General features: G+C 73.7%; 40 protein-coding genes (2 of these 40 cut by a window edge). 26 read left to right on the forward strand and 14 right to left on the reverse strand.

Translation table 11 applies throughout. From position 1 onward, the window contains the following. Nucleotides 1–1,347, reverse strand: the 5' portion of a protein-coding gene (locus tag E1O70_RS02025) for a carbohydrate-binding protein (RefSeq protein ID WP_081600149.1). The gene continues 462 nt to the left of window position 1, outside the view; only the first 1,347 of its 1,809 coding nucleotides appear in the window; the start codon lies at nucleotides 1,345–1,347; the stop codon falls past the left edge of the window. A gap of 111 nt (nucleotides 1,348–1,458) precedes the next feature. Between E1O70_RS02025 and E1O70_RS02030 the strand changes: the two genes are divergently transcribed. After that, nucleotides 1,459–2,193 carry a DUF305 domain-containing protein gene (locus E1O70_RS02030; protein ID WP_167496891.1) on the forward strand — a complete coding sequence of 245 codons (735 nt, stop codon included), beginning with the start codon at nucleotides 1,459–1,461 and terminating at the stop codon, nucleotides 2,191–2,193. Nucleotides 2,194–2,277: 84 nt separating this feature from the next. On the opposite strand, the gene E1O70_RS02035 is transcribed toward E1O70_RS02030, so the two are convergent. After that, nucleotides 2,278–3,258: a glycoside hydrolase family 19 protein gene (locus E1O70_RS02035; RefSeq protein ID WP_081600147.1), complete on the reverse strand. Its 981-nt coding sequence runs from the start codon at nucleotides 3,256–3,258 to the stop codon at nucleotides 2,278–2,280. Nucleotides 3,259–3,614: 356 nt separating this feature from the next. Here E1O70_RS02035 and E1O70_RS02040 point away from each other — a divergent pair, with 356 nt between their 5' ends. The 11 genes from E1O70_RS02040 (at nucleotide 3,615) to E1O70_RS02090 (ending at nucleotide 18,360) form a co-directional block, all read left to right on the forward strand. Then, nucleotides 3,615–4,646 carry a LacI family DNA-binding transcriptional regulator gene (locus tag E1O70_RS02040; RefSeq protein ID WP_021481797.1) on the forward strand — a complete coding sequence of 344 codons (1,032 nt, stop codon included), beginning with the start codon at nucleotides 3,615–3,617 and terminating at the stop codon, nucleotides 4,644–4,646. Next, nucleotides 4,643–5,602, forward strand: a complete 960-nt coding sequence (locus E1O70_RS02045; protein WP_021481798.1) for a carbohydrate ABC transporter permease — start codon at nucleotides 4,643–4,645, stop codon at nucleotides 5,600–5,602. Before E1O70_RS02040 ends, E1O70_RS02045 begins: the two co-directional genes overlap by 4 nt. A 3-nt stretch (nucleotides 5,603–5,605) precedes the next feature. Beyond that, a complete protein-coding gene (locus E1O70_RS02050; RefSeq protein WP_021481799.1) occupies nucleotides 5,606–6,433 on the forward strand; it encodes a carbohydrate ABC transporter permease in 828 nt (275 codons plus the stop codon). A 71-nt stretch (nucleotides 6,434–6,504) separates the two neighbouring features. After that, the gene (locus tag E1O70_RS02055) at nucleotides 6,505–7,794 is read left to right on the forward strand and encodes an ABC transporter substrate-binding protein (protein WP_061267883.1); all 1,290 of its coding nucleotides are present in this window, start codon (nucleotides 6,505–6,507) and stop codon (nucleotides 7,792–7,794) included. 182 nt (nucleotides 7,795–7,976) lie between these two features. Beyond that, a complete protein-coding gene (locus E1O70_RS02060; RefSeq protein WP_205688593.1) occupies nucleotides 7,977–9,158 on the forward strand; it encodes an ADP-ribosylglycohydrolase family protein in 1,182 nt (393 codons plus the stop codon). Beyond that, nucleotides 9,155–10,633, forward strand: a complete 1,479-nt coding sequence (locus E1O70_RS02065; protein ID WP_061267881.1) for an ADP-ribosylglycohydrolase family protein — start codon at nucleotides 9,155–9,157, stop codon at nucleotides 10,631–10,633. Before E1O70_RS02060 ends, E1O70_RS02065 begins: the two co-directional genes overlap by 4 nt. Beyond that, nucleotides 10,630–11,610, forward strand: a complete 981-nt coding sequence (locus tag E1O70_RS02070) for a ribokinase (protein ID WP_061267880.1) — start codon at nucleotides 10,630–10,632, stop codon at nucleotides 11,608–11,610. The genes E1O70_RS02065 and E1O70_RS02070 overlap by 4 nt, the downstream gene beginning before the upstream one ends. Before the next feature lie 53 nt (nucleotides 11,611–11,663). After that, nucleotides 11,664–13,667, forward strand: coding sequence for an SUMF1/EgtB/PvdO family nonheme iron enzyme (locus tag E1O70_RS02075; RefSeq protein WP_061267879.1), 2,004 nt, complete (start codon nucleotides 11,664–11,666; stop codon nucleotides 13,665–13,667). Continuing rightward, on the forward strand, nucleotides 13,664–14,884 hold the full coding sequence (locus tag E1O70_RS02080; protein ID WP_061267878.1) for a CaiB/BaiF CoA transferase family protein: 1,221 nt from the start codon (nucleotides 13,664–13,666) through the stop codon (nucleotides 14,882–14,884). Before E1O70_RS02075 ends, E1O70_RS02080 begins: the two co-directional genes overlap by 4 nt. Then, a complete protein-coding gene (locus tag E1O70_RS02085; protein WP_061267877.1) occupies nucleotides 14,881–15,744 on the forward strand; it encodes an HpcH/HpaI aldolase/citrate lyase family protein in 864 nt (287 codons plus the stop codon). The genes E1O70_RS02080 and E1O70_RS02085 overlap by 4 nt, the downstream gene beginning before the upstream one ends. A gap of 123 nt (nucleotides 15,745–15,867) precedes the next feature. Continuing rightward, nucleotides 15,868–18,360 (forward strand): alpha/beta hydrolase-fold protein, encoded by a 2,493-nt coding sequence (locus E1O70_RS02090; protein ID WP_061267876.1) that lies wholly within the window; start codon nucleotides 15,868–15,870, stop codon nucleotides 18,358–18,360. A gap of 153 nt (nucleotides 18,361–18,513) precedes the next feature. On the opposite strand, the gene E1O70_RS02095 is transcribed toward E1O70_RS02090, so the two are convergent. Both E1O70_RS02095 and E1O70_RS02100 read right to left on the reverse strand, forming a co-directional pair. After that, complete coding sequence (locus tag E1O70_RS02095) at nucleotides 18,514–19,164, reverse strand: chitinase (protein ID WP_061269459.1); 651 nt, start codon at nucleotides 19,162–19,164, stop codon at nucleotides 18,514–18,516. Between the two features lie 239 nt (nucleotides 19,165–19,403). Beyond that, entirely contained in the window at nucleotides 19,404–21,023 is a 1,620-nt protein-coding gene (locus E1O70_RS02100; protein ID WP_240696568.1) for an asparaginase, read from the reverse strand. A gap of 185 nt (nucleotides 21,024–21,208) precedes the next feature. On the opposite strand from E1O70_RS02100, the gene E1O70_RS02105 reads away from it, so the two are divergent. Further along, nucleotides 21,209–22,648 carry a pyridoxal phosphate-dependent decarboxylase family protein gene (locus E1O70_RS02105; RefSeq protein WP_061269458.1) on the forward strand — a complete coding sequence of 480 codons (1,440 nt, stop codon included), beginning with the start codon at nucleotides 21,209–21,211 and terminating at the stop codon, nucleotides 22,646–22,648. Between the two features lie 45 nt (nucleotides 22,649–22,693). Here E1O70_RS02105 and E1O70_RS02110 read toward each other — a convergent pair whose 3' ends face one another. Further along, complete coding sequence (locus tag E1O70_RS02110; protein ID WP_061269457.1) at nucleotides 22,694–23,839, reverse strand: ScyD/ScyE family protein; 1,146 nt, start codon at nucleotides 23,837–23,839, stop codon at nucleotides 22,694–22,696. 274 nt (nucleotides 23,840–24,113) lie between these two features. Further along, the gene (locus E1O70_RS02115; protein ID WP_128957709.1) at nucleotides 24,114–25,397 is read right to left on the reverse strand and encodes an endonuclease/exonuclease/phosphatase family protein; all 1,284 of its coding nucleotides are present in this window, start codon (nucleotides 25,395–25,397) and stop codon (nucleotides 24,114–24,116) included. A gap of 156 nt (nucleotides 25,398–25,553) precedes the next feature. Between E1O70_RS02115 and E1O70_RS02120 the strand changes: the two genes are divergently transcribed. Continuing rightward, nucleotides 25,554–26,387, forward strand: a complete 834-nt coding sequence (locus E1O70_RS02120; protein WP_061268822.1) for a VOC family protein — start codon at nucleotides 25,554–25,556, stop codon at nucleotides 26,385–26,387. 46 nt (nucleotides 26,388–26,433) lie between these two features. Beyond that, entirely contained in the window at nucleotides 26,434–27,801 is a 1,368-nt protein-coding gene (locus E1O70_RS02125; RefSeq protein ID WP_061268821.1) for a hypothetical protein, read from the forward strand. A gap of 99 nt (nucleotides 27,802–27,900) precedes the next feature. Here E1O70_RS02125 and E1O70_RS02130 read toward each other — a convergent pair whose 3' ends face one another. From E1O70_RS02130 to E1O70_RS02140, 3 genes are all read right to left on the reverse strand, one after another. After that, entirely contained in the window at nucleotides 27,901–29,790 is a 1,890-nt protein-coding gene (locus tag E1O70_RS02130) for a glycerophosphodiester phosphodiesterase family protein (RefSeq protein WP_061268820.1), read from the reverse strand. A gap of 312 nt (nucleotides 29,791–30,102) precedes the next feature. Beyond that, nucleotides 30,103–30,783: a histidine phosphatase family protein gene (locus E1O70_RS02135; protein ID WP_061268819.1), complete on the reverse strand. Its 681-nt coding sequence runs from the start codon at nucleotides 30,781–30,783 to the stop codon at nucleotides 30,103–30,105. A 121-nt stretch (nucleotides 30,784–30,904) separates the two neighbouring features. Next, complete coding sequence (locus E1O70_RS02140; protein ID WP_128957710.1) at nucleotides 30,905–32,113, reverse strand: hypothetical protein; 1,209 nt, start codon at nucleotides 32,111–32,113, stop codon at nucleotides 30,905–30,907. Nucleotides 32,114–32,230: 117 nt separating this feature from the next. On the opposite strand from E1O70_RS02140, the gene E1O70_RS02145 reads away from it, so the two are divergent. Beyond that, a complete protein-coding gene (locus E1O70_RS02145) occupies nucleotides 32,231–33,109 on the forward strand; it encodes an alpha/beta fold hydrolase (RefSeq protein WP_061268817.1) in 879 nt (292 codons plus the stop codon). Between the two features lie 15 nt (nucleotides 33,110–33,124). Here E1O70_RS02145 and E1O70_RS02150 read toward each other — a convergent pair whose 3' ends face one another. Then, on the reverse strand, nucleotides 33,125–33,733 hold the full coding sequence (locus tag E1O70_RS02150; protein ID WP_205688594.1) for a hypothetical protein: 609 nt from the start codon (nucleotides 33,731–33,733) through the stop codon (nucleotides 33,125–33,127). Between the two features lie 149 nt (nucleotides 33,734–33,882). On the opposite strand from E1O70_RS02150, the gene E1O70_RS02155 reads away from it, so the two are divergent. After that, a complete protein-coding gene (locus E1O70_RS02155; protein WP_076404360.1) occupies nucleotides 33,883–34,929 on the forward strand; it encodes a GlxA family transcriptional regulator in 1,047 nt (348 codons plus the stop codon). A gap of 44 nt (nucleotides 34,930–34,973) precedes the next feature. On the opposite strand, the gene E1O70_RS02160 is transcribed toward E1O70_RS02155, so the two are convergent. After that, complete coding sequence (locus E1O70_RS02160; RefSeq protein ID WP_061268815.1) at nucleotides 34,974–37,295, reverse strand: glycoside hydrolase family 65 protein; 2,322 nt, start codon at nucleotides 37,293–37,295, stop codon at nucleotides 34,974–34,976. 536 nt (nucleotides 37,296–37,831) lie between these two features. Here E1O70_RS02160 and E1O70_RS02165 point away from each other — a divergent pair. The 3 genes from E1O70_RS02165 to E1O70_RS02175 all read left to right on the forward strand — a co-directional run bounded on the left by E1O70_RS02165 (nucleotide 37,832) and on the right by E1O70_RS02175 (nucleotide 45,673). Then, complete coding sequence (locus E1O70_RS02165) at nucleotides 37,832–38,980, forward strand: multicopper oxidase domain-containing protein (protein ID WP_082774719.1); 1,149 nt, start codon at nucleotides 37,832–37,834, stop codon at nucleotides 38,978–38,980. A gap of 105 nt (nucleotides 38,981–39,085) precedes the next feature. After that, nucleotides 39,086–43,087: a ThuA domain-containing protein gene (locus E1O70_RS02170; protein ID WP_061268814.1), complete on the forward strand. Its 4,002-nt coding sequence runs from the start codon at nucleotides 39,086–39,088 to the stop codon at nucleotides 43,085–43,087. Between the two features lie 108 nt (nucleotides 43,088–43,195). Further along, nucleotides 43,196–45,673 carry an OmpL47-type beta-barrel domain-containing protein gene (locus E1O70_RS02175; protein ID WP_061268813.1) on the forward strand — a complete coding sequence of 826 codons (2,478 nt, stop codon included), beginning with the start codon at nucleotides 43,196–43,198 and terminating at the stop codon, nucleotides 45,671–45,673. Between the two features lie 324 nt (nucleotides 45,674–45,997). Here E1O70_RS02175 and E1O70_RS02185 read toward each other — a convergent pair whose 3' ends face one another. From E1O70_RS02185 to E1O70_RS02195, 3 genes are all read right to left on the reverse strand, one after another. Beyond that, nucleotides 45,998–46,633 carry a glycosyltransferase gene (locus E1O70_RS02185; protein WP_128957711.1) on the reverse strand — a complete coding sequence of 212 codons (636 nt, stop codon included), beginning with the start codon at nucleotides 46,631–46,633 and terminating at the stop codon, nucleotides 45,998–46,000. Between the two features lie 125 nt (nucleotides 46,634–46,758). Beyond that, entirely contained in the window at nucleotides 46,759–47,703 is a 945-nt protein-coding gene (locus E1O70_RS02190; protein ID WP_061268811.1) for an SHOCT domain-containing protein, read from the reverse strand. 148 nt (nucleotides 47,704–47,851) lie between these two features. Further along, nucleotides 47,852–49,099, reverse strand: coding sequence for a saccharopine dehydrogenase family protein (locus E1O70_RS02195; RefSeq protein ID WP_061268810.1), 1,248 nt, complete (start codon nucleotides 49,097–49,099; stop codon nucleotides 47,852–47,854). 127 nt (nucleotides 49,100–49,226) lie between these two features. Between E1O70_RS02195 and E1O70_RS19795 the strand changes: the two genes are divergently transcribed. The 6 genes from E1O70_RS19795 to E1O70_RS02220 all read left to right on the forward strand — a co-directional run. After that, a complete protein-coding gene (locus tag E1O70_RS19795; protein ID WP_157464315.1) occupies nucleotides 49,227–49,391 on the forward strand; it encodes a hypothetical protein in 165 nt (54 codons plus the stop codon). A 197-nt stretch (nucleotides 49,392–49,588) separates the two neighbouring features. Beyond that, nucleotides 49,589–49,870, forward strand: a complete 282-nt coding sequence (locus E1O70_RS02200; RefSeq protein WP_061268809.1) for a helix-turn-helix domain-containing protein — start codon at nucleotides 49,589–49,591, stop codon at nucleotides 49,868–49,870. Nucleotides 49,871–50,132: 262 nt separating this feature from the next. After that, nucleotides 50,133–53,315 (forward strand): helicase-related protein, encoded by a 3,183-nt coding sequence (locus E1O70_RS02205; protein ID WP_205688595.1) that lies wholly within the window; start codon nucleotides 50,133–50,135, stop codon nucleotides 53,313–53,315. Continuing rightward, a complete protein-coding gene (locus tag E1O70_RS02210; protein WP_061268807.1) occupies nucleotides 53,312–54,052 on the forward strand; it encodes a DUF4391 domain-containing protein in 741 nt (246 codons plus the stop codon). Before E1O70_RS02205 ends, E1O70_RS02210 begins: the two co-directional genes overlap by 4 nt. Nucleotides 54,053–54,071: 19 nt before the next feature. Then, on the forward strand, nucleotides 54,072–56,072 hold the full coding sequence (locus tag E1O70_RS02215; protein ID WP_061268806.1) for a site-specific DNA-methyltransferase: 2,001 nt from the start codon (nucleotides 54,072–54,074) through the stop codon (nucleotides 56,070–56,072). Beyond that, on the forward strand, nucleotides 56,073–57,671 hold the 5' portion of the coding sequence (locus tag E1O70_RS02220) for a restriction endonuclease (RefSeq protein ID WP_061268805.1). 1,530 nt of this gene lie beyond the right edge of the window; the window shows 1,599 of its 3,129 coding nt (coding positions 1–1,599); the start codon lies at nucleotides 56,073–56,075; the stop codon falls past the right edge of the window.

Genomic DNA, 57,671 nt, shown 5'->3' on the forward strand with positions numbered 1-57,671 from the left:
CCGCTCCGCGGACAGCGGGCCGCGGTCGAACCACGCGATCTCGACGGGGTTCGCCGAGTCCGTGAAGTCCCACACCGAGATGCCGCCCTGGTACCAGGCCTGGACCATGATGTCGCGGCCCGGGACGGGGATGAGCGAGCCGTTGTGCGCGACGCAGTTCTCCGTCGCGGCCTGCTCGCGCTCGATCTTGTAGTAGCTCTTGAACACGAGCTCGCCGCCCACGATGTCGTAGATGGCGTCCGCGCCCTTCTCCGGCCCGACGGTCGGGTTGCACGTCGGCGCCCCGCCGCCGCCCAGCTCGTCCGTGAAGACGACCTTGGTGCCGGCGTTGTTGAACGTCGCCGAGTGCCAGAACGCGAAGTTCGTCGTGTCCCGGACGACCTCGGTCACCACCGGGTGCGCGCGGTCGGAGATGTCGAGGAGGATGCCGTCGCCCATGCACGCGCCCGCCGCGAGGTCCTTCGACGGGTAGGTCGTGATGTCGTGGCAGCCCGACGTCGTGCTCGAGCCGTTGCCGCCCGGGTTGCCGCCGTCGGGGAAGAGGACGGGCGTCGAGACGAGCTCCGCCGCGGCGGGGTCGTCGAGCGGGATCTGCACGACCGAGATGAGGTCGTGCGGGGGCTGGCAGTCGGGGAACGCCGCGTTCGGGCTGTACGACGAGACGTAGACGAACAGCTCCTCGCCGTCCTGGGACGGCGCGAGGGAGTGCGTGTGGGAGCCGCACTGCGTCTCGACGGACGCCACGTACTCGGGCGCCGTCGGCTCGGAGATGTCGAAGACCTTGATGCCCTCCCACGAGTCCTTGATCGCGGCGCTCTGGGCGACGTTCTCGCACGAGTCGTTGCTGCGCGAGGAGTCGGTGCTGAGGACGAGCAGGTCGCCGTAGACGGAGATGTCGTTCTGGGACCCGGGGCAGACGACCTGGGCGACCTGCTGCGGGGCGGTCGGGTTCGCGACGTCGTACACGGTGAAGCCGCCGTAGTTCCCGGCGAACGCGTACCGGCCCTGGAACGCGAGGTCGGTGCTGTACTGCCCCTCGGGCGCGAAGCCGCCGTTCTTCGGGATGTTGGCGACGTGCGTGAGGTTGGGGCTGCCTGCCGTCTCCCCGGGCGCCAGGACGTCGGTGGCCTGGGCGAGGGGGGCGAGGCGCTGTGCGGGGAGGTCTGCGAGCGAGGCGGCGGCCTGGTCGGTGAGCGCCGCCACCGCCTCGGGGGAGCCGTCGGACGGCTCCGCGGCGGCGGTCGTGGCGACCGCGAGGGTCGAGACGGCGAGGGTCGCCGCCAGGGACGAGGCGAGCAGGACCCGGCTCCGGTGCCGGTGCGTCTGCCGGTGCGTTCTTCGATGCACGAGGGAAACACCTCCTTGGTAGGGTGCTGCAAATTCTGGCGGGCAAATGTGATCTGGACCACTCAAACCGGGCGGTTCGCGACGATCTTTTACACGGAGGGAACAGCGCGGGTGCAGGTTTTTCCCAGCCGTAACACAGCGCGGCGCACCGCCGCGCGTGCCCTGACCTGCGGCGTCACCGCGACCGGCCTGGCGCTCGGTGCCGCGCTCGGCCTGGCCGCGTGCACGCCCGACCCGCAGCCGACGTCGACGCCGTCGAGCGTCGTCGTGCAGCCCGGGCGGCCGGGGGAGGGCGCCACGACCGTCGGCCCCGACGACTACGCGGGGGCGCCCGACGCCGGCTCGTGGAACCAGGCCGACGCCGCGTTCGTCACCGGCATGATCGAGCACCACCTCCAGGCTCTCGAGATCGCCGCGCTCGCGCCCGACCGCGCCGGGTCCGACGCCGTCCGGTCGTTCGCGGAGCGCGTCACCGCCGCGCAGGGGCCCGAGGTGCACGCGCTCGCGTCGTGGCTCCAGGCGCGCGACCTCGCCGTGCCCGAGGGCGCGCAGGACGCGGGCGGGACGGGCCCGCGCGCGCCCGACGGCGCGGGGCACGACCACGGCGCCGGGGCCGCCGGGATGCTCTCCGACGAGCAGCTCGCGGCGCTCGAGGCCGCGAGCGGTCCGGAGTTCGACCGCCTCTTCCTCGAGGGAATGATCCAGCACCACGAGGGCGCGCTCGCGATGGTCGACGTCGTGCTCGTCGAGGGGGAGGACCTCTTCGCGAACGAGATGGCCGCCGAGACGGCGGCCGGCCAGGGCGGCGAGATCGACCGCATGCGGGACCTCCTCGCGCAGCTCTGACCCGTCCGTCCCGGCACGGGGCACCACGCACGACGGCGGCCCGCCCCGGGGTGGGGCGGGCCGCCGTCGTGCGTGCGGGACGGGTCAGCAGGAGAGGTTGTTGCCCGTCGTCGTGCCGAGGATCTGGGCGAACCGCTGGAACGCGGCGATGCGCGACTGCACCTGCGCAGGGTTCCCGCCGTTGCACTCCATCGTGCCGTTGATCGAGCGGATGGACTCGCCGAAGCCGGCGCCCGACACGATCGCCTGGTGCCCGGACATCGAGCCCGCGCCCGACTGCGTGTTCCAGAACCACAGGCCGGTCTTCCACGCGACCGCGGAGTTCTGCTCGACGAGGTACGGGTTGTTGAGCAGGTCGATGCCGAGCGCGTCGCCCGCGGCCTTGTAGTTGTAGTTCCAGCTCAGCTGGATCGGGCCCTTGCCGTAGTAGGCGGACTGGCCCGCCGGGCAGCCGTACGGCTTCGAGGTGTCGCAGTAGTGCGGGTAGTTCGCGGTGTTGATCTCCTTGACGTACACGAGGCCGCCGGTCTCGTGGTTGACGTTGGCGAGGAACGCCGCGGCCTCGCGCTTGGCGACCTCGGTGCCGCCCGTCGTCGCGAAGCCCGGGTAGGCGGACAGCGCGTCGACGAGGCCCTGGTACGTGTAGAACGGGTTCCGGTTGGGGAACATCTGGTTGAACTGCGCCTCGGAGACGACGAACCCGGTCGGGTTGCCGGGGTTCCCGGGGTTGCCGGGGTTCGTGCCGCCGCCGCAGGCGCCCTGGCTGCGCCAGACGCCCCACTCGCCGGTGGTGCCGGGCGTGTCGCCCTGGGTCCACCAGCCGGCCTTCCAGTTCTGGCCGCCGTGGGAGACGACGGCGCCGCCCGTGTAGACGGCGCTCGCGCTCCAGGGGGCGGCGCACGTCGCGGCGTGCGCCTGCTGCGCCGGGCCTGCGACGGACCACGAGAGCGCTCCCGCGAGCGCGAGGACGAGGCTGAGGAGCAGGGCGAGAGGGCGGGAGGTCGGCCGGGCGGCGGCCGTCGTGGGCGCCGCGGGGGAGGACGACGCCGGGGCTCGCGTGTGCATCGGTGCACCTTTCGTCGGTGGTCGGGTCGCTTCGAGCGTGACCGTCGCGCGGCGTCGTGGACAACCCCCCTACGCGGAACCCCGTACCCGTGGGAGCCCGAGGTAGAGCCCTGGTCTGCCGAGGTAGAGCCGAGGTCGGGACCACGGCTCTACCTCGGCGGACCAGGGCTCTACCTCGCGGGACCAGGGCTCTACCTCGTGGTGGGGGACGAGCGTCGCGGGGGCGGCGGGGTTGACGTCCGGGTGGGGCGGGTGCGAGAGTGTCCGCCAACCCGGAAACGTTTCCAGGACTGTCGAGGTCGTCAGTCTGGAAACGTTTCCAGAACGACGGTCCTTCGACGACGAGGTGGACGACAGTGACGTCATCACGCGCCACGCTGATCCAGGTGGCACAGCGGGCCGGGGTCTCCCTGGCCTCGACCTCCCGTGCGCTGCACGGGACGGGCGCGAGCCCCGCGATGGTCGAGCGCGTGCGCGCCGCGGCCACCGAGCTGGGGTACAGCCCGGACGCCATCGGGCGCTCGCTGCGCCTCAAGAAGACGTTCCAGGTGGCGTTCGCCGTCGCGGACATCGGCAACCCCGTCTACGTCGAGATGATGACGGCGATCCACGAGGTGCTCGCTCCGCACGGCTACCGCGTCGTCGTCATGACGACGGGGGACACCACGCGGTCCACCGTCGAGCTCGTGCGCAGCCTGTCGAGCGGCTTCGTCGACGCCATGATCCTCAGCCCGCTGCGCACCGACGACGAGCTCGTCGAGGAGATCCGCGAGGCGCCGGTGCCCGTCGTCGTCATCGGCCGCACGCTCGCGGACCGCGGCATCGACTCGGTGTCCACGGACTCCGCGGGTGGGATCGGCGAGGCGGTGCGGCACCTGCTCGGTCTCGGCCGTCGCCGGATCGCGTTCCTCAACGGCCCCCTCGACACGACCCCCGGTGAGGCGCGCCAGCGCGGCTTCGACGCCGCGACGCGCGCCGCCGACTTCGACGCCGAGCGGGTCGAGGTCGCGCCCGCCCTCGACTTCACCGTCGCCGCGGGCCTCGCGACGACGCGCGCGCTGCTCGACGCCACGGACGACGACGCCCGCCCGGACGCGATCGTCGCGGCCAACGACCTCCTCGCCATCGGCGCCATCCGGGCCGTGCGCGAGCGCGGGCTCTCGGTCCCCGAGGACGTCGCGGTGACCGGCATGGACGACACGGAGATCGGCCGCGTGTTCCAGCCCTCCCTGACGAGCGTCTCGCTCGGCTCGACGGAGCGTGGGCGCGTCGCCGCGCAGCTCGTCGTGGACCTCGTCGACGGCGACGCGGAGCCCGGGCGGCACACCGCCGTCGGGCCGCGCCTCGTCGTGCGCGAGTCGACCGCCCCCGGGGGTGGTTCCCGGTGAGCGCACCGACCCTCGCGGGCGACCCCCGTCGCTCGGCCCTGCGCCCCGACCGCGGCCCGGTGCGCCGGACCGGCGGCATGGCCCGCGCCAAGCGGCGCGAGGCGATCGCGCTCGTCATGCCGTCGCTCCTGCCGATCCTCGTGCTCAGCGTCGCGCCGCTCGTCATGGGCGTCGCCCTCGCGTTCACCGACGCGCGGCTCGTGCGCCAGCCGGACTACCAGTTCGTCGGCGTCGACAACTTCGTGCGCCTCGCGGACAACTCGTTCTTCTGGGACTCGTTCCGCATCGGCATGATCTGGGCCGTCTCGGTGACGCTGCTCCAGCTCGTCGCGGCGATGGGCCTCGCGCTCCTGCTCAACTCGGGGCTCCGGCTCCAGGGCCTGACGCGCGTGCTCGCACTCATCCCGTGGGCCATGCCGCCGGTCGTCGTGGCGATCATGTGGCAGATGATCTACTCGCCCAACGCGGGGCCGCTCAACGCGTTCCTCGGCGCCCTGGGCCTGCCGGACGACATCAACTGGCTCGCGGACTTCTCGACCGCCCTGCCCGCGGTGATCGTCGTCGGGGTGTGGGTCGGCATGCCGCAGACCACCGTGACGCTGCTCGCCGGGCTCCAGCAGATCCCGGACGAGCTCCACGAGGCCGCGGCCATGGACGGCGCGGGCGCGTGGCGCCGCTTCACCGCGGTGACGCTCCCGAGCCTGCGCCCGATCATCACCTCGATCACGTCGCTGAACTTCATCTGGAACTTCAACTCGTTCTCGCTGGTCTACGTGCTCACCGAGGGCGGGCCGGGCGGCCGGACCATGCTCCCGATGCTCTTCACGTACCTCGAGGCGTTCAAGAACCGCAACATCGGCTACGCCGCCGCGATGGGCGTCGTGCTCGTCGTCGTGGTCGTCCTCCTGCTCGCGATCTACCTGCGGTCGCAGTTCCGCTCCGAGAAGGAGAGCTGACCCGTGCGCGCACTCGTCCGCCCCGCCCAGTACGCGGCCCTGGGGTTCTACATCCTGTTCCTCGGCTTCCCGCTGCTCTGGCTCATCTCGGCCTCGCTCAAGTCCTCGGGCGAGCTCAACTCGCTCACGGTGAGCCTGATCCCGCAGGACTGGCACTGGGAGAACTACTCCCAGGCGCTGGCTCGGCAGGGCCTCGTCCGCTCGGCCTGGAACAGCGCGATCGTCGCGGTCGTGTCCACGCTGCTCGTCATCGTCATCGCGCTGCCGGCGTCGTACGTGCTCGCCCGGCTGCGGGGGAAGATCCGCGCGGCGGGCGTCGGCTGGATCCTCGTGAGCCAGGTCTTCCCGGTGATCCTCATCATCCTGCCGCTGTTCCTCATCCTGCGGACCATCGGGCTCACGGACTCGCTCGTCGGCCTCACGCTCGTCCACACCACGTACACGCTGCCGTTCGCGCTGTGGATGATGCAGGGCTACGTGAGCGCCATCCCCGTGGACCTCGAGGAGGCGGGCTCCATGGACGGCGCGAGCCGGCTCACGGTCCTGCGCACCATCGTCTTCCCGCTGCTCATGCCCGGGATCGTCGCGACCGCGATGTTCAGCTTCGTGTCCTCGTGGAACGAGTTCTTCTTCGCGCTCGTGCTGCTCCAGTCGCCCGAGAACTACACGCTGCCCATCACGCTGAAGATGTTCATCGGCGGCGAGGGCAAGGTGGCGCTCGGCCCCCTCGCCGCGGGCTCCGTGCTCGCGGCCATCCCCAGCATCGTCTTCTTCTCGATCATGCAGAAGAAGCTCACCGGCGGCCTGCTCTCGGGCGCGGTGAAGGGCTGACCGTGACCCCCTCCGCGCCCGGTCCCGCCCCCAGGCTCTCTCGACCCCACCCCCACCCGAAAGGTAGAACCATGAAGACTCGTGGTGCGTCCATCGCCGCATGCCTCACGATCACGACCCTGCTCGTCGCGTCCTGCTCCAGCGGGGGCGGCAGCGGGGACGACGGCACCGACGGCGGCACGGTGACGCTGAAGTTCCAGTCGCTGTCCGACCAGCCCGCCGCGATCGAGGCGACCGAGAAGATCGTCGCCGACTGGAACGAGGCGAACCCCGACGTCCAGGTCGAGATCGTGCCCGCCGGCTGGGACGGCATCTACGACAAGCTCATCACCCAGTTCAACGGCGGCGCCGCGCCGGACATCATCCACTACGAGGCCGCGAGCATCGTGCCGTTCGCGGTCGACGGGTACCTCGCGGACCTCTCGGAGTACATGTCCGACGAGCGCCGGGACGACATCCCCGAGGGCATCCTCGACGCGGTGACGGTCGACGACCAGGTCATCGCGTACCCGACCGAGCTGCAGTCCTACATGGTCTTCGCCAACAAGACGATGCTCGACGCGGCCGGCGTCGAGATCCCCACGGGCGAGACGATCACGTGGGACGAGCTGCGGCAGATCGCGCAGGCCACGACGAAGGACGGCGCGTACGGGCTCGGGTGGGGGCTCGCGAGCCCGACGGCCGCGTTCATGGCGATGGCCCCCGGCTTCGGCGGCGAGTACTTCGAGGGCACCGGCGCGGACGCGAGCATCACCATCGGCGAGGGCGAGATGGCCCTGCCGGAGCTCGTGGACACGATGGCGCACACCGACGGCACGGTGCTGCCGGTGACCCTCACGCAGTCCGGGTCGGAGACGCTCGCGTCGTTCTACGCGGGGCAGGTCGCTATGACGATCCAGGGCTCGTTCCAGGCCGCGAACATCGCGAACGACGCGCCCGAGGGCTTCGACTGGGTCGTGCTGCCCCCGCTCGAGGGCCCCGACGGCGCCGAGCAGGCCGCGAACCCGCAGACGCTCTCGGTGAACATCGACTCCGAGCACGTCGAGGAGTCCGCGGAGTTCATCGAGTTCTTCACGCAGACGGAGAACCTCGCCGCGCTCAACGAGGCGGACGCGCTCATCCCCGCGACGACGTCGGCCCAGGAGGCCATGGCGGAGTCGCTCGGCGACGAGAACGGCTGGTCGACGATCCTCTCCTCCGGCCAGTACCTCACCTCGGCGCCGTACCTGTTCGTCGACGCGTACGCGCAGTGGAAGGACACCGTCGCGACGCCCGCGTACCAGAAGTTCCTCGCCCAGGAGATCGACGCCGACCAGCTCGCGACCGAGCTCGAGTCGGGCTGGGCCGAGATCACCAAGTAGCACTCTCGGTCGCTCGCCGCGGCACCGCGTCACGGGTCGCGGCGAGCACCGAGCAGCAGCGGCCGGGCGGCCGCGCACGCGACCGCCCGGCCGGGAACCGCGACCCGCACGGGTCGCACCGGCGCGAGGCGCCGAGACGGATCGACAGGGAGTGGATCGTGACCTGGCTGGACGACCGAGCGGTGGCAGTGATCACCGGAGCGGCGGTGGGGGACGCGCTGGGAGGCGCCACGGAGGGCTGGACGCCCGAGCAGATCGAGGAGCGCCACGGCGGCCGCGTGACGGGGATCGTGGAGCCCTGGTACCCGAACTGGCAGGACGCGCGTCCGATCGCGCCCTACCACAAGGGTGACGGGCACATCACGGACGACACCCTCATGACGCGCGCGCTCGTGGAGGTGTACGCGAAGCGCCGCGAGCACCTCGACGCGTACGCGATGGCCGAGGACCTCGTGCCCCTCATGATCGGCGAGCCGCGCTGGATCCCCGAGCTCGAGTCCACGGCCCTGCTGCTCCAGCGCGTGTTCCTCGCGGAGAAGTGGATCGTCGCGCGCCTGCACTACGGGCACGTCGACCCGCGCGAGGCCGGGGTGGGGAACGTCGTCAACTGCGGCGCCGCCATGTACGTCGCGCCCGTCGGGCTCGCGAACGCGGGCGACCCGCGCGGCGCGTACGCCGAGGCGATCGACCTGACCGGCGCGCACCAGTCGAGCTACGGCCGCGAGGCGGCGGGCGTGTTCGCGGCCATGGTCGCCGCGTCCGTCGCGCCGGGGGCCACGGTCGACGACGTCGTGCACGCCGCGCTCGACGTCGCGCACGACGGCACGGCCGCCGCGCTCCAGGCCGTCGTCGAGGCGTTCGACGGCTGGACGACGGCGCCCACCACCGACGAGGAGGAGCGCGCCCTCGCGCGGCTGATCCGCGACACGGTCGCGCCGTTCGACTCCGTCGGGCCCGCGTACCGGCAGATGTCGATGGACGCGCGGCGCCCGTCGCGCACCAAGTCCATCGAGGAGCTGCCCGCGGCGCTCGGCTTCGTGCTCGGGCACCGCGGCGACTTCCGCGGCGCGGTCCTCGGCGCCGTGAACTACGGGCGCGACGCCGACTCGATCGCCGTGATGGCCGGCGCGGTGTGCGCGGGCCTCGGCGGGACCGCCGTCGTGCCGGACGAGTGGCTCGACGCGATCGAGGAGGCGAGCCGCATGGACGTCCGGGAGACCGGGCGGCTCATGGCGTCCGCCGCGCAGGACATCCTGCGGGCCGACCGCGAGCGCGCGACCGCCCGCCTGCGCGCGCTCGCCGAGCTCGGCAGCGCGCCCGTCGACGGCGGGGCCCTCGCCGCGCGGGCGGGTGACCCGGCGTGAGGCTGACCTGGGCCCAGCCCGAGGACCTGCTCGCGCACGAGCTCGTCCAGGCCGCGGCGGAGGGCAAGGACCCCGCGGCGCTCGCGGACGTGCGCGAGCGCTGGGCCGCCGCGGGCGGGGACCCCGTCCCCGCGGTGAGCGGGGCCGGTCCCGTCCCCGCGACCCCGGAGCTGCGCGCGCTCGCGCGCGACCTGCTCGTGGAGCTCGACGCGCTGCCCGCGGCGCCCGCGCCGCACGAGCCCGACGACTGGGACGCGATCCTCGCCACGCTCCCGGCGGCGCCCGGCCTGCCCACCCGCCCGGGCGCCGTCGGGTCCTCCGCCGGCACGGGGACCGGCACCGCCGACGCCGCGTACGCGGACCGCGTGCTCGGCGCGTGGACCGGGCGCGCGGCGGGCTGCCTGCTCGGCAAGCCCGTGGAGAAGATCCCGCGCGCCGGGATCGAGGAGATCCTGCGCGCCACGGGCCGGTGGCCGCTGGACCGCTGGTTCACCGCCGTCGGGCTGCCCGACGACGTCGCCGCGCGCTGGCCGTGGAACCGGCGCAGCGCCCCGACGTCGCTCGAGGAGAACATCGACGGGATGCCCGAGGACGACGACCTCAACTACCCGATCCTCGCGCTCGCCCTGCTGGAGCGGCACGGTCGCGGCTTCACGACGGACGACGTCGCGCAGCTCTGGCTCGACGCGCTGCCCGCGGGCCGGGTGTTCACGGCCGAGCGCGCCGCGTACCGCAACATCCTCGACGCGCGGCCGGTGCCGGAGACGGCGACGCACCACAACCCGTTCCGGGAGTGGATCGGCGCACTCATCCGCACGGACGTGCTCGGCTGGGTCTCGCCCGGCGACGTGCGCGAGGCCGCGCGCCTCGCGTGGACGGACGCGCGCCTGAGCCACACGCGCAACGGCGTGTACGGCGCGATGTGGGCGGCCGCGCTCGCGTCGGCGGCGATGGTCTGCGAGACGGTGGACGAGGTGCTCGACGCGGCGGACGCCGTCGTGCCGCCGGGCAGCCGCCTGGCCGCGGCGATCCGGCTCGGGCGGGACGCGGGCCGCGACGGCGACGCGTCCGAGGCGGGCGTGCGCGCCGGGCTCGACACGATCCACGCGGCGTACGGCGACCTGCACTGGGTGCACGTGCTCAACAACGCCGCGGTGATCGCCTACGCGCTCACCGCGGGGCGCGGCGCGGACGGTCGCGGCGACTTCGGCGCGAGCGTCGCGATCGCCGTCACCGCGGGCTGGGACACCGACTCGGCGGGGGCGACGGTCGGCGGCGTGGTGGGTGCGCTGCAGGGCGTCGAGGGCATCGGCCAGCGATGGACGCGCCCGCTCGACGGTCACATCGCGACCTCGCTGCCCGGCGGCGAGCAGAGGATCGTGGACCTCGCGGCGCGGACGGTCGCGCTCGCGACGGTCCCGGTCGTGGTGGCCGGGGGAGCCGTGCAGGGTCCCACGGAGGAGGCACAGGCATGAGCACGACGGCGGACGGGGAGCAGGGCACCACGGTCCCGGGCGGGTCGGGACGGGTCGTGGTGGTCGGGTCGGCGAACGTCGACCTCGTCGTCGACGTGCCGCGGCACCCCGGCGGCGGCGAGACCATCCTCGGCGGCGAGCTGCGGCGCAACCCCGGCGGCAAGGGCGCGAACCAGGCGGTCGGCGCGGCGCGAGCGGGCGGTGCCGGCACGACGTTCGTCGGCGCGCTCGGGCACGACGACGCGGCCGACCTGCTGCTCGCGTCGCTCGACCGCGGCGGGGTGCGGACCGACCTCGTCGAGCGCGTGGACGCCGCGACGGGCACCGCGCTCATCACCGTCTCGCCCGACGGCGAGAACGCGATCGTCGTGGCGCCCGGCGCGAACTCGCACGTGACGGTCGGCGCGGCGCAGGCCGAGCGGATCGCCGCGGCGGACGTCGTGCTCGCGCAGCTCGAGATCCCGCTCGACGTCGTGCGCGCCGCCGCCGCGGCGCGCCGCCCGGGCGCGCTGCTGGTCCTCAACGCGGCGCCGTCGCGCGACCTGCCCGACGACGTCTGGGCCGCGGTCGACGTGCTCGTCGTCAACGAGCACGAGGCGGCGGACCTGGCGGGCGCCTCCGGCGACGCCGACCCGAGCACGCTCGCGGGGCTGCTGCTGGAGCGCGTGCCGGCCGTCGTCGTGACGCTCGGCGGAGAGGGCAGCCTCGTCGCGGAGCGCCGCCCGTCCGGGCCCCTGCTCACGACCGTCCCCGCGATCGCCGTCGAGGCGGTCGACACCACCGGCGCGGGCGACACGTTCTGCGGCGTCCTCGCCGCGGCGCTCGCGCGCGGCGCCGACCTGCCCGACGCCGCGCGGCTCGCCGCCGCCGCGGGCGCGCTCGCCGTGACCCGGCCCGGCGCGCAGGACGCCGTGCCCGACGCGGCGGACGTCGTCGCGCTCGCCGAGCGCGCCGCGAACCCCGACCGACCGACCTGAGCCCGTCCGCAGCACGTCCGAGCGCGGGCCCGGCCCGCCGAGGGAAAGGCACCATGACCTACACGTTCGACCCGCTGGTCCCGCGCCCGATCGACCTGCCGACCGAGGTCGCGCTCGACGGGCCGCTCACGCCCGAGCAGTCCCTCGCGCTCGACGAGGCGAAGATCTTCGTCGGCCCGGCCGACCCCGCCGACCGCCCGGCCTGGCGCGAGCGCCTCGCCGCGTGGCGCGACGACGCGCGCCGCCGCCACGGGTACACGGGCGCGGCGTACGACCGCCCGGCCGCGGCGTGGGCCGCGGGGTGCTCGACGGTCGCGCAGGTGTGGCTCTGGGACGAGCTGCTGTACTCCTTCGAGGAGCACCGGTTCACGCCCGAGCGGTTCCTCGCCGACGCGCGCGAGCGGTTCGGCGGCCTCGACGCCGTGGTGCTGTGGCACGCGTACCCCGTCATCGGGATCGACGACCGCAACCAGTGGGACTTCTACCGCGACGTCCCGGGGATCGTCGACCTCGTACGGACCTTCCACGACGCGGGCCTGCACGTGTTCGTCGACTACAACCCGTGGGACGTCGGCACGCGCCGCGGCGACGACGACCTCACCGAGCTCGCCGCCGTCGTGCGCGACCTCGGCGCCGACGGCGTCTTCCTCGACACGCTGAAGAAGGCCGAGCCGGAGCTCGTCGCGCGGCTCGAGGCCGCGCGCCCGGGCATCGTCCTGGAGGGCGAGTCCAAGCTCCCGGTCGAGCGCATCGAGGACCACTCGTCCTCGTGGGCGCAGTTCTTCGCAGACTCGCCCGTGCCCGGCGTGCTGCGCGCGCACTGGTACGAGCGCCGGCACATGCAGCACCACGTGCGCCGCTGGCACCGCGACCACTCCGAGGAGCTCCAGTCCGCGTGGCTCAACGGCGTGGGCGTCATGGTGTGGGAGGTCGTGTTCGGCGTGTGGGTCGGCTGGTCGCGGCGCGACGCCGCGACCGTGACGCGCCTGGTCACGGTCCAGCGCGCCGCGCGTCCGCTGCTGCTCGACGGCGAGTGGACGCCGCTGGCCGAGCTCGCGCCCGAGGCCGAGGCCGCCGGGGTGTACGCGTCGCGCTGGGAGCTCGACGGCGTGACCCTGTGGACGGTCGTCAACCGCGGCGAGGCGGACCACGACGGCCCGCTGCTCCCGGACGGCACGCCCGGGCGCGTGCCCGGCCGCGGCATCGCCGCGGTGCTGCACGTGGCCGACGGCGCCGCCGAGCCCGCGTGGCTGCCGCACCTGCGCGACGTGGTCGCCTCGCTCGACGAGACCGCGCCGCACGACCCCGACGCGCGGTTCCCGCACCGGCTCGCGCGGCGCCTCGACGCCTCTGTCCCCACGTCCGCTCCGACCGGGGGGACGGACCCGGCCGGGCCGGTGGCCGTCGTCGTGCCTGCGGGGCCGTACGTGCTGACCGTCCGGTACCGCGCGCGCGAGACCGGGATGTACCAGGGCGCGCCGTACGTGGACGAGTGGAAGCCGCTCCCGCCGCGCCTGCACGACGCGCGGACCCTCCAGCGCGACGGCGAGCTCGCCGCCCCGGTGGCGGTGGGCCGCGACGTGACGAACGCGGAGTTCGCGGAGTTCCTCGCGGCCACGGGCTACGTGCCCGCCGTCGCGCACCGCTTCCTCGCGCACTGGGTCGACGGCCGTCCCGTGCCCGGCACGGAGGACGAGCCCGTGACGTTCGTCGATCTCGACGACGCGCGCGCGTTCTGCGCGTGGCGCGGCGGGCGCCTGCCCACCGAGGACGAGTGGCAGGTCGCGGCCGAGCAGCCCGGCTGGACGCGCGGCGAGCCTGCCGTGTGGAGCTGGACGGGTTCCGAGCACTCCGACGGCCGCACGCGGTTCGTCATGCTCAAGGGCGGCAGCGACCACCGCGCCGAGGGCTCCGACTGGTACGTCGAGGGCGGGCGCCACGCGGCGGACTACGCGGTCAAGCTCCTCGTCCCCGGCCTGGGGCTCGCGCGCGGCGCGACCGTCGGGTTCCGCTGCGCGTGGGACCTCGCCGACGACGCGACGGGGGTGACCGCATGACGGACGCACCGCGCGTCTCGCGCGACCCCGCCGCGGGCGCGCTCGCGGGCCTGCGCGTCGTCGACGCGTCGACGCTGTTCGCCGGGCCCATGGCGGCGATGCACCTCGGCGACCTGGGCGCCGACGTCGTCAAGGTCGAGCACCCCACGAAGCCCGACCCGTCGCGCACGCACGGCGCCGCGAAGGACGGCGTGAACCTGTGGTGGAAGACGCTCGGGCGCAACAAGCGCACCGTCACCGCGAACCTCGGGAGCGACGGCGGCCGCGAGGTGTTCCTCGCGCTCGTCGCCGAGGCGGACGTCGTCGTCGAGAACTTCCGGCCCGGCACGCTCGAGCGCTGGGGCCTCGGCTACGACGAGCTGTCCGCGCGCAACCCGCGGCTCGTGCTCGCGCGCGTGAGCGGGTTCGGGCAGGTCGGGCCGTACCGCACCCGCCCCGGGTTCGGCACGCTCGCCGAGGCGATGAGCGGGTTCGCCGCGATGACCGGCGAGCCCGACGGCCCGCCGACCCTCCCGCCGTTCGGGCTCGCCGACGGCGTCGCGTCGCTCGCGACCGCGTTCGCCGTCATGGTCGCGCTGTCCACGCGCGAGCGCACCGGGCACGGGCAGGTCGTCGACACGGCCATCATCGAGCCCATCCTCGCGATGCTCGGGCCGCAGATCACGCGCTGGGACCAGCTCCGCACCGTGCAGCCGCGCACCGGCAACCGGTCCGCGAACAACGCGCCGCGCAACACCTACCGCACGCGCGACGGGCAGTGGGTCGCGGTGTCGACGTCGGCGCAGTCCATCGCCGAGCGCGTCATGCGCCTCGTGGGTCGCCCCGAGATCGTCGACGAGCCGTGGTTCGCGAGCGGCGTCGAGCGCGCGCAGCACGCCGACCTGCTCGACGAAGCCGTCGGCGGCTGGATCGCGCAGCGCACGCGCGACGAGGTCGTCGCCGCGTTCGAGGAGGCGCAGGCCGCCGTCGCGCCGATCTACGACGCCCAGGACATCGTCGACGACCCGCAGTTCCGCGCGCTCGGCACGATCCACGAGATCGAGGACCCCGAGCTCGGCCCGATGCTCATGCAGGGCCCGCTGTTCCGGATGTCCGAGAACGACGGCGTCATCCGCTTCACCGGCCGCGCGCACGGCGCCGACACCGACGCCGTGCTGGGCGAGCTCGGGTTCTCGCCCGAGCGCGTCGCGGAGCTCCGGGCCGAGGGGGCGGTGTGACGGGCCGGGGCGACCGGCCGGGCGCCGCGCCGCCGCTGACGCTGCTGTACGTGCCCGCGGACCGGCCCGACCGGGTGGCCAAGGCGCTCGGGTCCGCGGCCGACGTCGTGCTCGTGGACCTCGAGGACGCCGTCGCGCCGGCGCGCAAGGACGAGGCGCGGGCGCACGCCGTCGCGCTGCTCGACGACGCGGCCGCCGCGCGCGGGGTCCAGGTGCGGGTCAACCACCCCGCGACGCCGTGGCACGCCGCCGACGTCGCGGCCCTCGCGGGCATGCCGCTCGCCGTCGGGGCGCGTGCGCCGAAGGTCGAGTCCGCCGACGAGGTGCGCGCGCTCGCGGCGGCGCTCCCCGGGCGGGCGCTGCACCTGCTGGTCGAGTCGGCCCTCGGCGTCGAGCGCGCGTTCGAGCTCGCGACGGCGTCGCCGCAGGTCGCGTCCCTCGGGCTCGGCGAGGCCGACCTCCGCTCCGACCTGCGGGTCGACAACGAGGCCGGGCTCGCGTGGGCGCGCAGCCGGATCGTCGTCGCGGCCCGGGCGGCGGGGCTGCCCTCGCCCGCGATGTCCGCGTTCACGCACGTGCGCGACCTCGACGGGCTCGCGGCGTCGTGCCGCGCGGGGCGGGCGCTCGGCTTCTGCGGCCGCACCGCGATCCACCCCGCGCAGCTCGACACCATCCGCGCCGCGTTCCTCCCGACCCCGGACGAGGTGGACCGCGCGCGCGAGGTCGTCGAGCGCGTCGGCGACGCGGCGGCGTCGGGCACGGGCGTCGTGGCGCTCGCCGACGGCACGTTCCTCGACGTCGCGATGATCGAGCGCGCGCGCACGGTCCTCGCGCTGGCGGAGCGCCGCCCACGCCACTGACGACCGCCGAGCACGGGATCTGCGACCGGATTCCCCCGAGGACGGTCGCCAACCCCGTGTTCGGCGGGTGGGGGGGTAGGGGGTAGGGGGGAAGTCATCACCGGATCTCGACGAGGAGAGACCATGGACGCAGCACGACGGCCGCACCGGCGGCCCGAGAGGACGGCGGCGCTCGCCGCGCTGGCGGTGAGCGCGACGATCGGCGGGTCAGCGCTCGCGCTGCCCGCGACCGCCGCGGAGCAGGGCACGGTCGAGGCGGGGCGGGTGGCGGACTCCGCGGCCGGGCCGATCGACTACACGGTCTACCTGCCGCCCGGCTACGACGACGCCGTGCAGGAGTACCCGACGCTCTACCTGCTGCACGGCCGCGGCGACACGCAGGCCGCGTGGCAGCAGGTCACGGGCGACCTCGACGAGCTCATCGGGGCGGGCGAGATCCAGCCGATGGTCGTCGTCATGCCCGACGCGCCGTGGAACGACCGCGGCTCCTGGTACACGGACTCGCTCTACACCGGGGACGCGACGGGCGCCGGGGCCGGCACCGCCGTCGAGACGGCGTTCACGCGCGACCTCGTCGCGCACGTCGACGCGACGTACCGCACGGTCGAGGACCGCGAGGCGCGCGCCGTCGGCGGCTACTCCATGGGCGGCGCGGGCGCGCTGCGGTTCACGCTCGCCCACCAGGACACGTTCTCCGCGGGCATCGTGCTGAGCCCCGCCGTGTACGTGCCGCAGCCGCCCGCGGACTCCTCGGCCCGCGACCACGGCGGCTACGGCGTCGGGACCGCGCCGTTCGACGCCGACCGGTACACCGAGCTCTCGTACCCGACGGCGCTCGCGGCGCTCGACCCGGCGCTCCCGGTGCACCTGTTCGTCGCCGTCGGCGACGACGAGTGGGCCAACCCCGACCCCGCCGAGGCCACGCACGACATCGACTTCGAGTCCGCGCGCCTCTACAACCAGGCGCGCCGCGTCCCGGGCGTGACGGCCGAGCTGCGCGTGCTCGACGGCGGCCACGACTGGGACGTCTGGCGGCCCGCGTTCCGCGAGGGGGTCGTCGACGTCTCGGCGCGCCTGCGCACCACGCCCGCCGCGCCGTGGGACGCCGAGCTCCTCGGCTCCGCGGGCGACGACCGCGCGGGCGGGGTCGCGGCCCTGCCCGATGGCGGCACCGCCGTCGCGCTCAACCTCGCCGGCGCGTGGGATGGGTACGAGCCCGCGGGCGGGCTCGACACGGTCGTCGTGCGGCGCGACGCCGACGGCGCCGAGGTCTGGCGGCACGCGGTCGCGACGGCCGCGGACGACCGCGCGTACGGCGTCGTGCCGGGCGCCGACGGCGGCGTGCTCGTCGCCGGGTACGCCAAGGGCGACCTCGACGGCGCCCACGCGGGCACGACGCGCGACGACGGGTTCGTCGCGGCCGTCACCGCCGACGGCGAGCGCGCCTGGACGCTGCAGACCGGCGACCCCGCCGCGGCCGACCGCTTCTACGCCGTCGCGCCCGACGGCGCGGGCGGCGCCTACGTCGCCGGGTACACGAGCGGTGCCGTGGGCGACGCGCCGAGCGCCGGGGACAAGGACGCGCTGGTCGGGCGGGTCTCCGCGGCGGGCGAGCTGCTGTGGCTGCGCCAGGTGGGCGGGCCCGGCGAGGACAAGGCGCTCGCGGTCGCGGCCTCGCCCGACGGCGCGGTGTACGTGGGCGGGGTGTCGGGCGGCGGGATGCCCGGGGCCGAGCGCGCGGGCGCGAACGACGGCTGGGTCGCGCGCTACGGCGCGGACGGCGAGCAGGAGTGGCTGCGCGCCGTCGCGACGAGCGAGAACGACCAGGTCAACGGCCTCGTGGCGCGCTCGGACGGGTCGGTCGTCGCCGTCGGGCACACGCGCGGGGCGCTCGGTGACGGCGGCAACCTCGGGGACAACGACGTCGTCGTGCGTGCCCTCGACACCGCGGGCGAGGTCCTGTGGACGACGCAGGTCGGGACGTCGACCGACGACCGCGGCGTGACGGGCGTGCTCGGCGCCGACGACGCGGTGCTCGTCGTCGGCACGACCTACGGCGCGCTCGGTACGGCCGCCGGCGGGGTCGACGTCGTGACGTTCCCCGTCGCGGCCGACGGCACCCCGGGCGAGGCGACGCAGACCGGGTCGCGCGAGCGCGACGGCGCCGACGAGTGGGACGACGCGAACCTGTTCGCGGCCCCGGCACCCGCCGCCGACGGCCGCGAGGGCGCGGCGCTGCTCACCGGGCTCACGTACGGCGCCCCCGCGGGCACGACGAACGCGGGCGCCGCCGACGTGTTCGTGGCCCGGACGCCGTGGGACGCCGTCGTGCCCGACGCCGGGGCCACTGGCCCGGCGCTCGACGTCACCGCCGAGGCGCGGTGCCTCGCGGGCAAGGCCTACGTCGCCGTGCGCGCGACGAGCACCGGGGACGCGCCCGTCGACGTCGCGCTCGGGACGCCGTACGGCACGCACGTCGTCGCGTACGTCGCCCCGGGCGCGTCGGCCTACCGGTCGTTCGCCGTCCGCGCCACGACCGTCCCCGCGGGCGAGGCGACCGCGACGGTGGACGGCCGCGCCGTCGTCGTCCCGTACGCCGCGCTCACCTGCCCCTGACTGCCCCCCGCCCCCCCGCCCCCCCGCCCCCCCGCCCCCCGCCCCCCGCCCCCGCCCCCGCACGCAGCCGAGCACGGGGTCGGCGACCGTTTCCTCGGGATTTCGGTCGTTGACCCCGTGCTCGGGGGGGGCGGGGAGGGGGGAGGGGTCGGGTCAGCAGGTGAGGTGGTCGCCCGTCGTCGTTCCGACGATCTCGACGTAGTGGCGGAAGAGGCGGACGCGGTTGTTCATCTGGCGGGGGTTGCCGCCCTCGCACTCGAGCGGGCCGTTGATGGCGCGGATGGTCTCGGCGAAGCCGTGCTCGCCGACGATCGCGTCGTGGCACGTCATCGAGGCCGTGCCGGGCTGGGTGTTCCAGTACCAGAGGGCCGTCTGCCACGCGACGGTCGGGTCCTGCTCGACGAGCCACGGGTCGGCGAGGAGGTCGATCCCCAGCGCCTCCCCGGCCGCCCGGTAGTTGAAGTTCCAGCTGAGCTGGAGCGGACCGCGGCCGTAGTAGGCGTCCTGCCCGGCGGGGCACCCGTACGGCTGCGCGGGGTCGCAGTAGTGCGGGTAGTTCGCGGTGTTGACCTCGACGACGTGCTCCAGCCCGTGCGTCTCGTGGCTCACCTGCGCGAGGAACGCCGCGGCCTCGCGCCGGGCCACGCGGTCGCCGCCCGACGTCGCGAACGCGGGGTACGCGACCGTCGCCGCGACGAGCCCGGCGTACGTGTAGAACGGGTTCCGCTCCGGGAACATCGCGTCGAACTGCTGCTCGGTCACCACGAACGTCGTCGGTGCGGTGGTGGTCGTCGGGTCGGTCACGGGGTCCCCCCTCGTCGGCGGCGGGCCGCGACGCCGCGGCCGCGCCCACCCTACGGGATTGGTGAGGAGACCTGCGTAACCGTGGAAGATGCCTCGAATGTGCCCCCGAGCCGCCCACCGAGACGCCCACGACGCAGCCGAGCACGGGGTCGGCGACCGGATCGGTGCGGATCCGGTCGCCGTCCCCGTGCTCGACGGGGTGGTGGGCGAGGCCAGCGGGTCAGGGGGTCAGCAGAGGGTCAGCGGCATGCCGTCTCCGGGTAGGCGGCGGTCGTCTGCGTCTGCACGGCCCGTCCGTCGACGTCCTTCGTCGCGACGAGCGTGATCTCGCCCGCGGCGAGCGTCTTGCCCTTCACGGCGAGCGTCTTCTCGGCCGACTCGCCGGCGGGGACCGCCGAGAACGTGTGCTCGCCCGCGGGGGTCTGCACGTGCACGTCGATCGGCACCGAGTCCTCGTTCGTCACGGACGCCGTCAGCCAGAGCTGCTGGCCCGCGGCCTTGCACGACGGCGTCGCGGTGCCGGAGAAGCGGACCGTCGTCGAGCCCGGCTCGGCGCCGACCGTGGCCGCCGTCGCGGACTGGTCGAACGACGCGTTGCCGAAGGTCGTGAACCAGCCCTGGGCGGTCGCGAAGTCGTCGGTGAAAGCGCGCGACAGGAGCAGCAGGAGCCGTGCCTTGACGGCCGTGAGGTCGCCGCCGGCGATGATGCCGTTGCCGCCCCCGTACGACGACCCCGACCCGGTGCGCGTCGTCGAGACGAACCAGACACCCTTGTCGCGGACAGCGGCGGTGCGGGCCTGGCTCATGGCGGACGAGATGCCCCCCGCACCCGTCCCCGCGGTGACGATGCCGCGGACGCCCGCGTTCGCGAACGCCGTCACGGCCTCGCCGCCGGCCTGCTGGTAGGACATGAGGATCTCGACGCGCGGGAGCGTCTTCGCGTCGACCTTCGCGAGGTCGAACGGCGTGAACCACTCCTCGGTGTCGCACGCGAGCACGCGCGCCGGGGCCCGGCCGAGCGTGACGTTGTCGCCGTCGATCCAGCCGAGCACGCCGTACTCGCGCGTCTGGAACGTGTCGGTGCGGTACGAGTTCGACTTCGTGACCTCGCGGGCCGCCTGGATCTCGTCGTTGAGCATGAGCACCGTGCCGAAGCAGAACGTCTGCTGGGACGCCGCGACCTTGATCGCGTTGTAGAGGTTCGCGGGCGCGTCCGTGCCGAACACGAGGCTCGAGTCCGGCCCGGCGCCCGACCCCCACGGGCGCATCGAGCCGGACGTGACGACGGGCTTGCGCGACCGCACGGTGAGGTCGAGCCAGTAGGCGAACTCCTCCTGCGTGTCGGTGCCCGTGGTGACGACGACGGCGTCGGCGGTCTTCAGCTGCTTCTCCACCTCGAGCGTGAGCGCGTGGAACTGCTCCATCGAGTAGCCGGACGAGCCGGCGTTGCCGAACTGGACGGCGGTGACGTCGGCGACCGCGTCGAGCTCGGGCCGCAGCGTGTCGAGCATGTCCTCCATGAGGTAGGTGCCGGCGCGGTAGCTCGTGAACGTGTCGCGGCCGGTCGCCTTGCCGGCCATCGTGCCGCCGGTCGCGACGACGACGACCTTCGGCTTCTCCGCGGCGGCGGTCGCCGTCGCGGTCGCATACTGCGCGGACGTGATGCCGAGCGGGTTGGCCGGTGCGGTCCCGGCCGCGAGCACCGGTGCCGCGGCACCCTCGGCGCGCGCGGCGGCGGCCGACGCCCGGGAGTCGGCGACGGTGTACGCGACCGTCGCGGCGAGGGCGGCGCACGCGAGCACGAGCGCGACGACGGCCGCGACGGCGCGGCCGGACAGGGTCAGGGTGAACGTTCTCAACAGGGGGCCTTCCGTCGGGGGGAACATCTGGCCCGCCCGACGCTAGGGACCGCGTGTTGCCTGGGGATTGCCTGGGCGTAAGAAGTACGGACGTGCGGGTTACCGCCGGAGCGGTTGACCCGCGCTGCCCGTGGGTCCAGCCTGGCGGGAGGGCCGGCGTCGGTCCGGCCCGGTCAGGAGCGGTCATGGACGATCGCGACGCCGCCCTCCTGCGGGCGCACGAGCACGCCGCCGCGTGGCTCGACTCCCTCGCGACGCGCCCGGTCCCGCCCCGGGCGGGCGTCGCCGACGTCGTCGCCGCGCTCGGCACGGACCTGCCCGACGGCCCGAGCCCGGCCGCCGACGTCGTCGACCTGCTCGCCACGGCGTGCGGGCCGGGCCTCACCGCGATGCCGTCGGGCCGCTTCTACGGCATGGTCATCGGCGGCAGCCACCCGGCGGCGCTCGCGGCCGACTGGCTCACGAGCGCGTGGGACCAGAACTCTGCGCTGCGCACCGTCACCCCGGCCCACACCGCCGTCGAGGACGTGACGAGCGCGTGGCTGCTCGAGCTGCTGGGCCTGCCCGCGTCGGGCGCGGTCGGGTTCGTCACCGGTGCCACGACCGCGAACTTCACGGCGCTCGCCGCCGCGCGCGGCGAGGTGCTGCGCCGCGCGGGGTGGGACGTGCGGCGCGACGGCCTCACGGGTGCGCCGCGCGTGCGCGTGCTCGTCGGTGCCGAGCGGCACGAGTCGGTCGACCTCGCGCTGTCCTACCTCGGGCTCGGGGCGCCCGAGGTCGTCGCCGCGGACGACCAGGGCCGGGTCTCGGTCGTCGCGCTCGAGGAGGCGCTGGCCGACCCGCCCTCTCCCTCGGACGACCGGGGCTCTACCTCGCGGGACCTGGCCTCTACCTCGCGGGACCGGGGCTCTGCCCCGGCGCCCACGATCGTGGTGCTGCAGGCGGGCAACGTGCACTCCGGGGCGTTCGACCCGTTCGGCCCGGCGGTCGAGGTCGCGCACCGGCACGGCGCGTGGGTGCACGTCGACGGCGCGTTCGGGCTCTTCGCCGCCGCGTCGCCGACGTACCGCCACCTCGTCGCGGGGTACGAGGGCGCGGACTCGTGGGCGACCGACGCGCACAAGACGCTCAACGTCCCGTACGACTGCGGGCTCGCGATCGTCGCGGACCCGGCGCCGCTGCGGGCCGCGATGGGCATGCACGGCGACTACCTCATCCAGAGCGAGGCGGGCGACCCGCTCGACAAGGTGCCCGAGCTCTCGCGGCGCGGTCGCGCGTTCCCCGTCTGGGCGGTGCTGCGGGCGCTCGGCCGCTCGGGCGTCGCCGACCTCGTGGACGGGTTCTGCCGCCACGCGGCGACGTTCGCCGACGCGGTGCGCGCGCTCGAGGGCGAGGTGCTGCACGACGTCGTGTTCACCCAGGTGTGCGCGGCGTTCGGCGACGACGCGCGGACGCAGGACGTCGTGCGGCGCGTGCTCGACGACGGGACCGCGTGGATGTCCGGCTCGCGCTGGCACGACCGCGCCGTGCTCCGCGTCTCCGTGAGCTCCTGGGCGACGACGGATGCCGACGTCGCGGTGAGCGTCGGCGCGCTCGGCCGGGCGGTCGCCGCGACCCGCGCCTGACGACCGGCCCCGGGCGTCGGTGCGACGCCCGGGGTCGGTGGTGCGTCAGCGCCCGCCGTGCCGGCCGAGGTCGATGCGCACGAGGTGCCCGTCGGGCGGCGTCGTCTCGTCCGCCGGGAGGGCGTTCGTCGTCGCGAGCAGGCCCTTGCCGTCCCACTCGAGGCCCGCGGGGAGCGGGACCTCGACGAGGGTGCTCGGCCCGCGCTTGCCGACCTGCGAGATCTTCCCGCCGAACAGCTCGGCGACGTAGACCGTGCCGTCGCCGGACACGGCGAGGTTGGTCGCTCCGAGGAACCCGGTGGCGAGCTGGCGCACCGCGCCGCGCCAGGGATCGACCGTGTACACCGCGCCGCGCGCGCCGAGGCTCGCGTCCTCGGGCCCGCCGGGGAGCGTCGTCACGTAGAGCACGCCGCGCGGGCCCACCTCGACGTCCGTCGGGACGGGCTCGAACCAGTACGTCTGCCCGACGGCGCACGCGGGCCACCCGAGGCCCGCCGCCGCCTCGGCGGTGACGACCGCGGGCTGCGCGGGCAGCACGGCCACCGTCCGGACCCGGCCGCGGTCCCTCACCGACAGGATCGCGTTGGCGCCCGCGTCGGCGACGTACGTGGTGCCGCGGGACGACGTCGTCGCGTACGGGTGGGAGTCCGCGATCCCCGTGTACCGGGGCGGGACGGGCGACGCGGGGACCTGGGCGACGCACGCCGGGTCGGTGTCGCGCAGGCCGTAGGTCACGCCGCCGTCGGGGTTGTTCGCCTGCTCGTACGCGAACGTGTCCGCGAGCACGACGGGCGCGCCCGTCGGGTTGCCCTGCCGGTCGGTCTGCAGCGTCGAGACCTCCGACGCGACCGGTCCCTCCTCGCCGAGCTGCGTCTCGGTGAACGTGATCCGGCGGCCGTCGAAGGAGACGCCGCCCACCTCTCCGCCGTCGGGCGACGCGTAGAGGACGGTCGGGGTGCCGTCGCGGCCGACGGCCGTGAGCAGCCCGGGGAAGTTCTGGGTGACGTAGGTGGTGCCGCGCGGCCCGACCGCGAGGCTGAGCGGCGTGACGAGGCCGGTCGCGACGTCGGTCACGGTCGGCGGGCGCGGCGAGGGCTTGCCGCCGTGCGCGACGGCGGGCCCCGCGACGAGCACGAGGGCGGCCGTCGCGGCGGCGACGGCGGCGGGCAGGGCGGTGCGGAGTCTTCTCATGGGTGCTCCTGGTCCGGCGGTCCCGCGGGGGCGAGGGGAGCCGGCGCGCGCTGCTGTCGGCGCGGGCGTCGCCCCGGGGACGAGGGTGAGGTGGTCGTCGGGCCGGACGACGTGGCGCGCCGGGGGCGTGCCGTGCGACCGGCGAGGCGCCGGCCGGGAGTCTGCTGTGCGTCGGCGGTGAGCACAGACCTCCGAGTGTGCACCCGCGGGCGGCGCCGGTCCACCATCGTCGCCCCGGGCGACGAGCACCCGGGGCGACGTCGGGGCCGGTGGGTCAGCCGCGGACGGCCAGGTCCACCCAGACGAGCCGGTGGTCGCTGCTCGGGAACGGGAAGACGCCCGTGAGCCGCGAGAGCGGGTCGGCCTGGACGGGCCAGAACACGCCCGCGTCGCGGACCCGCAGGTCGCGCGACGGGAGCACGTAGTCCGCGCGCAGGTTCCCGGGCGCGGTGTCGGCGAAGTCGGCGGTGTCGAGCGCCGGGTCGCCCCGGTGGGTCGCGTTCGCCCCGCCCTGGAGCGCGGCGGCCTCGACCGCTCCGGCGGACCGGGGCGCCGGGTCCTGGACGCGCCGGTGGTCGAGGAGCTGGTCGATCGCGGCGTCCACGGAGTCGCCGTCCAGCGGGTCGGCGTTCTGGTCGCCCAGGACGACGAAGCTCGCGCCCGGGCGCAGCCCGCCGCGCCGGCCCGCGTCGTCGTACACGTAGCGCGACGCCGTGCCGGGCGTCACGTAGTCCGCCCAGAACCGGATCTCGTCGTGGTTGCGGCGGCCGTTGCGGTCCTCGGGGCCGTCGAACGTGGGCGGGGTCGGGTGCGACGCGAGCACGTGGACGGTCTGCCGCCCCACGCGCACCGGGACGTCCCAGTGCGACTTGCTCGACAGCCGCACCACGTCGAGCTCCTCGGGCGTGAACCAGTCGGCGGGCGCGGGCGTCGCGGGGTCGTCCGGGAGGAGCGCTCCCGGCATGTCCTTCCACAGGAAGTGCTGGAACGTGCGGACGCCGCGCGTGTCGATCGGGTACCGCGACAGCACGACCATGCCGTACTGCCCCTCGAACGCGCCGAAGCCGAACGCGTCGTCCCCGCCGCCGACCACGCCGTCGTCGTTCAGGTCGAACCCGCTGGGCACGCCGGTGTTCGACGGCGCGACGTACGCGTAGCGGTACTCGATCGGCTCGGCGCCGCCCTGCGGGACCTCGAGGTAGTGGTCGCGGAACAGGTCGACGGCGCGCCCGCCGGGCACGAAGTCGAACTCGTTGAGCAGCACGACGTCGGGCCGCGTGCGCTGGAGCACCTCGGCGATCGTCGCGGCCTGCGGGTCGTCGGGGGTCGAGAGGTCGGCCTCGAGCTCGCCCGCGGCGGCGCGGTTGAGGCTCGCGTTGTACGTCGCGACGCGGAGCGTCCCGCGGTCGTGGCCGTGGCGGTCGCCGTGCGCGGCGGCGGGCGCGGCGACGGCGCCCGCGCCCGCGACGGCGAGGGCCGCGGCGGCCGCGAGGGCGGGGACGAGCGCGGTGCGCGGTCGGGTGCGGCGCGCGGTCGGGCTGGACGGTCTCGTGGACACGGTGGCTCCTCGTCGTCGGGGACGGTGGTCGTCGAGAGGTTCCCCGCCACCGTACGCACGGGTGCCCACGCCCGGAAGGTCGGGAAGGTGTCGCGCGGGCGAACACCCGGCGCCGGGCCGGGGTGACGATGTGGGCGCCCGGTGGGACGGTGAGACATGGACACCTCGCCGTCCCGACCCGTCCGCACCTACCCGCACGGCGTGCCCTGCTGGGTGGACACCGAGCAGCCCGACGTCGACGCCGCCCTCGCGTTCTACGGCGCCCTCTTCGGGTGGGAGTTCGAGGACCGGCTCCCGCCCGGCGCGGGGGAGCGGTACGTCGTCGCCTCGCTCGGCGGGCAGGACGTCGCGGCCGTCGCGACGGTCCGCGGCGAGCCCGGCTGGATCACGTACGTCGCGGTCGACGACGTGGACGCGTCCGCGCGCGGCGTCCCGGACCTCGGGGGCGAGGTCCTCGACGGCCCGACGACGGTCGGCCCGCCGGGGCGCATGGCGACCGTGCGCGACCCCCAGGGCGCGACGTTCCGGCTGTGGCAGCCGGGCACGCGGCTCGGTGCGCAGCGCGCCAACGAGCCGGGCACGTGGAACTTCAGCGTGCTGCGCACGCCCGACGTCGCGCGGGCCCTGCACTTCTACGGCCCGCTGCTCGGCTGGGAGGTGAGCCCGGACCTCGGAGCCGGGATGGCGCGCGTCGAGGGCTACGGCGATCACCTCGCGCGGACCGTCAACCCGGAGATCGACGCGAACCAGGCGGGCGCGCCGCCCGGCTTCCGGGACGTCGTGGCGGGCGTCTTGGAGGAGCCCGGACCCGCACGCCACACCGTGACGTTCGCCGTCGCGGACCGGGACGCCGCGGCTTCGGCGGCCGAGCGCGCCGGTGCGGTGGTGCTGTCCTCGGCCGACACGGGGTGGACGCGCGAGGCGGAGGTCCGCGACCCGCAGGGCGCGGTGCTCACGCTCTCGCAGTTCACGCCGCCCGAGGGCTTCTGACCGGACGCTGACCGCCGGGTCGCGGCGGGTGCGGCATCATGACGCCGTGAACGTCGTGACGCGCAGCCCGCACGCCCAGGTCGTCGACCGTCTCCGCGCCGCGGACCTCGAGTACGGGCGCGTCGGCCCGACGGACGAGCGCGGCTGGACCTTCGCCGAGGTCGACACCGAGGACGGCACGTGCGCCGACGAGGCGGACGTCCCCGCGTCGGTCGCCGAGTCCCTCGCGCGGGTCGACGCGCTCGTGCCGGCGCCGTGGGTCGTGCAGCTCGACGCGGGCTCGGACCTGCTGCCCGAGGGCGTGAGCGCGATCCTCGCCGCCCGCACGGACGCCGTCGCGCCGCCGGTCGTCGTCACCTGGGCCCCCGCGCAGCCCGGCCCGACCACCGACCACACGATGCGCCTCGACGGCGACCCGGGCGCCGTGCTCGCGGCCGTCGGCGCGCTCGTCGGGCTGCGGGACGCGACGACCGCCGCGGACCGGCTGCGCGCGCTCGAGCACCCCGACGACCTCCTCGAGGCGTTCGCGGCGGTCGCGGACCTGCCCGCGACGGACTCGGCGGCGCCCGACGCCGTCGTGCAGCTCGTCCGCGCCGACGCCGCGTTCGTCCGCGCCGCCGTGCGCCGGGCGGGCACGGCGTGGGTGCGCGCGACCGACGAGCGCACCGTCGTCTGGAGCGCCGCACGCCCCGAGGTGCCGAGGTTCGGCGCGGCGGACGAGGCGGAGCAGGAGGCGTTCCGGTCGGCCCTCTCGGGCGAGTTCCGCGCCCGGTCCACGATCGAGCGCGGCCTGCGGGCCGGGGAGGTCGTCGTCAGCCTGGAACGGACCGGCGGCGGCGTCGCCTGGACGCTCAGCACGCCGGGGCGCCCGTGGGTCTTCGGGAGCTGGAACGACACCTGGACGGACCTCTCGACGTCCGGCCCCGAGGGCGCGTACGAGGCCCTGGTCGAGGCGTTCGGCGCGCCGCGCGACCCGGGCCGGCTGCGCGCGCTGCTCGCCGCGTCGACCTGGCCCGGCGACCCCGTCGCCGAGCTCGCCTACCTCCTCGGGCTGCCCGCCGCGCTCGTCGAGGCCGTCGAGGACCCGGCGCGGTTCCGGCACGGCGCCGAGCGCGTCCAGCCCCTCGGCCCGACGGCGCCGCTCACCGCGACCGAGAAGGCGGCCCTCGTCGCCCGCGCGCCCCGGCGGGGCGCGGGGAGCGCGGCGTGGGACGTCGTCCTGCTGGTGCTGGGCCTCGCGCTGCTCGGCCTCGGGGCGGCGATCCTCGCGACGGACGGCGCCGTCGTCGGGTCGGACGGACCGCCCGGGTGGGACGTCGTCCCGTGGGTCGCGGGCGGCGCCCTCGTCCTCACCGGCTGGGTGCGGGCCGGGTCCGCCCGCGGGGAGCGGCGACGCTTCCTCGCCGACGCGTGAGCGCCCGTCCCCGGTCGGCTCCGACCGGGGACGGGCGACGTACCGGGCCGCTGCGCGCAGCGGCCCGGTCGATGTCAGGCGCCCCGTCAGGCTGCCCGGTCAGCGGCCGTCGAGGTGGTCGACCTGCTCAAGCAGGCGCTCGCGCGTGGCCGTGTCGCGCACGAACTTCTCCACGACCTTCCGCACCGACGCCCACCGCCCGGCCTCGACCGCGTCGAGCGCCTTCGTCAGCTGGCCGGGCGGGAGGTCGAGCGCCGCGAGGCGCGAGCGCAGGCCCTCCGGCGTGACGGTCACGACGACGGTCGTCTCCGCGGTCGCCTCGCCGCCCGCGCCCCGGGCGGTCGCGGTCACCGTGTGCTCGCCGAGCGCGAGGTCCGCGGCCGGGACGACCGCCCCGTTGTCCACGGGCTCGCCGTCGAGCGTCACGACCACCTCGTCCGCGTCCGTCGTGCTCGCCGCGACGACGAGCGTGCCGCCCCGCTCGACCTCGGTGCCCTCCGCAGGACTGACGATCGTGACCGTCGGCGCGCCGGGCGCGGGCGCCTCCTGCTCGCGCGCCTGCTTCCACCCGACGAACGCTCCCGCGCGGTCGGTGATGATGCCGTCGACCCCGATCTCGGTGAGCCGCGCCCAGTCGGCGGCGGAGTTCACCGTGTACGGCATGACGGCGACGCCCGCCGCGTTGAGGTCGGCGACGACGCCCGGACGCGCGAGCAGCGCGCTCGCCGACGGGTTGTACATGACCGCCCCGAGGTCCTGCGCCACGGCGACGGGATCGGCGTCGAGCGCGCCGCGGAGCAGCCCGCGCGGGATCTGCGGGGCGTGCTCGCGCGCGGCGCGCAGCGCGTCGACGTCGAACGACTGGAGCACCACGCGGTCCTCGAGCCCGGCCTCGACGACCATGTCGACGACGCGCTCGACCTCCGCGGACGTCTCGGGCCCCTTGATCTCCAGGAGCAGGGTCGACGAGCCGGTCTCCAGCAGGTCGAGCAGCTGCGCGAACGACGGCAGCCGCTGCCCGGCGAACGCGGGCGAGAACCAGGACCCGGCGTCGAGCGCGGTGACCTGCTCGCCCGCCAGGACGGCGACGTCGCCCGTGCCGTCGGTCGTGCGGTCGACCGTCTGGTCGTGCAGCACGACGGGGACGCCGTCGGCCGTGGTGTGCACGTCGACCTCGACGTACTCCGCCCCCGTGCGCATCCCGGCCGCGACGGCGGCGAGCGTGTTCTCGGGAGCCACCGACGAGTAGCCGCGGTGCGCGACGGTGACCGGCAGCTCGCCGTCGCCGCCGACGTACGACGCGGGCTCGATCTCCGTGACGGTCACGTCGTCGACGCTCACGGTCGCCCCGGCGGTGACGAAGCCGAGCGCGCCGTCGCGGGACCGGTCGATCCGCCCCTCCAGCACGGTCCGCCCGTCGAGCGCGTACGTGACGGCCGCGCCCTGCACCTCGACGGACAGGTGCACGTCGCGCCCGGTCGCGGCGTCGGTCGGCGCCGAGCCGGTGTACGGGACGTTCCAGGCGTCCGCGGCGGTGCGCTGGGCGATCTCGACGCCGTTGGGCGCCGTCGTCGTGGTGCGCAGGACCGCCTGCCACCACGGGGTCGTGCCGTCGGGCGCGACGTCGAGGATCGCGCCCGCCCAGCGCGACGCGTTGTCCACGCTCTCGAACCGGAGCGTCGCGTCGAGCCGGTAGTTCTCCGCGGCGCGGCCGAACACGATCCGCGCGGGCGACGACCCGTCGGGTGCGTCGCCGACGAGCCGGCCGTCGCGCACCTGCCAGTCGCCGAGCACGGGCGTCCAGCCCTCGGGGAGGGCGTCGCCGTCGAACGACTCGGCGAGCAGCACGTCGCCGGGTGCGGCGGCGGCCGGGGCCGCGAACGGCACGGTCGCGGTCGTGGCCGTGGCGGCGACGAGGGTCGTCGCGAGCAGGGTCCCCGCCAGTGCGGCGGCGGTGCCGCGCACGGCGCGGCGTCGGGTGGTCGTCATCGGGTCCTCCGAGCGTCGGGTCGGTTGCCCCGGCGACCCTAGGAACGCGGCGTTGCGCTCCGGTGGACGCCGGGCGACGCCCCGGGGACGGTCAGGTGTCGGGACGCCGCCGCCCCCTCGGCATCCCCTCGAGCCTCACCCGGGCGGCCCGGTCGCGCCCGTCAGGAGCAGGCGACTTCGGCCCCTGCCGCCCGTCGACCACGGGGTTGATCCCCGTCGAGCACGGGGTTGGCGACGTGTTTCGCCGGGAGAGCGACCCCAACCCCGTGTTCGGCGGAGGTCTCTGCCGGGGGGGGGTCGGGCGGGTGGCGGTCAGGCGGGGAGCGGGGTGCTCGGGCGAGCGGGGGCGGGGCGGGCGGCGACGTGGCCGTGGCCGGCGACGTCGACCCCGACCGCGAGGAGGCGGGGGACGCCGTCGGTCACCTCGACGGTCGAGACGGACGCGTTGGGCAGCGCGACGAGGCCGGTGGGGGCGAGCGTCGCGAGCCACGCGCCGAGCGTGAGGCCGTGCCCGACGACGAGCACGTGCCGGTCGCGCGTCGCGCCCGGGCGGGACGCGTCGTCGTGCGCGGCGACGACGCGCGTGAACACCGCGCGCACGCGAGCCATGAAGTCCCGGCCCGGCTCGCCGCCGCCGACGCCCGGGTGGGTGCCCGCGAGCATGCGGGGCACGAGCTCGGCCCACGGCTCGACGGCGTCGAGCTGCGACTCCGGCCGTCGCTCGTAGGAGCCGAACGACAGCTCGCGCAGGTCGGGGTCGACCGTGAGCGGGAGGTCGGAATGGTGCCGCAGGATCTCCATCGCCGTGAGGACCGCGCGGCCCTGCGGCGAGGAGTAGGCGGCCGCGAAGTCGTGCCGCGCGAGGTGCTGCGCCGTGACGCGCACGCCCGCGCGTCCGGTGCGGGTGAGGGGGGAGTCGCACGCACCCTGCAGGTGGCGTCGTGCGTTGAGGTAGGTCTGCCCGTGGCGTACGAGCGTGATCGTCAGGGTCATCGTCGCTGTGCCCTCTCCGGTTCGTCCCGGTCTGCTGGTCACGGCCGACGCTAGGGGACGGGGGTGTCGGCACGACGACCGCCGGGTGACGCCGGGGTGGCGGGTGCCGGAACGCCGTCCCTCAGGAGCGCGCGGTGACCTCGTCGCGGTGCCGGGCGTCGTCGGGCCCGGGAGCGTCGTCGGCGCCGCGCGGACCCGCCTGCTCGGCGTCGGGTGCCTCCGCCTGCACGGGCACGCGCTCCTCGGGCTGCTCGGGAGCGACGGGCGCGGGCCACGGCTCGTCGGCGACGGCCGACCCGGCGTGCGGTCGCGCGCCCGCGTGCCGGTGCGCGACCACCGCGAGCGGCGCCACGAGCACCCCGCACACCATCCCCCACGAGAGGCCCGCCTCGAGCACGGGGAGGGTGCGGCCGGCGTCGGGCAGCACGCCGCCCGCGGCGAGCGTGGAGGAGACGACGGGCACCGCCGCCGCGAGGGCCGCACCCCCGGCGCACGCGAGCCACACCCCGAGCAGCAGCGCCGCGCGGCCCTCGACCGGCGGCAGGCGTCGCGCGGCGAGCGCCGTGAGCAGCCCGACCGCGAGACCGACGCCGACGGGCAGCAGCAGGTGCACGGGGTCGGCGAGGAGCGCCGCGCGGTCGACGGCGATCCGGGCGGAGGGCAGCAGCACGACGTCGCGCGCCACGCCCCACGGCGACTGCGGGTCCGCCGCCCCCGGGAGCGTCGTGCGCCCGACGCCCGCGGCCGCCCACAGCACGCCCGTCGCCGTGCCCGCGGCGAGCGCGGCGGGCCACGCGCGCACGCGCGGCGGCGTCCGGGTGTGCCGCGTGCCGGCGGGGTCGTCGTGGCGGTCGGTGAGGGCGCGCGCGACGGCGACCGTCACCGCCACGAGCGGGCCGTTGACGAACCCCCACCAGCCGCCGAGCGCGGTCGCGACGAACCGGCTGATCGTGTCCGCGCGCCAGGCGAGCGTGACGCCCGCGAACCAGGCCGCCGTCGCGGCGAGCGCGGACGCGAGCACGGCCGCGCCCCAGACGGCGAGGAACGCGGCCCAGCGGCCCTCGCCCGCGGGCAGGCGCCGCAGCACGAGGTGCGTGCCGAGGGCGACGACCCCGCCCGCGAGGGCGGCCGTGAGCACGGTGCTGCCCGACACCTGCTGACCGCCCGTGACGACGCCGGTCGGGTGGGGCAGGAGCGTCCGGACGAGCCCGGCGGGCAGGGCGTGCGTCGCCCCGGCGAGCCAGTCCGCGACCCGCCCGGTGACGACCCAGAGCACCGCGGTGAGCGTCCCCGCGGCGACGACGGCGGGCACGGTCCTCGATGACGGCATCCTGCGAGGGTAGTGGCAACGCGCGGCCGCGCGGACCGCTCAGTTCCGGCGGCGGTCGCCGTCTCTACGCACGGGACCTGCCGCGACGCGCGGCGGGACGACGACACGGAGGACGTCATGAGCGAGACCACGACCCGCACCACGAGCCGCACCCTGGACGTGCCGGGAGCCGTCCTGGCCTACGACGTCCGGACCCCCGCGGCGCCGGGCGACCTGCCGCCGCTCGTCGTCATGGGCTCGCCCATGGCGGCGTCGGGGTTCGGGCAGCTCGTGGACCTGATCGACGACCGGGTGGTCGTCACGTACGACCCGCGCGGCACGGAGCGCAGCACGCTCGCCGCCGACGGCGAGGTGTCGGTCGAGCGGCACGCGGACGACCTGCACGAGGTCGTGGCCGCCCTCGGGCTGGGGCCGGTGGACGTGTTCGGGTCGAGCGGGGGCGGCGTCGTCGGGCTCTCGTGGATCGAGCGGCACCCGGAGGACGTGCGGACGTTCGTCGCGCACGAGCCGCCCATCACGCCGCTGCTGGAGGACGCCGAGACCGCGACGGCGGTGCAGGCGGACATCGTGGAGACGTACCGCCGCGAGGGCTTCGGGCCTGCGATGGCGAAGTTCGTCGCGCTCGTCAGCCACGTGGGGCCGCTGCCCGCGGACTACCTCGACCGCCCGGCGCCCGACCCGGCGATGTTCGGCTTCCCGACGGAGGACGACGGGTCGCGCGACGACCTGCTCCTCGGCCTCAACCTGGCCACCATGCCGTCGTGGGCGCCCGACGGCGACGCCCTGCGCGCGGCGACGACCCGCATCGTCCCGGCCGTGAGCGCCGCGGGGGAGGGCACGCTCGCGTGGCGGGGCGGCGCGGCCCTCGCCGCACTCCTGGGCGTCGAGCCGGTGACGTTCCCGGGCGACCACGGCGGCTTCATGGTCAACGAGTGGTCGCCCGCGAACGACCCGGCCGCGTTCGCGGCGACCCTGCGCGAGGCGCTCGCGGGCTGACGGCGCGCCCCGGTCTCAGTGGAAGGCGGCGAGGGCGAGGCAGCCCAGGCCGAGGACGACGTCGAAGTACAGGCACGCCTCCGCCATCGGCCGGGGGACGACCTCGCCGCGCCGGTGGTGGACGACGTCCCAGGCGGCGTGGCCGGCCAGGGTCAGCCCTGCCACGACGAGACCGACGCCCGGGTCGACGGCGAGCGCCACCACAGCGAGGGACCCGTAGCCGAGAAGTGCGGCCGCCTGGGGGAGCGTCGGTCGTGCCGCGCCGCGCGCGACACCGATCCCGAGCAGCACGAGCGCGGTGAGCCCGATGCCGGCCCACCAGGGGATGCCCGCCACCTCGCTCGCGACCACGACGAGCGAGGCGCCGAGGATGCTCACCCAGGCGACCCAGGGGCGTCCGAGCGCTGCTGCGGCCACGTAGCAGAGCGCGGCCGCGCTCACGCCGATCGCCAGGGTGGTGCGGTCGGCCACGCCGATCGCGAGCAGCAGGACGGCGACGCCGAGGCCGAGCGCGGCGGGCCAGCGGGCCACGACGGCCCGGGCGGTGCTCGTCCCGGTGCTCGTCCCCCGCGCGGTTCCGGAGCGCGGTCCGGTGGTCTGCCGGGCGGTGCGTGGAGTGCTCATGACGTCCTCGACTCTCGTGGCGGTGCGGTCGGGTGACCGCGCTCTCCTGGGAGGACCAGCCTCACCCTGGGCTGCGGTACTCCCCGGGGGTATCGTGGACGGTGTCCGGATCCGTGGACCGGACGTCGGGAACCCGGGGGTGACGGCTCATGGCGGAGCGGTTGGTGGCGGTCGTCGGCTACGCCGGCGCGGAGCTCCTGGACATCGCGTGCGTGACCTCGACGCTCGTCCTCGCGAACCGTGTGGGCGCCGCGCCGCTCTACCGGGTGGTGCTGCTGACCCCGGGCGGGCGACCCGTCGCGTGCGACTCGGGCCTCACGCTCGCGAGCCACGGCTCCCTCCAGCGGTGGGTCGAGCCGGTCGACACGGTCGTCGTGACCGGAGGGCTCGGCCACGAGGAGGCCGGTGCCGACCCGCTCGTCGTCGCGCACGTGCGCCGGGTGGCCGCCCTGAGTCGCAGGGTCGCGTCGGTCTGCACGGGCGCGACCGTCCTCGCGGCGACGGGTCTCCTCGACGGGCGTCGTGCCACCACGCACTGGCGCTACGCCGACCGGCTCGCGCAGGAGTACCCCGCCGTCCGCGTCGACCCGGCGCCCATCTACGTGCGCGACGACAACGTCTACACGTCGGCGGGCGTGACGAGCGCGCTCGACCTCACGCTCGCGCTGGTCGAGGAGGACAACGGTCCGGAGCTCGCCCGCAGGGTGGCCCGCGCGCTCGTGACGTACCTCCAGCGTCCGGGGAACCAGGCCCAGATGAGCGTCTTCACGGCGGCCCCTCAGGTACGGGACGCATGCGTCCGGGCCGTGGTCGACCTCGTCGCCGCGCGGCTCGACGGAGACCTCTCGCTCCCCGCCCTCGCCGCCCACGCGGGCGTGAGCCAGCGCCAGCTCACGCGCCTGTTCGTCCGGCACCTCGGCCGCACGCCGGCGCGGTACGTCCGGCGAGCCCGGACCGAGGCGGCGGCCCACCTGCTCGCGTCGACCGACCGCCCGGTCACCACCGTCGCCCGCGAGTGCGGGCTGAGGTCCGCGGAGGCGCTGCGGCAGGCGTTCGCCGCGGAGTACGGCCTCGCGCCCTCGCAGTACCGGGCCGCGCACCGGCGTGCCGGGCGCCTCGCCCCGCCTGGCGGGACCGGTCCGGGAGCCGCCGGGCTCCGCGGCGCGCGCGGCGAGCAGGAGCGGCTGCCGACGTAGGGAACCCGCGCACGGCCCACCGGGCCCGTCGCGGGTACGTCCACCTACGAGGTGGCGAAGAGCGGCGCGCGGCCGGGCGGCTGCGCGGGCGGCGGGTCCTGGATCCCGGCGAGCAGGGGCCGCTCGAAGACCGCGTGCTCGGGCGTGAGCTCGAACGGCTCGTCGCCGTGCACGACCCGCAGCCGCTCGCCGGACTCGAGGCGGTACGTGACGCCGTCGGGCCGGACCTCGACGCGCGCCCGGGCGTCGCCGTGGTGGACGGCGAGCGCGAGCCGCGTGAGCCGGGACGGGAGCCGGGGGGCGAGGCGGAGCCCGTCGTCGTCGTGCCGCAGCCCCACGATGCCCGTGACGACGGCGGTCCAGGCGCCCGCGAGCGACGCGACGTGCAGCCCGCCGTCGGTCGAGCCGCGCAGGTCGCACAGGTCGAGGAGCGCGCACTCGCGCGCGTAGTCGTACGCGAGGTCGACGTAGCCGATCTCCGCGGCGACGACCGCCTGCACGGGCGCCGAGAGCGACGAGTCGCGGACGGTCAGCGGCTCGTAGTAGTCGAAGTCGCGGCGGCGCTGCTCGGGCGTGAACTCCTCGGGCGCGGCGTGCAGGGCGAGCACGAGGTCGGCCTGCTTGACGACCTGCCGCCGGTACAGCTCGACGTAGTGCACGTGGTCGTCGAGCGGGAACCGCGCGGTGCCCCGCGACTCGAAGTCCCAGGGGGCGTGCCGCGTGAAGTCCTGCGACTGCTCCGTGACGCCGAGCTCCGCGTCGTACGGGACGACCATCCGGTCCGCCGCACGCCGCCACCCCGCGCGCTCGTCCGGGGTCACGTCCAGCCGCGCCGCCTGCTCCGGGAACCGCTCGCACAGCTCGTCGGCCGCGCGCAGGTTCTTGCGCGCCATGAGGTTCGTGTACGTGTTGTTGTCCACGACGGCGGTGTACTCGTCGGGCCCGGTCACGCCGTCGATGCGGAAGCCGTCGGCCGTGTGGTGGCCGCGCCCGGCCCACAGCCGCGCGGTCTGCACCACGAGGTCGACGACGACGTCCCGGGCGAGCTCGTCGTCGTGCGTGGCGGCGACGTGCCGCACGGCGGCGAGCGCGACGGCCGACGAGACGTGGAACGCGGCGGTGCTCGCGGGCCAGTAGCCCGACGACTCCCGACCGCTGATCGTGCGCCACGGGAACGCCGCGCCGGGCAGGCCCAGCTCGGCGGCCCGCTCGCACGCGTGGGGGAGGGTGGCGTGCCGCCAGCGCAGGTGCGCGGCCGCGGCGTCGGGCAGCACGTGGTCCAGCACGGGGAGCACGAACGTGTCCGAGTCCCAGAAGGCGTGGCCCGCGTAGCCGGTGCCCGTGAGGCCCTTGGCCCGCACGCCCACGGCCTCGACCCGCGCCGACGCCTGGACCACCTGGAACAGGCTGTGCCGCAGGGCCTGCTGCATCTCGTCGTCACCGTCGAGCTCGACGTCGCCCCGGTCCCAGACCGCGGCGAGGGCGTCGGCCTGCTCACGCTCGAGCGCGTCCCAGCCCGCGTCGACGGCCGCGGCGAGCACGGTGTGCGCGTGCGCGGGGAGCGCGTCGGCATCCGCGCCGCCCGCGTACGCGGCGAGGACGACGACCTCCAGCCACTCGTCGGCGCGCAGGTCGACGGTGAGGACCGCGGCGCCGCCGCGGTGGTGCCAGCGCGGGCGGACGCCGTCCGCGGCGTCGACGAGGTGCGCGGTCTCGGCCGCGACGCCGCGCTCCGAGCGCACGGTGCGCTGGCGCACCGACGACCCCTCGGCGTCGTGCCGGCACGAGACGGTGACCAGCCCGGGCGCCTCGCGGCCCGGGTCCTGCCCGCCGTGCGCGCAGCCGGGGACCGGGCGCAGGGTGACGGTGACGTCGTCGTGCGCGAGCACGCGCCAGCGCGACGCGACGACCTCGCGGCGCGAGAGCGGCACGAGCCGCTCGTTGTGCAGCGTGACGGTCCCGCCCGACGGCGCGGTCCAGCGCAGCTCGCGCCGCAGCACGCCCCGGCGCAGGTCGAGCACGCGCTCGTGCGCCTCGACCGTCCCGTCGGGACCCGCGGGGTCGGCGGTCCGGACGTCGACCGGCTCCCCGTCCACGGACCAGCCGAGCCGCCACGCGTCGACGACCGGCACGAGGCGCTCCTCGACCTCGGGGTAGGCGTACGCGCGTTCCGCGTAGGTCTGCTCGAACTCTTCGTGCACGGAGGCGACGAGGGTCGAGGGGTCGTCGTCGGGGTCCGCCTCGTCGAGCGTGCCGCGGACGCCGACGTACCCGTTGGCGAGGGACAGGAGGGACGCGGCCGTGGCCGGGTCGTCGACGTCGAGGGCCGACTCCCGGACGGACCACGCGGGGAGGTCGCGAGTCACGCGGTCACTCCACCACGACGCCGTGTCGCACACCCGTCCGGGGCGTGCTCGAGCCCCATCCAGGGCCGCTCCGGAGACAAGTGTCGATCGGCCGTGGACTTTTGCTTGTTGTCGACACAACTTTCGCCTACCTGTTGACATCCATGCACTGACTGCGGTGTCATGAACCTCGTTGCCCCTGGAACCGACCAGGGGGCCGGACGTCGGCGCAGGGGAGCCCGTCGTCCGGACCGACAGCCGGACGGTACGCACCGACGCGTACCCCGGCGGGGCCACGACGGCCCTGGACCTCGCCCCACGGCCGGTCTCCCACCGGCCCGGGTCGAGCCCCGCACGACCGAGCAACCTCTCGACCCTCTGCGACCGCGGGACACCCCCGCACCACCCAGTCCTGCTGCTCAGAGTCCCCCCGCACCACCTCGGGGAGCCTCCGCGCGCCCGAGCGCGCCGGCACGCGGGGCGGCGACCGCCGTCCCGCCGGTCCGGCGCGCCACGGACCGCCCGGACGACCCCGTACGCCCGGAAGGAGTCCCCCCATGCCCGACCCGACGACCGAGACGGCGCCGAGGCCGCTCTCGAGGCGGGCCCTGCTCGCCGGGGCCGGCGTCGTCGCTGCCAGCCCCGCCGCCGCGCTCCTGCTCGGAGCCGGCGGCAGCGTCGCCGCGGCGCCCCCCGCCGCCGCCGCGACGACCGTCACCGCAGCCACCGGCGTCCGCAAGATCACCATGTACGCCGAGCGCATCTCCGACACCCTCGTCGGCTACGGGCTCGAGCGCGGCAAGGCGACCGTCCCCGGGCCCATCCTCGAGATGTGGGAGGGCGAGACCCTCGAGATCACGCTCGTCAACACGACGGACAAGCGCCTGTCGATCCACCCGCACGGCGTGAACTACGACGTCAACAGCGACGGCAGCACGTTCAACAACTCGTTCAACGAGCCGGGCGAGACGCGGACGTACACGTGGTCGACGGTCAAGATGGCGCGCGACCGCGGCATCTGGATGCCCGGCAGCGCGGGGTACTGGCACTACCACGACCACGCGTGGGGCGAGCACGGGACGCAGGGCCTCGCCGCGGGCCTCTACGGCGCGCTCGTCGTGCGCCGGGTCGGCGACGTGCTGCCGCAGAAGCAGTTCACGATGGTCTTCAACGACATGACCATCAACAACAAGGTCGCGCCGGACACGCCGATGTTCGAGGCGAAGCTCGGCGAGCGCGTCGAGTTCATCTGCATCGGCCACGGCAACCAGCTCCACACCTTCCACCTCCACGCGCACCGCTGGGCGAACAACCGCACCGGCCTGCTCGCGGACCAGTACGACCCGAGCCAGGTCGTCGACAACCGGGACCTCAACCCGGGCGACGCGTTCGGGTTCCAGGTCGTCGCCGGGCTCGGTGTCGGACCCGGTGCGTGGATGTACCACTGCCACGTCCAGTTCCACTCCGACGGCGGCATGGCGGGCATCTTCCTCGTGCGCAACGCCGACGGCTCGATGCCGCCGGGCGCCCAGGAGTCGATCGACCGCTTCCAGGGTCACGGCAGCCACACCATGTCGGCCCCGTCCGGGGCCGCGCCGTCCGGCGCCGCCGCGACGACGAGCGCCCCGGCCACCGCCCCCGGCGGTCCGGCCGGCGGTGGCTCCGGGCCGGCCGTCGTCGACCTCACGGGCCACGCCGGCCACTGACCGTCCGCTGGTGAGGTGGGGCGGGCCGCCGGCCCGTCCCGCACCCGGCAGGACCCGCTCCCGGCCCGTCCGGGAGCGTCGCACCGATGACGAAGGAGTTGGAGAGTGCTTTCCAGACGATCGACACCCCCCACGAGGGGGCGCTCCCGACCGGGGGCACTACGGGCCCTGACCGTCGGCCTGACGGGCGTCGCGCTCGTCGCGAGCGCCGCCGTCCTCCCGGCGGCGGCCCAGACCGGCGCCACCGCACCGACCACCGCGGTCAGCGCGGGCGGGTCCCTCGCGGCGGGGTCCGTCGCCGCCGCGCCGGCCGCCGCAGCCGCGCCCGTGCGCGTGCTCGTGTTCCACGGCGCGCCCGACGAGCAGACCGACCCCGTCGTCGACGCGACGGCGGCGCTCACCGAGATCGGGGCCGCCAACGGCTTCGAGGTCGAGGCGACGTCCGACCCGGAGATGATCAGCGCGGCGACGCTCGGCGAGTACCGCGGCGTCGTCATGCTCTCCGCGGAGGGCATCGAGCTGAGCGGCGAGCAGGAGGCCGCGCTCCAGGCGTACATCAACGGCGGCGGCGGCTTCCTCGGCGTGCGCGACGCCGCGCGCTCGCAGGAGGCCTCGAAGTGGTTCGAGGGCCTCGTCGGCGCCCGGATCAAGGGCGCGACCATGACGGCGGAGAAGGTCGCCGAGGCGACCGGCACCGGCCGCAGCCCGGCCGCCGAGACGCCGGCCAAGGCCGTCGACGGCGACCCCAACACCAAGTGGCTGACGTTCGCCCGCACGGGCCAGCTCACGCTGCGCATGGAGCAGCCCGTCGCGGTGGTGAAGTACGGCATCACGTCGGCGAACGACTCCGCGGGCCGCGACCCGAAGAACTGGAAGCTCCAGGGCTCGACCGACGGGCAGACGTGGGTCGACCTCGACACGCGCGCCGACGAGGACTTCCCGCAGCGCTTCCAGCCGCGCACGTTCGACGTCGCGAACGAGACCGCGTACGGCTGGTACCGGCTGGACGTCACCGCGAACTCCGGCGACGCCGAGGTCCAGCTCGCGGAGCTCTCGATCTACGGCCCCGACTCCGTCGAGCAGCCCGACCCGGAGATCCCGCTCGAGGAGCGCACGGTCGACCTGGTCGACCGCCAGCACCCCGCGACGGCGGACCTCCCGCTCACGTGGGACCGCGAGGACCGGTGGCTCGAATGGGCCGACGACCCGACCGGTGACGTGCACACGGTCGCGACGCTCGAGCCCGGCCCCGACGCCGGCCCGACGACCAACCCGTTCCAGCCCGTCTCGTGGTGCCGCGACTACGACGGCGGCCGGTCGTTCTTCACCGGCATGGGCGGCACGCCCGAGAGCTGGGCGGACGCGACGTTCCGCGAGCACCTGCTCGGTGCGCTCCAGTGGACGACGGGCGTGGTGCGCGGCGACTGCCAGGCGACCATCGCGTCGAACTACAAGGCCGAGCGCCTGTCCCAGGTGAACACGGCCGGCACGCTCGACCAGAACGGCGAGCAGCACGGTCTGACGATCGCGCCCGACGGCACGGTCTTCTACATCGGCCGCGGCGCCTGCCCGACCGGCCCGATCGTCCCGTGGAGCGACCCGAACGTGGGCCTCGGCTGCGGCACGATCCACCAGTGGGACCCGGAGACGGGTGAGGCGAAGCTGCTCACGACGCTCGACGTCATGGGCAACCGCGGCAGCGGCGACGAGCTCGTGAAGAACGAGGAGGGGCTGCTCGGCATCGTGCCCGACCCCGACTTCGCGACCAACCACTGGCTCTACGTGTACTGGATGCCGCACGAGAACATCGACCGCGAGCGTCGCGTCGGCTACCGGACCGTCTCGCGGTTCACCTACGACCCCGAGACGCCGACGATCGACCAGAGCACGCGCGTCGACCTGCTCGAGTGGGAGACGCAGATCCACAGCTGCTGCCACGCGGGCGGCGGCATGGCGTTCGACAGCGAGGGCAACCTCTACATCGGCTCGGGCGACAACAACTCGTCCGGCGGGTCGAACGGGTACTCCGGCAACAACTGGACGCAGGAGTTCGCGGGCATCAGCTTCCAGGACGCGCGCCGCACGTCGGGCAACACGAACGACCTCAACGGCAAGATCCTGCGGATCCACCCCGAGGACGACGGCACGTACACGATCCCGGACGACAACCTGTTCCCGGTGGGCGAGTACCCCGCGGACAAGACGCGCCCGGAGATCTACGTCATGGGCGTGCGCAACATCTCGCGCCTCCAGATCGACCCCGACACCGACTGGCTGACGGCGGCCTGGGTGGGCCCGGACGCCGGCAGCCCGAGCCCCGAGCTCGGCCCGGCGAAGTACGAGACGGCGACGATCATCACGTCCGCGGGCAACCAGGGCTGGCCGTACTGCATGGGCAACAAGCAGCCGTACCGCGACCGGAGCAACGAGGACGCGAGCGTCCTCACCGGCTGGTACGACTGCGACAACCCGAAGAACACGTCGCCCCGCAACACGGGCCTCGTGGACCTCCCGCCGGTACGGAACAACATGATCTGGTACTCGCCCTCGGGCGGCGGGCCGGTCTTCCCGGACCGCGGCAACGGCATCCCGACGTACGAGGACGACGAGGCGACCTACACCATCCCGTGGCTGCGGGGCGGCGGCCAGGCCGTCATGTCCGGTCCGACGTACCGCCAGTCGCAGGTCGACCCCGAGTCCGACGTCGCGTGGCCGTCGTACTGGGAGGGCAAGTGGTTCATCGGCGACCAGTCGAACTCGAACAACCGCGTCGCGGTGACGGTCGACCCGGAGAACCTGGACGCCCCCGTGTTCATGGAGGACCTCCGCCAGATCATCCCGGGCGGCCGCGGTGACGGGCTGCTCCAGAGCTGGATGGACGCGAAGTTCGGTCCGGACGGCGCGCTGTACCTGGTCGACTACGCGGGCGGCTTCTTCAGCCTCGACCCGAACCAGAAGCTCATGCGGATCACGTACCAGGGCGGGGCCCCGACCCCGGCCCCGGCCGCGTCCGCGACGAGCATCCAGGGCGACCCGCTCACGGTGCAGTTCACGGGTGCGCGGTCCGGCGGCGTCTCCTACCTGTGGGAGTTCGGCGACGGCAAGACCTCGCGCCAGGCCAACCCGAAGCACAAGTACCCCCGCATCGGGAACTACGAGGCCAAGCTCACCGTCACGTACGCGGACGGCTCGACGGCCACCGTCACGACCGACGGCTCGCCGTCGTGCACCCTGCCCGACGAGCGCGAGACCGTGTTCTTCGGCGACGTCGACTCCACGGTCGAGAACCTCGACCTGGGCGCCTGCACGATGAACGACCTGTTCCAGGACGAGAAGGAGTGGCGCACCCACGCCCGGTTCCTGGCGCACGTCGAGTCGGTCGCGAAGAGCCTGTACGACGACAGCCGCATCGACGAGCGCGAGCGTGCTCGCCTCGTCGACGCCGCGGCGCGGTCCCAGATCGGCGTGGACCCGGGCGGGTACCGCACGATCTTCGACGGCACGCAGGAGTCGCTGTACGACTGGTTCCAGGCACCGAGCGGCAAGTTCACGCTCGAGCCGGGCGGTTCGCTGAAGTCGAGCGGCGGCCTCGGGATGCTCTGGTACGCGGGCGAGGAGCTCGGGGACTTCTCCGTGAAGCTCCTGTACCGCGACGTCTCCGAGGGCGACCACTACGCCAACACGGGCGTGTTCACCCGGTTCCCGAACCCGAACGACCCGGGCGACGTGCCGTGCGCGGCCAACCAGTCGCCCGCGTGGGTCGCGATCTCGTGCGGTCACGAGATCCAGATCTACGACGGTCCGACGGGCGAGCCGCAGAAGACCGGCTCGGTCTACAACTTCGACCCGCTCGGCCTGAACACCGGCGGCGAGAAGCCGAAGGGCGAGTGGAACGAGTACGAGATCCGGGTGGTCGGCCAGCAGTACACGATCATCCGCAACGGCGTCGTCATCAACGAGTGGGAGAACACCCCGGGACAGCAGTCGTCCCGTGCCGGTGACCCGCCGACCGACCTGCGCCAGTTCGACAGCGGGTTCATCGGGCTCCAGAACCACGGGAACGCGGACCTCATCGAGTTCCGCGACATCCGGGTCGCGGACCTGTAGCACCGCCGGGCGGGGGCGGCCGGCCAGGCCGTCCCCGCCCGTACCCGGCAGAGCCCCCAGAACCACCCCCAGAACCTTCCCGAGACACCCCCCGAGGAGTGCACCCTCATGGAACGACGTACCAGTCCCGGCGGCGTCCGCCGCCGCGGCGCGCGGCGGTTCCTCGCCGCCACGGTCGCCGGGCTCACCGCGACGACGGTCCTCACCGTCGCGCCGGCGTCCGCGTCCCCCGCAGGGACGGCAGCGCCGTCGTCCGTCTTCTCCGTCGCCGACGCCACCGTCGCGGCCGAGCAGGTCCTCACGTGGACCGCGGACAACAGCGTGACCGACTACAAGGCCTTCCCCGCCACGGCCGAGGCGGGTCCCGCCACGATCGTGTTCGAGAACAGCATGGCGACCGGCAGCACGTTCGGCATGAGCCACACGCTCACGTTCGACACGTCGTCGCCCGGCTACAACCACGACGTGAACCTCAACATCCTCGCGAGCCCGTTCGACGCGAACGGCGGGCGGCACGAGGCCCAGGTCACCTTCACCCCGGGCAAGTACCGCTACTTCTGCGCGATCCCCGGGCACGGCGAGATGTGGGGCGAGCTCGTCGTGACCGACGGCGGCACCGGCGGCGAGGACACCACGGCCCCGTCCGTGACCGCGCTCGTCACGGGCGAGCAGGACGGCGACGGCGCCTACGTGGGCGGCGCGACCGTGACGCTCGACGCGACCGACGACGACTCCGGCGTGGCCGGGGTCGAGTACGACCTCGACGGCGCGGGCTGGCAGGCCTACACGGAGCCGTTCGTCGTCGACGCCGTCGGCACGCACACGCTCCAGTTCCGCGCGACCGACGCCGCGGGCAACACGTCCGAGGCGCAGTCCGCGACCTTCACCGTCGTCGAGGGCGACGTCGAGGAGGACACGACCGCCCCGATCGTCGAGCCCATGGTCATGGGGCAGCAGGACGAGGACGGCGCCTACGTCGGCACCGCCGCGTTCATGCTCCACGCCACGGACGAGGGCTCGGGCGTCGCGTCCGTCGAGTACCAGGTCGACGGCGGCGCGTGGCTCCCGTACACGACCACGGTGCCGTTCACCGAGGTCGGCGAGCACACCGTGTCGTTCCGGGCGACCGACGTCGCGGGCAACGTGTCCGAGGTCGGCTCCGTGACGTTCACCGTCGTCGCCGGCGGCGGCGAGGACGACACGACCGCCCCGACCGTCACCGCCGAGGTCACCGGCACGCAGGACGGCAACGGCGCGTTCGTCGGGTCCGCCACGGCGACGCTCACCGCGACGGACGACGCGTCCGGCGTGGAGAGCGTCGAGTACGACCTCGACGGCGCCGGCTGGCAGCCGTACACCGAGCCGGTCGTCGTCGACGAGCCCGGCGAGCACACGCTCGTCTACCGGGCCACCGACGTCGCGGGCAACGTCTCCGAGGAGACCGTCACCGAGTTCGTCGTCGTCGCGGAGGCCGAGGAGGACACCACGGCGCCCGTCGTCGCGACCGAGCTCAGCGGCCAGCAGGACGAGGACGGCGCCTACGTCGGCTCCGCGTCCGTGCTGCTCACCGCCACGGACGACGGCTCGGGCGTCGCGACCGTCGAGTACGACCTCGACGGTGCGGGCTGGACCGAGTACACCGGGGCCGTCGTCGTCGACGAGCCCGGCCGCCACACGCTCGCCTACCGCGCGACCGACGTCGCGGGGAACGTCAGCGAGCCGGCGACCGTCACGTTCGACGTCGTCGCGGGCCAGGGCGGCGACACCGTCGCCCCGACCGTCGACCACCGCGTCATGGGGGGCGACAAAAACGAGGCCGGCGAGTACCTCGACAACGTGTTCGTGCGCCTCCTCGCGAAGGACGCCGACTCCGGCGTCGCGTCGGTCGAGTACCAGCTCGACGGCGGCGAGTGGACCCCGTACGCCAAGCAGATCTCCGTGCGGACCCCCGGGTCGCACACGGTGACCTACCGCGCGACGGACGTCGCGGGCAACGTGTCCGCCCCGAAGACGGTCACGTTCGTCATCGCGGGCGGCGAGGAGCCCGGCGGCGACACCGACGGCCCCGTCGTCACGGCGGGCATCAGCGGCAGCCGCACGCGCGACGGCGACTTCGTCGCGAGCGCGCGCGTCACGCTCACGGCGGTCGACGAGGAGTCGGGCGTGGACCGCATCGAGTTCCAGGCCAACGACGGCGCGTGGCAGCGCTACGCGGCCCCGGTCGCGTTCGCGGCCGACGGCCAGCACGTGGTCCGCTACCGCGCGGTCGACGGCGTCGGGAACGTCACGAGCGGCGAGGTGACCTTCACGGTCCTCAAGCTCGTGCGCGACCGCTGCGTCGGCTCGGACATCCGTCCGACGGTGATCATCGACGGTCACGACAGCACGGTGCAGAACTACGACGACGGCACCGGCTGCACGGTCAACGACCACGTCGCCGAGAACGACGAGTACGCGACGCACCGCGAGTTCGTCGACCACGTGAGCCTCGTGACCGAGGACCTCGTCCTCGACGGCGTCCTCGACGACGCCGAGCGGGACCTCGTCATCACGGCGGCCCAGCTGTCCGACATCGGTCGCCGCTGACAGCACCCGTCCCACCAGCAGTCCGACCGGCGAAGGCCCGGACCCGCTCCCTCCAGGAGCGGGCCCGGGCCGTCGTCGTCCCCGGGCCCCCTGGGCCCGACGGCCACCCCCGGTCCGCCGGACACCCCCGGCCCGCCGGACACCCCCGGTGCGCCGAGCACGACGTTGCTGTCGCCATGGGAGGGATGCCGACGACAAGGTCGTGCTCGACCGCGCGCAGGGTCGTGCTCGGCCTGCCCCGCGGGGAGGGGCGCCCGGGAGGGGCGTGCCGCGCCGTCAGGTTGTGGGCGGGACGGCCAGGCTGCCCGACGCCGCGCGGCCGAGTCAGGCCGGCGGCTCGCCGTACACCGGGCGGACGAAGGCCAGGACGATCCCGAGCCCGCCGCGCTGGGCGAGGCGCGCGCGATCCTCCGGGTGGTCGAGCAGGTGCCGCAGGACGCGCGCGACCGCCTCGGGGTCCGTCACGACGACGGGGTCGGGGTCCGGTCCGTGCGCGGGCCGGCCCTGCAGCAGGTCCTCGCCCTCCGCGTGGCGTGACCGCGCGCCGTCGTGCAGCTCGACCCGGAGCGACGGGCGCCCCTCGCCCGGGACGACGTGGACGCGCGCGACGTCGTCCCACCGCACGACGACCCGGACCACCTCAGCGCCCCCCACCGGCAGCTCGACCCCCTGCGGCCGCAGCACGACCGCGTGCTTCGACGGCCCGCGCACGTACGCCAGCAGCCCGCCGCCGAAGGCGAGGGCGACGATGCCGATCAGGGCGGCCGCGAACCCCTCGTCGTTCCGCAGGAGCCACACCGCGAACGCCACCGCGCCACCGCACAGCGCGAGCAGGATCAGCAGCACCGCGAGGTAGTCGACGACGGGCGTCAGGCGCTCGCGACCGCGCACGCCGCCCCGCACGGCGGTCCACACCATCGTCGGCCGGTACGGCTGCCGGGGTCGGCGGCTGCTGCTCACGGAGGACAGTCTGCCGGGTGCTCGGGTAGGCGCCGAGCACGACGTTGCTGTCGTTCTCGCGGCGATCCCGCCAGCAACCTCGTACTCGGCGGCTCGGGGGCTCGGCGGCTCGGCGGCTCGTCGGTTCAGGAGCCGCCGAGGAGCATCCGCTTGGCGGCGGTGAACTCGTCGTCGGTGAGGGAGCCGGCGGCGTGCAGGCTCGCGAGCTCGGCGAGCGCCGCGGTGACGCCGTGCTGCACGGTCACCTCGGGGGTGCCCGCGCCGCGGGTCATCCGGGTCGTCGTGTACGTCGTGGTGGTCGAGGACGACGAGCGCGTGGGCGAGCCCCACGCGGGGGCGTCCGCGTCGGTCGTCGGGTCGTCGGCGACCGGTGCGTCGGCGACGGTCGCGCTCGCGGCCCGGGCGGCGTCGTGCAGCGCGCGCGTGCGGTCGCGGCGGGCCTGCACCACGACCCGCTCCCCGGGCAGGCGCCAGACGACCACGGGGTCGCCGGGCTGCGGGACCTCCGACGGGAGCAGGTTCGTGACCGGGGCGAGGCGCGTGACCGTCGTCGTCAGCGCCCCGTGCCGCACGCGCACGGCGCAGTGCGCGACGCCGCCCGACTCCGTCCGGTCCGTGACCGACGCCGTCACGACCCCGGCCTCGCGCGTCGCGGCCAGACGGTCGCGGTGGTACTGCGCGTAGAGCGGGGCGTCGTCGCGCGACCGGCGCAACGACCGCGCGTAGCCCGCCCACATCGGGCCGAGGAAGACCCACGGGAAGATCGTCCACACGACGTTCCAGAACCACGGGAAGAAGCCGTCGTGGTCCCACGCGTTGACCGTCACGAGCCAGACGAACCCGCCCGACAGCAGCGCGAGCAGCACCCCGTTGCGGATCTTCGTCCCGACGCCCGACGGCGGCTCCATGAGCCCCTCGGGCGTGCGCGGCAGGTCGTCGACGGACTCGTCGTTGCCCACCAGCCGCAGGATGGCCTTCGGGTCGGCGGCTTTGCGCGCGAGCGCGGCGGACGGCGGCAGGGGCGATTCGTCGTGCGGGGCGGACGGCGCCCCGGTCGTGTGGTCAGACATCACCCCGATCCTACGATCGCCCTGCCTCGACGGAACCACCCGCCCGCCCCGTCCTAGCCACGCCGTGGGGCGAACACGGGGATGGCGACCTCTTGCGGCTGTTTCTGGTCGGCAACCCCGTGGTCGAGGGGCGGTGAGGGCGTGGTGGTCAGCGGTTTGTGGTCACCGTCGTGCCGGCGGCGCGGGTTGCGGCCAGCAGTGGCTGGAGGCCGAACGCCTGGACCGGGCCTAGCGCTCCTGTCCCGTTCGTCTCGCCGGCCGCTGCTCGCGTCGCGCCCCACGCGAGGTAGTGGGCCGTGAGGTCGTACGCGTCGGGGCCGTCGAGCCGGGCCCGACGCAGCACCTTGCCCTCGGCGTCGCGTGCGACTGCGAGCACGTGCGTGCGCGACGCCGCGCGGGCCGCCTCGTCCGGCCCGCCGCTCGACCCGCTGCGCGAGCGGGCGAGCCGCCGCAGGCCGTCGCCCAGCCCGGGGACGCGCAGCGCCGCCGTCGCGACCGCCGTCGCCACGGGCGCGAGCCGCACCGCGGGACCGGACACGCCCAGCGCCACCTCGACGTCGCGCAGCCGCGGCGCGAGGCCGGGCAGCGTGAACGGCTCGGTGCCACCCGCGGTGACACCGCGCACGCGCCGACCGCGGCGGACGTCGAACGTGACGACGCGCGCCGCGACGCGCTCGGTCCGGAGACCGCCGTCGCGCCACGCGTACGACGGCTCGAGCGCGGTCTCCAGCGCGCTCACGCGCGTGCCGCCGCTCACGCCGCCGCCGGTGGGGAAGTAGCCGATCTCCAGGCGCACCGCGTCGGCGCCCTCGTCCTGGAGCGCGAGCGCCCCCGCGAGGTTGCCGGGCACCCAGTCGTGGCCGAACGCCGTGAGCAGTGCCGCACCCGTGCGCCGGGCGCGCGGGCCGAGCTCGTCGAACACTCGCCGGATGAACGCCGGCTCACCCGTCGAGTCGAGGTACACCGCGCCCGCGTCGATCGCGGCCTCGACCGCCGGGCCGCCGTGCCGCCCGAACGGGCCGACCGTCGAGACCAGCACGTCGCCCGGCCCGACCAGCGCACGCACGGTCCGCGCGTCGTCGACGTCCGCGACCGCGGTCTCGAGCGGCGTGCGCGCAGCGGTGCCCGACGGCGGGCTCCCGGCCTCGGGCGAGCCCGCGGGCTCGGCGCGGTGACGGGCCGCGGACGGTGCCGTCGCGGTCCGTGCCGTCGCGGCTGGTGTCTCCGTGGCGAGCTCGGCGGCGAGCGCGTCCAGCCGGTCCGGGGACCGACCCGCGAGCACGGGCCGCGCGCCGCGGGCCACGAGCTCGTGCGCGACGAGCGTGCCCGTGTAGCCCGTCGCGCCGAGGAGCACGATGCGGCCCGTCGCCGGGGGAGGGGTCGGGGCGTCGGTCATGGGGTCGCCTTTCGCCGGAACCAGGGGTCCCGCGAGACTACGGAGCGGTGCCGGGGCTCGCGCGTCAGCGGGGTGCCGGCCGCTCCCTCCCCGCGCTCGCCCGCGGCCCGCGTGGTGTCCTGGCGGTATGGACCGACAGCCCGACGACCCGCGGCGCGAGGACGGGTCGACCGACGACGGCGGACGGCGCGACGGGCCCCGGCCTGGGCTCGTCGGGGTGCTGTGGTGCGTCGTCGTCATCGTGGCGGTGCTGGTGGTCGGCGTCGCGATGGGACTGCTCGACGGTCGCTGACCGTACCGGCCCGCATCCCCTCACGGCGTGCGCTCGGTGGGGCTTGCCGCGTGCTGGGTGGACGGCGGCGCGGGGCGGCTCGCGCCCGGAGGTCACCAGCGCCCCACTCCGCCGACGTCGATATCGACGTCACCCGCCATGACTTCGATACTGACGTCGTCTAGGATGACTTCACTATCGACGTCGTCGGAGGCGGTATGGCGGTCCGCATCGAGATCACGAGTCCCGAGCTGCTCGGCTTCGCCCTGCAGCAGGGCCGGCTGCTGCGCGGGACGAGCCAGCGGCAGCTGGCCGACCAGCTCGGTATCGGGCAGAAGTGGGTCTGGGAGATGGAGAACGGCAAGCCCGGTCTTCTCATGGAGCGCCTCTTCGCCATGCTTGACGCGACGGGCGTCCGGCTGTGGGCGGAGATCGACGAACCGGCCGGCGACGACCTCTCCGGGGCAGGCGGGGACGACGTGGAGAAGCTCGATGGCTGACCTCCTCCTGGCTACCGACGGAAGCCGAGACAGGGTGAAAACTGACCGTGGCATGTAGGCCGGCAACCTCACTGCTAGCCGTCGCAACCAATGGTGTGAAGGCGAGACACGACCAATAGGGCGCAGCCGCAATCGGGTCATGAAAGCGAAGCCCTCTTACGGTGTCGTCGGCGACACTCGGATGGTCCGGTGCGTCGGTACTATGCCCGTGGCTTGGCGACGATGCGGAGCACGATGGAACCAACTGTCCGCGGAGGTGCTTGTGGGAAACGACGGCGACGCGATCGATGGCCTGCGCAAGCACCTTGTGGACGCCAACACCGTCTCATCGCTCTCAGAGTCGTTCTCGATCTTCGCTTTCGAGGCCTTCGAAGACTCGCTCACCGACGCCGACATGAACCTTCTTCTGTGGCGCGGGGCGCTCGACGAGCCCCTGAATGGCGTCGAGTCCGAGCACGTGCTGCGCTCACGCCTCGACCAGCACCATGTCGCGCAGCGCTGTCTGACCTGGGCTCAGCAGCACGTGGAAGTGCGCGAGCTCAAGCGGAGAACGCGCGAGACCTGGGTGCAGGTTGATGGCCCAACCCCGTTCGCGCTCACCGGTGCAGGGTTCGACGCTGAGAGCATGGGCGTCGTCGCCGCCGAGGGCGTGCACCTGTTCCAGGAGCACGTCGGCGACCAGGCGGTCGCACCGATCGCCAAGCAGATGGCCCAACTCTGGGGAGACCGCACCATCGGTGTACCTGTCACCGACGAGTTCCTCGACCGCCTGCGCGAGTTGGTCCGGGACAACGACCCCGAGTCGGTGTACCTGCGGATCATCACGGCCCTGTTCGAGGACTTCCTCAACGACTCAGCGGACGACACCCGCCGGCGCGGCCTGACTGGCTTCTACGACACGCAGGTGTGGAAGAAGCTCTACAAGTTCCAGCGCGACGGTGTCCTGGGCGCGATCCAGAAGCTCGAGCGCCACAACGGCTGCATCATCGCCGACAGCGTCGGCCTCGGTAAGACGTTCGAGGCCCTGGCGGTCATCAAGTACTACGAGCTGCGCAACGACCGCGTCCTCGTCCTCGCCCCGAAGCGGCTGCGGGAGAACTGGACGATCTACCGGAGCAACGACGTGCGCAACCCTCTGGTCGACGACCGGTTCAACTACGACGTCCTGAACCACACCGACCTGAGCCGCGGCAACGGGTTCTCCGGAGACATCGACCTTGCCCACATCAACTGGGGCAACTACGACCTCGTCGTCATCGACGAGTCGCACAACTTCCGCAACAACCCGCAACTGCAGCGCGACACCAAGACGCGCTACCAGAAGCTGATGGAGGACGTCTTCAAGGCCGGCGTGAAGACCAAGGTCCTCATGCTGTCGGCCACCCCGGTGAACACCCGCCTGGCAGACCTGAAGAACCAGGTGCTGTTTGCGACCGAGGGCGACGACGACGCGTTAGCTGGCGACGGGATCAAGAGCATCGAGTCCACGCTGCGCCAGGCCCAGACGCGGTTCCGTGCCTGGCAGGACACTCCGGAGTCTCAGCGTTCCGCGCAGACACTGGTAAGCCACCTCGGCCTCGACTACATCCGTCTGCTCGACCTGGTCACGATCGCCAGGTCGCGCAAGCACATCGAGAAGTACTACGGCACCTCGGACGTTGGGAAGTTCCCCGACCGCCGTCAGCCGGTGAACATCAAGTCGGCGATCGACGCCCGCGACCAGCTCATGCCGCTGGCGGACATCAATCGCAGGATCCTGGCGCTCAACCTCGCCTCCTATAAGCCGATGTCGTACGTCCTTCCCGGCCATCGCGACAGGTACGCCCAGCTCTACGACCACAAGATCGCCGGCTCCGGGGAGCGCATCTTCCGCCAGGAACACCGCGATAACAACGTCGTCCACCTCCTGCGGGTCAACCTGCTCAAGCGCCTCGAGTCCTCGGTGAACTCCATGGCGATGACCGTCGGCAAGATGCTCCACACGGTCCAGACGACCATCGACAAGCTCGACGCCTACGAGGCCGACCATTCCCGCGCCATCTCGCTCGCAGAGATCGAGGGTCGCGACTGGGACGACCTGAACTTCGACGACCCGATGTTCGAGGACGCCGTCGTCGGCTCGAACGTGAAGGTCCTCCTGCCGGACATCGACCGCCCCCGCTGGCGCCAGGAGCTCGAAGAGGACCGCGACGCACTCCGCGAGCTTCTCGACGAGATGTCGGTCGTCACCCCTGCCCGCGACCTCAAGCTCGCCAAGCTCAAGGCCTATCTGCGCGAGAAGATCGAGAACCCTTACAACACCGGCAACCGCAAGGCCCTCGTCTTCACGGCCTTCTCCGACACCGCGGAGTACCTGTACGAGCACATCGCCCCGTGGGCGGCCAAGGAGTTCGGCATCCACGTCGCGCTCGTGACGGGTTCGACGGCCAAGGCCACGCTCAAGATGCCGCGAACGGACATGCTCGGCGTCCTGACAGCGTTCTCGCCATTGTCGAAGTCTGGGGACCCGGCCGCCGACCAGATCGATCTCGTCATCGCCACGGATGCGATCTCCGAGGGCCAGAACCTCCAGGACTGCGACACTGTCGTCAACTACGACATCCACTGGAACCCGGTTCGGATCGTCCAGCGCTTCGGCCGCGTGGACCGGCTCGGCACCCAGAACACCAGCGTGCAGCTCGTGAACTTCTGGCCGGACCTCGACCTGGAGTCGTACATCAACCTCGAGAAGCGTGTCTCGGGTCGCATGGCGCTGCTCGACGTGTCCGCTACTGGCGAGGAGAACCTTCTTACCGAGGCCGAGCAGAAGGCGATGAACGACCTCGAGTACCGGCGCAAACAGCTGGAGCAGATGCAGACCGCCGCCCCGACGATGGAGGATCTCGCCGGCGGGCTGAGCATCACCGATCTCACCCTCTCCGACTTCCGCATGGACGCTGCCGCCCGCGACGCCAACGCTCTCGCCGAACTGGCACAGTGGCCCCAGGCCCTCCATGGAGTCGCGCGGTTCGACGCCACCCTTGACGCCGAGGGCCTCGGCCCAGGGGCCGTGTTCTTGCTCCGCGTCCGGGACGAGGAGATCCCGCTTCCGCCGGCCTATCCGCTCGCCCCCTTCTTGCTGCTCTACGTCACCGACGACGGCACTGTCGCCCACGCGGTCGACGAGCCCAAGCTCGCCCTCGACGTCTTGCGGCGACACGGCATGGACGCGCCCTCAGTCGATGCCGAAGCGGTCGCGAGCTTTGCCAAGCGGACACGAGGTGGCGCGCGGATGGACCACTACCGCGGCCTGCTTGAGGCTGCGATCACCGCGGCGACCGGCAAGGGCACCGAGAACCGCGTCGCGTCGCTCTTCACCGCCGGACCCTCGCTCCTGGGCGACGGCGGCGCCTCTGCCGGGCGGGCGTCGGTCGACCTCATTGCGTGGATGGCGCTCGTCCCGTGACATCGGACCCGGTCGCAGCCCTAGGGCTCCCCGCGCGAGCACTCGTCGGCGAGCGGCTCACCAAGAAGCTCCTGCTCGACATGGCCGCCGAGACCGCCAGTGACCGAAAACTCATCACCAACGCCATCGCCAGCGCGACCGTCGAAGCGGTGCTCACCCCCGCCACCACGGGAATCGCCGAACATCGCGAACCGGGGCGGCGTGTTCAGGACGTCGCGGTGATCTCGCTCGTGCTCGCAGGCCAGGTCAGTGCGAAGGACCAGGCGCGCGTCCTCGACCTCGTGCACCGCTCGATGCCACGCCCCGTAATCGTCCTGCTCAAGGCACCTGATGACGGGGTGGCGATCTCGGCCGCACTGACCCGGGTCAGCCAGACCGACGACTCACGCTCCGTCGTCGAGGCATCCATCGCCGGAGACCTCGCCTCGCTACCCGAAGGCTCAGTCAACGTCGGCCAGCTTGTCCGCACCGATCTCTGGGCGTACTACCAGGATCTCGCGAAGGCGATCGCGACCGACGGCAACGGGTCTCCCGACCTGGATGCCGAGCACGCCATCGCCGAGCGCCGCCGCCTCGACGGCCTCGAAGGTGATCTCGCCACAGTCGCACGTCAGGCCCAGAAGGAGAAGTCCCTTCCGAAGCGCATCGACCTGAACACACGCGCCAAGACGCTGCGCGCCGAGATCGAGGATGTCAGGGGCCTCTTCTACGCTCACCACCGGCAACAACACCGCTAGCAGAACCGAGAGCAGGATCGTGACAGAGCCGTTCGAACCCATCGACACCCTCGCCGGACCCGGCGAAGCCAAGACCAACGCACAGACTCTGGCACGCCTCCTGGGAGAGGTGTTCCCCGAGGCCGTCACCGAGGACGGCATCGACTTCGAGGCGCTGAAGCAGTTGGTCGGCGAGGAGGCACTCCCGTCGACGGCAGAGAAGTTCGGTCTCTCGTGGCCTGGCAAGGCGGCATCGAGGCGTCTCGCCCTGCTCCCTCCGACGGGAACGCTGCTGCCATGTCCAGACGAGTCGGTGCAGTGGGAATCAACGAAGAACATCGTCATCGAGGGTGACAACCTCGAAGTGCTGCGCCTGCTCCGTCGCGGCTACGCCGGCAAGGTCGACGTCATCTACATCGACCCGCCGTACAACACCGGCAGCGATCTCGTCTACCACGACTCTCGAGTGACGCCGAAGGACGAGTTCGAGACCCAGGTCGGCGAGCGCGACGGCGAAGGCCGGCTCGTGAAGAACACTGACGCCTCGGGTCGACGCCACGCCGCGTGGCTCGACATGATGCACCCCCGACTGTGGGCGGCGCGCGACCTGCTCAAGGACACCGGCGTCGTCATCGCAGCTATCGGCGATGACGAGCACGCACACCTCCGCATGCTTCTGGAGCAGGTGTTCGGTGCCGAGAACTTTATCTCTGACGTGGTCTGGCAAGGCGGACGCAAGAACGACTCACGGTACGTCTCGAACGGGGCGGACTACATGCTTATCTACGCCAAGAACGAGGCCAGCCTCGCTGCGAACGGTGTGCGTTGGCGCGAGCGAAAGCCCGGCGTGCAAGAAGCGCTTGAAATGGCACAGCGCATCTGGGATGAGGAGAATGCGGACCATGCGAGCGCGCAGAAGCGTTGGCGCAAGTGGCTCAAGGAGTTCAAGGCAAGTGGTGTTCCGACGGACGCAGTCACGAGGTACACAACGCTGGACGGCACCGGACGCCCCGTCCGCAACGACGGCAACATTTCGTGGCCCGGGGGCGGTGGCCCACGCTACGACGTCCTTCACCCTGTGACGAAGAAGCCTGTAGTAGTTCCCGCGCCTGGGTGGAGATACCCGGACCCGGCGACAATGCAGCGAGAAATCCTGGCTGGCAACGTCGCGTTCGGAGTGGATCACACGACGCAGCCCGGAATGGTGAATCGACTCGAAGAGTTAGATCGCCAGGTTGCGGTCTCCGTATTCGAGCGCGACCGCAATGTCGCGACAGTCGCTCTCAACACACTTTTTGACGGAAATGCCCCCTTCACAGCGCCGAAGGATGTCAACGTCTTGGCGCGATGGATCGACCTTGTGAGCTCCGGCAACCGAGATGCAGTGGTGCTGGACTTCTTTGCCGGCTCGGGTTCGACCGGACATGCGGTCATGGACCTCAACGCGGCCGACGGCGGCAATCGTCAGTACGTGCTTGTCCAACTTGACGAGTCTGTCGACCACCCGGAGTACACCACCATCGCCGACATCACCCGGGAGCGTCTTCGCCGCGCGGGCAAGGCCATCGCGGATGCGCAGGGGCTGAACGCAGGTGACCTCGACCTGGGCTTTCGCTCCTACCGCCTTGCTGAATCCAACACTCGCAAGTGGGACGGGACCGTCGGCGATCAGTCGCTTGAGGATGCCGTGGCGACCGCCGTCGACAACCTGCTGCCAGGGCGCACCACAGACGACCTTCTGGTCGAGATGATGCTGCGTCTTGGCCTGGAGTTGACTACGCCCGTCGAGCAGCAGGACGTCGCGGGGTCTCCGCTGTACAACCTGGGTGCCGGCACGATGTTCGCCTACTTCGGGACCGACATCACCGTCGACGAGTCGAAGCAGATCGCTCAGGCGATCCGCACCTGGCGCGACGAGGAGGGCCCGGTCACCGAGGCGGCCGTCGTCGTCCGCGACACCGGCTTCGCCGACTCCGCAGCCAAGCTCAACCTCGCCGCCGCGCTGAACCAGGCTGGCATCACCAATCTCCGGAGCATCTGAGTGGCAACCACAGCATCGTCGAGCTCGTGGAAGTTCGAGTCCGACCTGGAGTACCAGCGCCAGGCCATCGACGCCGTCACGGGGCTGTTCAAAGGCCAGGAGGCGATGGTCTCGAACTTTACTGTCCTGGCGAATGCCGGTGTTCAGGCCGGCTTTGATGAGCTCTCCGACCTCGGTGTCGGCAACCGGCTCCGTCTCGACGACGAGTCCATCCTGAGCAACCTGCACAAGGTCCAGGACGCTACCGGCCTTGTGCCCGAAGACTCCCTGGAGTCGATGAACTTCACCGTCGAGATGGAGACCGGGACCGGCAAGACGTACGTCTACCTGCGGACGGTCTACGAGCTCAACGAGAAGTACGGGTTCACGAAGTTCGTCATCGTGGTTCCTTCGGTGGCGATCAAGGAGGGCGTCGAGACCTCGATCTCTCAGCTGCGCGAGCACCTGGGGTCGCTGTACGGCAACCCGGCGATGGAGCACTTTCAGTACGACTCGGCGAACCTGTCGCGGGTGCGGTCCTTCGCCGTCGCGGACTCGATCCAGATCATGATCGTGACGGTCGCGGCGATCAACAAGACGACGAACAACATCTACAAGAACGCCGAAGCGCTCGGCGGTGAGGCCGCCATCGACCTCATCCGGGCTACACGGCCGATCATCATCGTCGACGAGCCGCAGTCGGTCTACGGTGACGCGGGCTTCGGGAAGCGCAAGGGAGCGGGCCGCAAGGCTCTGGAGGAGTTCAACGCCCTGGCTACGGTCCGGTACTCGGCCACGCACCCCAAGGGTGACAAGGCGAACCTCGTGTACCGACTCGACGCCATCGCCGCCTACGACCAGCAGCTCGTCAAGCAGATCGAGGTCGACTCACTAGAGACAGAGGCATCTGGCACCTCGGCCTACGTCAAGCTGATCTCGACCTCCCGGGCGGGCGGCAACTTCCGCGCCAAGATCGAGGTCGATCCCCCCTCGGGTACCAAGCGCAGGACGATCACCGTCGAGGTCGGCGACAACCTCGCTGACGAGACAGGCCTGGAGCGCTACCGGCACCTCGACGTCGAGAACATCGGGGCGGGCGACGACCAGTGGATCGAGCTGTCCACGCTTGCCAAGCCCCTACGGGCCGGCGAGACGCTCGGCGACGACCTGACGGCTGAGGAGCGGGCCCGGCAGATGATCGCCCGGACCATCCGGCAGCACCTGGCAAAGGAGGTCGAGTTCGCCGAGCGCGCCAAGGCTGGCGCTCCCAAAATCAAGGTGCTCAGCCTGTTCTTCGTCGACTCCGTCTCCAAGTACCGAGTCTACGAGGAGGGCCAGGCTCAGCTTGGTGAGTATGCGCGGATCTTTGAGGAGGAGTACGCGAAGATCGCGGCCGAGTCGAGGTACCAAATCCTCCGCACCGTGAAGTCTTCCCAGGAGGTTGCTGCCGAGGCGCACCAGGGCTACTTCTCCATCGACAGAAGCAAAAAGGGCGGGGACGTCTTCGTCGACACCGCGGAGACGACCGACAGGGGCCGCCAGCAAGCCTTCCTGGCCTACGAGCAGATCATGAAGAACAAGGAGTGGCTGACTACGCCGGGCACTCCCATCCGCTTCATC

The sequence above is a fragment of the Cellulosimicrobium funkei genome (genome assembly GCF_004519295.1).
In the GTDB taxonomy this organism is placed as follows: Bacteria; Actinomycetota; Actinomycetes; order Actinomycetales; family Cellulomonadaceae; genus Cellulosimicrobium; species Cellulosimicrobium funkei.

Bases quoted from the DNA above. Each gene is read 5' to 3' on its own strand.
- E1O70_RS02105 (WP_061269458.1), top strand. From the start codon at position 21,209: ATGGACGATCGCGACGCCGCCCTCCTGCGGGCGCACGAGCACGCCGCC.
- E1O70_RS02075 (WP_061267879.1), top strand. From the start codon at position 11,664: ATGACCTACACGTTCGACCCGCTGGTCCCGCGCCCGATCGACCTGCCG.
- E1O70_RS02200 (WP_061268809.1), top strand. From the start codon at position 49,589: ATGGCGGTCCGCATCGAGATCACGAGTCCCGAGCTGCTCGGCTTCGCC.
- E1O70_RS19795 (WP_157464315.1), top strand. From the start codon at position 49,227: ATGGACCGACAGCCCGACGACCCGCGGCGCGAGGACGGGTCGACCGAC.
- E1O70_RS02145 (WP_061268817.1), top strand. From the start codon at position 32,231: ATGAGCGAGACCACGACCCGCACCACGAGCCGCACCCTGGACGTGCCG.
- E1O70_RS02070 (WP_061267880.1), top strand. From the start codon at position 10,630: ATGAGCACGACGGCGGACGGGGAGCAGGGCACCACGGTCCCGGGCGGG.
- E1O70_RS02035 (WP_081600147.1), bottom strand. From the start codon at position 3,258: ATGCACACGCGAGCCCCGGCGTCGTCCTCCCCCGCGGCGCCCACGACG.
- E1O70_RS02155 (WP_076404360.1), top strand. From the start codon at position 33,883: ATGGCGGAGCGGTTGGTGGCGGTCGTCGGCTACGCCGGCGCGGAGCTC.
- E1O70_RS02135 (WP_061268819.1), bottom strand. From the start codon at position 30,783: ATGACCCTGACGATCACGCTCGTACGCCACGGGCAGACCTACCTCAAC.
- E1O70_RS02130 (WP_061268820.1), bottom strand. From the start codon at position 29,790: ATGACGACCACCCGACGCCGCGCCGTGCGCGGCACCGCCGCCGCACTG.
- E1O70_RS02110 (WP_061269457.1), bottom strand. From the start codon at position 23,839: ATGAGAAGACTCCGCACCGCCCTGCCCGCCGCCGTCGCCGCCGCGACG.
- E1O70_RS02165 (WP_082774719.1), top strand. From the start codon at position 37,832: ATGCCCGACCCGACGACCGAGACGGCGCCGAGGCCGCTCTCGAGGCGG.
- E1O70_RS02190 (WP_061268811.1), bottom strand. From the start codon at position 47,703: ATGTCTGACCACACGACCGGGGCGCCGTCCGCCCCGCACGACGAATCG.
- E1O70_RS02090 (WP_061267876.1), top strand. From the start codon at position 15,868: ATGGACGCAGCACGACGGCCGCACCGGCGGCCCGAGAGGACGGCGGCG.
- E1O70_RS02120 (WP_061268822.1), top strand. From the start codon at position 25,554: ATGGACACCTCGCCGTCCCGACCCGTCCGCACCTACCCGCACGGCGTG.
- E1O70_RS02080 (WP_061267878.1), top strand. From the start codon at position 13,664: ATGACGGACGCACCGCGCGTCTCGCGCGACCCCGCCGCGGGCGCGCTC.
- E1O70_RS02055 (WP_061267883.1), top strand. From the start codon at position 6,505: ATGAAGACTCGTGGTGCGTCCATCGCCGCATGCCTCACGATCACGACC.
- E1O70_RS02175 (WP_061268813.1), top strand. From the start codon at position 43,196: ATGGAACGACGTACCAGTCCCGGCGGCGTCCGCCGCCGCGGCGCGCGG.
- E1O70_RS02150 (WP_205688594.1), bottom strand. From the start codon at position 33,733: ATGAGCACTCCACGCACCGCCCGGCAGACCACCGGACCGCGCTCCGGA.
- E1O70_RS02195 (WP_061268810.1), bottom strand. From the start codon at position 49,099: ATGACCGACGCCCCGACCCCTCCCCCGGCGACGGGCCGCATCGTGCTC.
- E1O70_RS02140 (WP_128957710.1), bottom strand. From the start codon at position 32,113: ATGCCGTCATCGAGGACCGTGCCCGCCGTCGTCGCCGCGGGGACGCTC.